Origin of the sequence: Terrabacter ginsenosidimutans, assembly GCF_039539425.1 — a bacterium.
GTDB lineage: Bacteria > Actinomycetota > Actinomycetes > Actinomycetales > Dermatophilaceae > Terrabacter > Terrabacter ginsenosidimutans.
Map to the genome: position 1 here is coordinate 1 of NZ_BAABDC010000002.1, position 57,499 is coordinate 57,499.

Here is a 57,499-nt window from a genome sequence, read left to right on the forward strand (position 1 = left end):
GAGGGCCTCCTGTTTGGCGAAGTGAACCTTGAGCAGTTCCACTCCACCGCGGGAGGCCCTCCCATGTCATCAGCTCACAACGCGAAGTCGCATTCCCTCAACCAACGTGCCCGGTCAGTACATCTAGCCGTCGCACCAGGTCCCCTCCAGGTGATCGCGGACGCCACGTGGATGCCGAGACCACCTCGAGCGAGGGTGTGTCAGGCCGAGGGTGTGTCAGGCCGCCGTCCGACATGCGGTGACGAGGAGGTACTCCCACCCCATCTGCCCGTTCGCGTCCTGGTGATCTCTGGCGAGGCCGCTCAGGGCCGCGTCGAGGGCAGCCACCTTCTCCGCGTCGTCGGCGATGCCGCGGTAGGTGACGATCGTCGGTCCGTAGGTGCGCTTGAAGAAGTCGCGGAAGTCCTCCGGCCGATCGAAATGCACCGGGAGAGAGCGCTTCTCGGCTGTCAGGTTCTCGACGCTCTCGCCGAGAAGCTCGCGGACGTGCGCCTCGTCACCCCAGAGCGGGGGAGGCTGCGCACCGGGAGGCGGCGGGGCGGCATACGGCTTCATCACCGCGAACATCTGCCCGATGAACCCCTGGGGAGTCCAGCTCGCCAGCCCGATCGTCGCGCCGGGCCGGGCGACGCGCACGAGCTCGTCCGCGGCGGCCTGGTGGTGCGGCGCGAACATGACGCCCACGCTCGACATGACGACATCGAACGACGAGTCGGCAAGGGGCAGGGCCTCCGCGTCGCCCTGCTGCCAGTCGACCCGGATCCCCGCCTCGTCGGCGAGGCGCCGGCCGGCGTCGAGAAGCGCGGGCGAGAGGTCGCAGGCGACGACGTTCGCGCCGGTGCGCGCGGCCGGGATAGCCGCGTTTCCCGTCCCCGCGGCGACGTCGAGGACGTCTAGGCCGGCCGTGACACGGCAGGCGTCGACGAGGACCGGGCCGAGCGCTGGGATGACCACCCGGGCCACGGCGGGGTAGTCGCCGAGCGCCCACATCGCGGCGTGCCGGGCCTTGAGCTCTGCGTCTGCGGTCGTGGCCGCAGGCAAGTGGGTGTGCGTGGTCATGCTGGTTCCCTCCATCGGTGACGGGTCGCGGTGCGGCCCGGACGCCCCCCCGGGGCCGTCTGCATCCAGAGTTCGCCACGGCTGGTCCGGACTCCAGTACAGGAAGTGGACTGACGAGGTCCACGATCGGGACCGATACTGGGAGGCGGGCTGCAGCACCGGCCGGCTGCGGCCTCCGACCGGAGGTGGGCATGGGACGACACGATCCGGGGGCGGGCCAGTACTGCCCGATCTCCCGCGCACTCGACGTGGTGGGGGAGCGTTGGTCGCTGCTCATCCTGCGCGACATGATGACGGGCACGACGCGGTTCAACGACCTGGCGCGGGGCCTGCCCGGCCTCTCGCGCAGCCTCCTGACCAAGCGCCTCCGGCACCTCGAGCGCTTCGGCGTCGTCGAGCGGTCGGGCACGCGCTACGTGCTGACGGCCTCGGGTCGGGCGCTCGAGCCGGTCGTCTTCGGCCTCGCGCAGTGGGGGGCCGACTGGACGTTCGGCGACCCGCGGCCCGAGGAGCTCGACGCACAGCTGCTGGTCTGGTGGATGCACACCCGCGTCGACACCTCAGGGCTGGCCGGTGAGCGCCACGTGCTGCACGTCCGTTTCGCCGACGACGCGCGCCGCTTCTGGATCCTCGTCGATCACGGCACCCCGTCCGTGTGCGTGAGCGACCCGGGCTTCCCGGTGGACGTCACGATCAGCAGCGACGTCGCGTCGTTGTATGCCGTGTGGCTCGGCCGTCTGCCCCTGCCGGTCGCGCTGCGGTCCGGTCGCGTGCAGGTCGAGGGCGCGACCACCGTCACCCGCCGGCTCGACGAGGTGCTGCAGCTGAGCCCCGTGGCGCCCTTCGTCGCAGCCATGCGCGCGACGCCTGCCTGAGACCTCGGGGCGGGCGGGTCCGACGGAGACGTCCGACCGGGACTCAGATGGCGCAGCCGTCGGGTCCGCAGGCGGCCTCGGTGGACGCCCCGGTCCTCGGCGAGACCATGACGAGCGGGCGCGACTCGCGCCACGCCTGCTCCAGGGCCTGGGTGAAGAGCTCCGTCGGCTGGGCGCCCGAGATGCCGTACTTCTCGTCCAGCACGAAGAACGGGACGCCCCTGATGCCAAGGGAGGTCGCCGCCGTGATGTCGGCGACGACGGAGTCGCGCCAGGTGTGGGAGGCAAGGTCGCGGGCGATCTCGTCGGCGTCCAGGCCCGCCTCGACGCCGATCCGCACGAGCACCTCGCGGTCACCGATGTCCTCGCCGTGCTCGAAGTGCGCGGCGAGCAGGGCCTCCTTGACGCGGTCTCCGGCACCCCGGGCCCTGGCGAGGTGGAGCAGCTCGTGCCCCGCGAAGCTGTTCGCGACGACCACGGAGGCGAAGTCGTAGGTGAGGCCCTCGTCGGCGGCGATCGCCGTCACCTGCTCGAACATCCGGACCACCTGGTCGCGCGACAGGCCCTTGCGGTCGACGAGGTAGTCGAGCTCGGTGCCGTCGTGGTGGTCCGGCAGCGTGGGATCGAGCTGGTAGCTGCGCCACTGCACCTCGACCGCGTCGCGGTGGGGGAACGCGGCGAGAGCCGCCTCGAACCGGCGCTTGCCGATGTAGCACCAGGGGCACGCGATGTCAGACCAGATCTCCACCTTCACGCAGCGCTCAACCGCCTCGGCCGCGGATTGCTTCCCGCCGGACCGTGAACGGAGGACACTTCCTTCCGGAGCCCGGTCCGGGACGTTTCACATTGCGAGACGGTAACGGTTCGGAGTCAGCCGGGGTCCAACTTCGGCGTTTGCGTCAAAGTTCCTTTCGCAGAGGTGCTCGGTGCGTTAGCGTCCCGAGACGAGATGCAGCCGCGGCTGCGCTTCAGACGGTCTTCAGGTCCGGCGAAGACCGGTGAAACGACGAGAATCGAGGTGCGAGGTCGTGTCCGAGATCCATTCGGGCGTCGAGTTCGGCGCTGGAACAACAGACGAGACGTTCGACCTCGAGCAGGAGCCCGCAACCAAGAAGATCGAGGGTCGCACCCCGTGGCAGCTCGCCCGGGCGCGTCTGCGCCGGGACAAGCTCTCGATGGTCGCCCTGGTGGTCGCCTCCCTCGTCGTGCTCATGGCGATCCTGGCCCCGATCCTCGACGCGGTCGGCATCCTCAAGCCCAACGACTTCAACCCCGAGCTGATCGACCCCGCCCTCGGCGGCTACCCCATCGGTCCCCTCGGCGGCATGTCCTGGACGCACCCGCTGGGCGTCGAGCCCGGCACCGGGCGCGACACGCTGTCCCGAGTCGTGCTCGGCCTGACCTTCTCGCTCATCGTGGCGATCAGCGCGACGCTCATCGCCGTGGTCTTCGGCACGGTGCTCGGGCTCATCGCCGGATTCCTCGGTCACTGGTCCGACTGGTCCATCTCGCGCTTCGCGGACATGGTGCTGGCCTTCCCGGTGACCCTGATGCTGCTCGCCCTGTCAGGCATGTTCATCGACATCATCGGCAAGGTGGTGCCCAACGACAATGTCGCGACGGGGCTCTACATCATCTTCGTCCTCGGCTTCTTCGGCTGGCCGACCTTCGCCCGCATCATCCGGGGTCAGGTCCTGTCGATGAGGGAACGTGAGTTCATCGAGGCCGCGCGCAGCCTGGGCGCCTCCAACCGGAGGATCTACTTCAAGGAGCTCCTGCCCAACCTGTGGGCGCCGATCCTGGTCTACGGCACGCTGGTCCTGCCGGCCTACGTCTCGGCCGAGGCGGCGCTGTCGTTCCTCGGGGTCGGCATCAAGCCCCCCACACCGACGCTCGGCAACATCCTGGCCAACTCGGTCAACTACGCCTCGAGCGTCCCGATCTTCTTCCTCGTCCCCGGTCTGGCAATCGCGACCGTCGTCCTGAGCTTCAACCTGCTCGGCGACGGCCTCCGTGACGCCCTCGACCCCAAGGCGGACCGATGATGCCTCCCGCCCCGGCTTCTGCGCAGGCGCAGGCACATGGAAGATTGCCCTCGGCAACCGCCCGAGGGTGGGTGCGCCGTCACAACGGTGCGTTTCATCAAAGGAGTGGTATGAGCAGCAGAAAGAGGACCACGGCCCTCGCAGCTCTGGGGGTCGCCTCCGTTCTCGGAGTTTCCGCGTGCGGCGGGGGTGGCACCACAGGCGGCACGACATCCGGGACCAACCCGGCCGGGGGCGCCGCGAAGGGCGGAACCATCTACTGGCTCACCAAGCGCCCGGCCGAGCACATGGACCCGCAGCGCACCTACATCGGACGCGACATCTTCAACCAGCAGCGCCTGGTCTACCGCGGCCTTCTCCAGTTCCCGGCGGGCAAGTCCGGCGCTGACTCGATCGTCCCCATGGCCGACGTGGCGACCGACACGGGCAAGAGCGAGGACGGCGGCAAGAAGTGGACGTTCACCATCAAGGACGGCGTCAAGTGGGAGGACGGCAAGCCCACCACGTGTGAGGACTTCAAGTACGGCTTCTCGCGCAACTTCGCCACCGACGTCCTCACGGGTGGACCCTCGATCTACCCGCTCAACTACCTGCCGTCGGTCGCGAAGGCCTACAAGGGCCCGTACCTCAAGACCGGCCAGGACGTGTACGACAAGGCCGTCACCTGCAACGGCAACGTGCTGACGTTCAACTTCGAGAAGCCGTGGGCTGACTTCCCCATGGCCATCGCGGGCCTGAACTTCGCCGCCCCGTTCCGCCAGGACAAGGACCAGGGCGACAAGAACAACTTCGTCATCTTCTCCAACGGCCCCTACAAGGCCGAGGGTGGCAAGTGGACGAAGGGCACGGGGGCGACCTTCGTGCGCAACCCGCAGTACGACCCGAAGACCGACGGCAACCGCCAGGCGAACCCCGACAAGTTCGTGTTCACCGAGGGTCTCACCAACGAGATCATCACGCAGCGACTCATCGCTGACGGTGGCAACGACAAGTACGCCGTCACCGACCGCGCGATCCCGCCGGCCTTCTACAACCAGATCACGGGCGCGGTCGAGAAGCGTGCGACCAACGTCCCCTCGCCGTACACGTTCTACATCCTGCCGAACTTCAACAAGATGAAGGACCCGAAGGTCCGTCAGGCCCTGGCCATGTCGACCGACCGGGCCGGCTACATCAACGCCCTCGGTGGTGCCAAGGCCGCGACGCTCGCCAAGAGCATCGTCGCCCCGGACCTGCCCGGCTACAAGGAGAACCCGGCCTTCAGCAGCATGCCCCCGGCCGGTGACCCTGCTGCGGCGAAGAAGCTCCTCCAGGAGGCCGGCGTCCCCATGCCCTACCCGATCACGTACACCTACCAGGGCGGCACGCCGACCAGCGACAACGCGGCCGCGGCTCTGAAGGCCGGTTGGGACAAGGCTGGCTTCAGCGTCAAGCTCGCACCCCTGACGGACACGTACTACGACGTGATCCAGAACCCGTCGAACAACTCCTTCGACGTCACCGAGGGTGGCTGGGGTGCTGACTACCCGTCCATCTTCACGGTGCTGCCGGCGCTGTTCGACTCGCGGATCAACCTCACGGGCAAGTCCAACGGCCAGGACTACGGCAACTACAAGAACCCTGAGGCCGAGAAGCTGATGGACGAGGCCGCTGCTGCGCCGAACCAGGACGCCGCGAACGCCAAGTGGCAGGAGCTGGACGCGTTCCTCGGCAAGGACGTCGCCTACATCCCGAACTACATCCAGAACTTCTACTTCCTGCACGGTTCTGGTGTCGGCAACTACAACCAGAACCCGGCCACGAGCCAGTTCCCGGACCTCGGCGTCATCAGCGTCAACAAGTCCTGAGCTGTCAGCTGAGTTCCCATCGGTCCGTCAGTCCTGAACGGGACTGACGGACCGGGTGGGGGGCGGACGACGTCCGCCCCCCACCCGCCGGTGCTCCGCCGGTACTCGCACTCGATTCCATCCCCACTACCGGAAGGACGCGCCCCGTCCCGGGGCGACTTCGCACATGTTCGCGTACATCGTCCGCAGAGTGGCTGCAGGCATGGTCATGATCCTGGCCATGTCGCTCGTCACGATGGTGCTGTTCTTCGCCAGTCCGGTGGACCCGGCGCGCTACACGTGCGGCAAGAACTGCACTCCCGAGCTCCTCGAGCAGAACCGCAAGGCGCTCGGCTACGACCAGCCGGTCCTGGCCTACTGGGTCGACTTCACCAAGGGCATCTTCGTCGGCAGCGAGTTCCCCAAGGACCCGGCGCTGAAGGAGTCCGCGCCCGAGACGATCGCCGACTGCCCGGCCCCCTGCCTGGGGTACTCCCCACTGTCGAGTCGCCCCGTGCGCGACATCATCGTCGAGAAGCTCCCGGTCTCGGCCTCCCTGGCCATCGCGGCGTTCATCATGTGGATGGTCGCCGGCGTCGGCCTCGGCATCGTGGCCGCGTTGCGCAAGGGCAAGTTCGCCGACCGCGCCATCGTCGGGAGCGCCCTCGTCTTCTATGCGTTCCCCACCTTCTTCATCGGCTTGGGGCTCTACGTCTTCCTCGCGCTCAAGTGGGGCATCGTCCCGGTTCCGGCCTACACCTCCATCGCCGACGGCGGCGTCGGGATGTGGCTGCAGGGTCTGATGCTGCCCGCGCTGACCCTCGCCCTGGTCTACATCGCGGGATACGTCCGGCTCACCCGCGCCTTCGTCCTCGAGGTCCAGGGGGAGGACTACCTGCGGACGGCGCAGGCGAAGGGCCTCACGTCCGGGAAGATCCTGTTCAAGCACACGCTCCGCGGCGCGCTCACGCCGATCGCCACGATCGCGGGCCTGGACCTCGGTGGTCTGCTGGGTGGCGCCATCATCACCGAGCAGGTGTTCAACTACGACGGACTCGGGCGGACCGCGGTCATGGCGGCCACCACCTACGACCTTCCCGTCACGGTCGGCATCGTGCTCGTGGTGGCGACGTTCGTCATCTCCGCCAACATCGTCGTCGACGTGCTGTACGCGGTCATCGACCCGCGCGTCAAGTACACCTGACCTGACCCGGCCGCTGCACCATCAAGGATTGGACAACGCATGAGCACGTGGGTGCCCACCGAGGGGACGAGCGAGGCACTGCTCTCCGTACGGAACCTCAAGGTGACCTTCCCGACCGAGGACGGACTCGTCAAGGCCGTCGACGGCCTGACCTTCGACCTCAACGCGGGCGAGACGCTCGGCATCGTCGGGGAGTCCGGATCGGGCAAGTCGGTCACGAGCCAGGCCATCATGGGCCTGCACCGGGGGACCCGCGCCGTGGTCGAGGGCAGCATCGACTTCGAGGGCAGGAACCTGCTCAAGCTCGCGGACGAGGAGCTGCGGGTCATGCGCGGGCGCGACATCGCGATGATCTTCCAGGACCCGCTCTCGGCCCTGCACCCGTACTACAGCGTGGGCAACCAGATCATCGAGGCCTACAAGGTGCACCACGGCTCGGCCTCCAAGGCCGCCGCACGCGCGCACGTCATCGACATGCTCGGCAGGGTCGGCATCCCCAACCCGCAGAGGCGCATCGACCAGTACCCCCACGAGTTCTCGGGCGGCATGCGCCAGCGCGCGATGATCGCCATGGCCCTCGTCAACAACCCGCGACTGGTCATCGCCGACGAGCCGACAACGGCCCTGGACGTCACCGTGCAGGCCCAGATCCTCGAGCTCCTGATGGGCCTGCAGAGCGATCTGGGCGCCGCGATCATCATCATCACCCACGACCTCGGGGTGGTGGCCGAGATGGCCGACAAGATCATGGTCATGTACGGCGGCAAGGCGGTCGAGGGCGGCACGGCCGACCAGACCTTCTACTCGGCCGAGCACCCCTACACCTGGGGCCTGCTGCAGTCGATGCCACGCATCGACCAGGAGCGGCTCGCCCGTCTCCGGCCGATCCCCGGGAACCCTCCCTCGCTCATCAACCCGCCGTCGGGTTGTGCTTTCCACCCCCGCTGCGCCTACCGCGACGACGAGAACCTCGGCTGCTCGACCATCGTTCCCGAGTTCGACGTCAAGGACTGGCACCCGGTGCGGTGCCTGATCCCGGCACCGAAGCGCAAGACGATCTTTGACACGGAGATTAGGACGCCCTCATCGTGACGACACACCCTGAGTCCGACGTGATCCTCGAGGTCAAGGACCTCCAGAAACACTTCCCGACCCGGACCTCGGGAATCATCCGCCGCGCGTCCGACCCGGTCAAGGCCGTCGACGGCATCTCCTTCACGGTGCGCCGCGGCGAGACCTTGGGCCTCGTGGGCGAGTCAGGCTGTGGCAAGTCCACGGCGGGCCGCACGATGCTCCAGCTGCTCGAGCCGACCGGTGGCTCCATCCACTACAACGGCCGCGACATCACGGGCGTCCACGGCAACGACCTGCGACAGCTGCGCACCGAGATGCAGATGGTCTTCCAGGATCCCTACGGATCGCTCAACCCGCGACAGACCATCGGCACCATCGTGGCTGCCCCCTTCGACATCCAGGGCATCAAGCCGGAGGGCGGCGTCAAGGCGACGGTCCAGGGGCTCATGGAACGCGTCGGCCTCAACCCGGAGCACTACAACCGCTATCCGCACGAGTTCTCGGGGGGCCAGCGCCAACGCATCGGCATCGCGCGGGCGGTCGCCCTGCGCCCCAAGCTCATCGTGTGCGACGAGCCCGTGTCGGCCCTCGACGTGTCGATCCAGGCGCAGGTCGTCAACCTGCTGGAGGACCTCCAGACCGAGTACGACCTGACCTACGTATTCGTCGCCCACGACCTGTCCGTGATCCGCCACATCAGCGACCGGGTGGCGGTGATGTACCTCGGCAAGTTCATGGAGGTCGCCAACCGCGATGAGCTCTACGCGAACCCGCTGCACCCCTACACGCAGGCCCTGCTGTCCGCGGTGCCGATCCCGGACCCGCGCAAGGAGAACAAGCGCGAGCGCATCCTGCTCACGGGCGACCTGCCCTCGCCCATCAACCCGCCGTCGGGTTGCGTCTTCCACACGCGCTGCCCCAAGTTCCGTGAGGAGCTGAGCGAGACCGAGCGCACGCGGTGCACCACCGAGGTCCCGGTGGTGCAGAACGCCGGCGGTCACGAGGTTGCGTGCCACTTCGCTGGTCCGGCCAAGATCAAGGTGCTCTAGCCGGCATCCTGCTGCCGCTCAGGCGTCCGTCTCGTCGTCGAACTGTCCGAGAACCCGCTCCAGCAGGTCCTCCATCGTCACGAGGCCCACCGGTCCGTCCGCGCCGTCCACCAGGACGAGCTGGGCGTGCTGGGCCCGCATCGTCGAGACGGCGTCGAGCAGCGAGAGGCCGGCGTCGAGGTGGACCGCCGGCGTCGTGACGGTCGTGACGGGGGCGCCCGCGGCGGCGCGCACGATGTCGCGGACGTGAGCCACGCCCACCGGGAAATCGCCCTCGAGGACGACGAGCCGGGACCGGCCCGTGTCGCGCGAGACGGCCTCCGCCTCGGCGCAGGTGGCGGTCGCGGCAACGGCGACGAACAGCTCGCGCGGCACCACGACGGCGGTGAGCGGAGTCGTGTCGAGGTCGATGGCACCGGCCAGGACGCGGTGCTCCGGCTCCGCGAGCATGCCGTGGTCCTTGGAGCTGGCGATGAGCAGCTGCAGCTCCTTGGGTCCGTGGACCTGGCCGAGCTCGTCCTGCGGGGTGACGCCGACGAGACGCAGACAGCCGTTGGCCATCGCGTTGAGCAGGCTGAGCGCCGGACGCATGACCCAGGCGAACCCGCGGAAGGGCAGCGCCAGCAACACCGCCGACCGCTCGGGGTGGGCGATGGCCCACGACTTGGGCGCCATCTCGCCGACCACCATGTGCAGGAAGACGACGATGGCCACGGCCAGGACGACCGAGACGACGTATGCCGCCGCGTCCGGGACGCGCACGAAGGTGAACACCGGGGTCAGCAGCTCCGCCACGGCCGGCTTGGCGAGCGAGCCGAGGCCCAGCGTGCAGAGCGTGATGCCGAGCTGGGCGCCGGCCAGCATGAGTGAGAGCTCACGGCTGCCGCGTACTGCGGCACGGGCCGCGACGCTGCCGCGCTCGGCGAGGACCTCGAGCCGGTGTCGCTTGCTCGCGACGAGGGCGAACTCCGCGGCGACGAAGAAGGCGTTGAGCACCAGCAGCAGGAGGGAGACGAGCAGGGCGGTGGTCATCGGCCGGCCTCCGTCGTCGCGGCCGATGCGGGGTCGAGGGACTCGAGGTCGGACATGAGGTCGAGCACCTCGATGCGCACCGATGACGGCACGTGCCTTTCGACGGCCTCGACGGTCAGCCGCACCGACACCGGGAGGTGTCGGCCCTCGGGCTCCTGGTGGTCCTCACGTGCCTCGACGGGATCGTCTGTGACAGAGGCAGACCCGTCGTCGCCGTGGCGCTCGGGTGTGATCTCCTGTCGGGCCTGGAGGAGCACCTCGTCGCCGACGACAGCCGTGCGCCCGAGGTCCTCGAGGATGAGTCCGCTGATCGTGGAGTACTCGTCGCTGCTCGCGAGGCGCAGGTCGGTCGCGGTGTCGATCTCGTCGAGGCGCAGGTGGCCGGGGACGCGCCAGGTGTCGGGCGAGGTCTCCACGACACCGGGCTCGGGCCCGTCGTCCTCGTCGAGGATCTCTCCCACGACCTCCTCGGCGATGTCCTCGAAGGTGACGATTCCCGCGAAGCCGCCGTGCTCGTCCACGACGACGGCCAGCTGCCGGTGGTCGGCGCGGATCTGCTCGAGGACACGGGGGAGCGGAGCGCTCGTCGGCACCACGGTGGGCTCGGAGACGACGGAGCCGACCGAGGTGGTGGCGCGACGGTCGGGCGAGGTCGCGAGCACCTCGGCGATCCCGGCCACGCCGACGATGTCGTCGCCGTCGCGGCCGGTCACAGGGAAGCGCGACCAGCCGCTGTCGAGCAGGCCGACGAGGTCGGCGACCGTCGCGTCCGCGTGGATGGTCGTCACGCGCACACGTGGCGTCATCACGTCCCCGGCGTCGAGCTCGCGAAAGCGCAGACCGCCCTCGAGGACGTCGGACAGGTCGTCGTCGAGCAGGCCTCCGGCATGCGACTCGTCGATGATCCGAGTGAGGTCCTCCGCAGTGGCGCCCTGCTCGAGCTCCTCGACGGGTTCGATGCCGACCTTGCGCAACAGGGTCGTCGACGCGCGGTCGAAGAGGCGCACGACGGGACCGGCGAGCGTCAGGTAGACCAGGGTGGAGCGGCTCAGGGACCGGGCCAGCGGCACGGTGCGCGCGATGGCCAGGTTCTTGGGGGCGAGCTCGCCGAAGACCATCTGGAGGACGGTCGAGAAGACGAGGACCGCGGTGACCGACAGACTGAGGCGGGTGGCATACGACATCGAGGGGTCGAGCAGCTCGGCGATGCCGACCCCGACGAGCGGCTCGGAGACGTAGCCGACGAGCAGGGCGGTCACGGTGATGCCGAACTGCGCCGCGGAGAGGGTGAACGACAGCTGCGAGGTGACGCGCAGAGCCCGCTCGGCCGGGGCGTCGCCTTCGGCCGCGAGCTGCTTGAGGGCGTTGCGGTCGACGGCGACGTAGGCGAACTCCTGGGCCACGAAGTAGCCCGTCGCCGCCGTGAGCGCGAGGATCAGCGCGATGCCCAGGACGATGCCCAGGGCGGTGCTCATGCGATCACCACCCGGGCGAGCGAGTGGTGCGTCAGGGGTGGCCGGACCGGGTCCGGCCAGGGACTATGGCCCTCCCGGGACTCGGCGCGCGAGTCGGAGCGTGAGTGGGATCGCATGAGGCAATCCTAAGTTACGCCCGAGCGCGGTCGACCTGGCCGCCGTCAGGTGGTCGCGACGGCGCCCGCGCGGGCGGCCTCCTGGCTGATCTGGTGGGCGAGCTCGACGTCGAGCTGCGTCAGGCCGCCCTCGGAGTGCGTCGAGAGCGCGAACGAGACCGTGCGCCAGCGGATGTCGATGTCCGGGTGGTGGTCCATCGTCTCCGCCGCAGACGCCACCTCCTGCACGAGCGCGATCCCGGTGAGGAACGCGGGAGCCTCGAACGAGGCCCGGAGGGTGTCATCGTCATGGGTCCAGTCGGGCAGGTCGCCCAGCTGGCGCTCGATCTCCTCGTCGGTCAGCCGTCGTGTCATGCAGTCCAGTAAACGCCCTCCGTGCTCGCTCGTGGGCTGCCCGACGCTTCGCAGGCCCCCGGTGGACATCCGGCTGTGGCACCATCGGTGGCGCCATGAGCAGCCCAGCCACCACCTCGCACCCGGTGCGCCTCGTCGTCGGGGCCGCCGTCGTCGACGACCTCGAGCACCCGACCCGGCTGCTGTCGGCTCGTCGCACCGAGCCCTCCGCGCTCGCCGGGGGCTGGGAGCTGCCCGGCGGCAAGGTGGACGACGGTGAGTCGCCGCTCTTCGCCCTGCACCGCGAGCTGCTCGAGGAGCTGGGGGTTCGCGTGCGCCTCGGCGCGCACGTGCCCGGCCCGCAACCCGGCTCGACCTGGCCGCTCGGTGACCGTTACGAGATGCTCGTGTGGCTCGCCGAGGTCATCGAGGGGACGCCCGAGCCCATCGAGGACCACGACGAGCTGCGCTGGCTGGGCCTCGACGAGCTCGGCTCCGTGGGGTGGCTGCCCGCCGACCTGCCCATCGTCGAGACGCTCGAGGCGATGCTCCGGCGACCGCCGACCCCCCGCCCCACCCGGCTCGACCCCACCTGACGTCCCAGACGTCCCACACGCACCCACGACGACGTGGTCCGAACCACCCTCGAAACCCTGAGAGACTGTCCCTCATGCCCATGAAGACCCGCGCGGACATCCGCAACGTCGCCATCGTCGCCCACGTCGACCACGGCAAGACCACCCTCGTCGACAAGATGCTCTGGCAGTCCGGCGCGTTCGGCGAGCACCAGCACGTCGACGAGCGCGCGATGGACTCCGGCGACCTCGAGCGCGAGAAGGGCATCACGATCCTCGCGAAGAACACCGCGGTGCACTACACCGGCAAGGCCGCCCAGGACCGCGGTCTCGACGACGGCGTCACCATCAACATCATCGACACCCCCGGCCACGCCGACTTCGGTGGCGAGGTCGAGCGCGGCCTGTCGATGGTCGACGGTGTCGTCCTGCTCGTCGACGCGTCCGAGGGCCCGCTGCCCCAGACCCGCTTCGTGCTGCGCAAGGCGCTCGCCGCGAAGATGCCGGTCATCCTCTGCATCAACAAGGTCGACCGTCCGGACTCGCGCATCGCCGAGGTCGTCGACGAGGCCTACGAGCTCTTCCTCGACCTCGACGCGACGGAGGAGCAGATCGACTTCCCCATCGTCTACGCGTCGGCCAAGGCCGGCCGCGCCTCGCTGGAGCGGCCCGACAACGGTGGCCTGCCCGAGGGCGAGGACCTCGAGGCCCTCTTCGAGACGATCCTCCAGACGATCCCCGCGCCGACCTACGACGACGAGGCGCCCCTCCAGGCGCACGTCACCAACCTCGACGCCTCCAACTTCCTCGGCCGCCTCGCCCTGCTCCGTGTCTTCAACGGCACGATCAAGAAGGGCCAGCAGGTCATGTGGTGCCGCCACGACGGCTCGCAGCAGCGCGTCAAGATCACCGAGCTGCTCATGACGGAGGCGCTCGAGCGCAAGCCCGCCGAGCAGGCGGGCCCCGGCGACATCATCGCCGTGGCCGGCATTCCCGAGATCACCATCGGCGAGACGCTCGCCGACCCCGAGAACCCGATCCCGCTGCCGCTCATCACGGTCGACGAGCCCGCCATCTCGATGACCATCGGCACCAACACGAGCCCGATGGTCGGCCAGGTCCGCGGCTCGAAGGTCACGGCCCGCATGGTCAAGGACCGCCTCGACAAGGAGCTCATCGGCAACGTGTCGCTGCGCATCCTGAACACCGAGCGTCCGGACGCCTGGGAGGTCCAGGGCCGTGGGGAGCTGGCGCTCGCCATCCTCGTCGAGCAGATGCGTCGCGAGGGCTACGAGCTGACCGTCGGCAAGCCGCAGGTCGTCACGCGCGAGGTCGACGGCAAGGTCCACGAGCCGGTCGAGCGCCTCACGATCGACACCCCCGAGGAGTTCCTCGGCGCCATCACGCAGATCATGGCCGCCCGCAAGGGCCGCATGGAGCAGATGACCAACCACGGCACGGGCTGGATCCGCATGGAGTTCCTCGTGCCCAGCCGTGGCCTCATCGGCTTCCGCACCGAGTTCCTCACCGAGACGCGCGGCACGGGCATCGCCCATCACGTCTTCGAGGACTACGAGCCGTGGTTCGGCACCATCACGACCCGCACGAGCGGATCGCTCGTCTCCGACCGCAAGGGCGTCGTCACCTCCTACGCGATGGTCAACCTCCAGGAGCGCGGCACGCTCTTCGTCGACCCGACCACCGAGGTCTACGAGGGCATGATCGTCGGCGAGAACTCCCGCGCCGACGACATGGACGTCAACATCACCAAGGAGAAGAAGCTCACCAACGTGCGCGCCTCCTCCTCGGACAACTTCGAGAAGATCGTCCCGCCGCGCAAGCTCAGCCTCGAGCAGAGCCTCGAGTTCTGCCGCGAGGACGAGTGTGTCGAGGTGACGCCCGAGTCGGTCCGCATCCGCAAGGTCGTCCTCGATGCCGGCGAGCGCGCCCGGACCGCGTCCCGCGCGCGTTCGGCGGCGAAGGCCGAAGGCTGACCGACCGGTGCCGGGCGGAGGTCGCGGCGTGGTGCGTGGGTTGACGAGGTCGCTCGCTGTCGGGGTCGGGGCTGCCGTCCTGGCCGCGGGCGCCGCGGCGTGCACGGGGTCGAGCGACCCCGCGAGCACCCAGGGCGCGCTGGGCGCTGCCCCGTCGGCAGCGACGGGGCAGCCCCAGCGCGGCGGCTCGCTGGAGGTGCTCGTGGCAGGCACCGTCGCCACGTGGGACCCGCAGCTGATGTACGTCGGCCCCGAGGCGTTCTTCGCCCAGCGCACGTTCGCCCGCGGCCTCACGGCCTACGGCACCGGGGCGCACCAGCGCGACGTCGAGGCCGACCTGGCCACCGACACGGGCACCCCGAGCAACGGCGCGCGCACCTGGACCTTCACCCTGCGCCCCGGCGTGACGTGGCAGGACGGCTCGCCGATCACGTGCGAGGACGTGCGCCACGGCGTGGCACGCACCTTCGACCGGCGCACCCACGTCGGCGGCACCAACTACGCGAGCTTCCTGCTCGACATCCCGACGCAGGTCACCCCCGAGGGGCTCGAGAAGCCGGTGTACTCCGGGCCGGCCGACACCGCCCACGAGGCGGACTTCGAGCGTGCGGTCTCGTGCAAGGGATCCACGATCACGTTCAGGCTGCGCGACTCCGAGCCCGACTTCCCGCACATCGTGGCGCTGCCCGAGTTCGCCCCGCGGAAGGCCTCGGCCGACACGAAGAGCGACAAGGCGTCGTATGCCGTCATGTCGAGCGGGCCCTACCGGCTCAAGGCGCCGTGGGTGGTCGGCACGGGCGGCACCTTCGTGCGCAACGAGCACTGGGACCCGCGCAGCGACCCGATCCGGCAGGCCTACCCCGACGAGATCCGGGTCACCTCCGGGCTCGGCGAGCAGACCGTCATCCAGCGCCTGCTCAACCAGCAGGACGACGACGCGTATGCCGTGTCGTGGGTGCAGGCCAGCCCGACCCTGCGCAACCAGGCCGGCACCGGCCTGCAGACACGACTGACGTTCCCCTACACGGGCAACGTCGACTACCTCGCCGTCAACATGCGCAGCAAGGTCATGGCCAACCCGGCCGTGCGCAAGGCCCTCGCACTGTCGACGAACCGGGCGACCTACGTCACCGCGACCGGCGGCGAGGGCGCGGGGACACCCACGTGGTCGATCCTGTCGCCCACCGTCGACCCCCAGTCGGTCAACCCACCCCCGGGAGAAGGCGTCGAGGGCGACCCGGAAGGTGCGCGCCGCCTGCTGAAGCAGGCGGGCGTGAAGCTGCCGGTGCCGCTGCGCGTGGTCTACGCCCGATCGGTCCTGGGGGACAAGGCATACGCCGCCCTCGCCGCCGGGTGGCAGCGCGCCGGCTTCGAGGTGGAGCTCACCAGCGTCCCGGCCGAGAAGTACTACGAGACGATCGAGAAGCCGACCTCGGTCGACTCCTTCGACGTCTTTCGCGGGGTGTGGACCCCCGACTGGCCCTCTGCCGGCGGGGTGCTGCCCGCGCTGTTCGACTCGCGGATCAACATCGACTCGTCGGGACCCGGTCAGGACGTCGGCTACTTCAGCAGCGCCACGGTCAACGCCCTCATCGACAAGGCGGACGTGACGGCCGACCCCACGTCCCGCGCGAAGGTGTGGGAGCAGGCCGACCGGACGCTGCGCGACGAGGGCGGCTACATCGCGCTCTCCGCGACCAAGGCGCTCTACCTGCACGGCTCGGGCGTCCGGTCCTACGAGGACCACGCGGTCGGCGGCATCGTCGACCTCGCCACCGTCGCCGTGCGCTGACGTGTCGACCCGCTGACCCGCTGACCCGAGAGGCCCCCGAACGTGGCGCGACTGCTCTTCGTCCACGCCCACCCCGACGACGAGACGCTGACGTGCGGTGTGGCGATGGCCCACCACGTCGCGCGCGGGGACGAGGTGCACGTGCTCACGTGCACCCTGGGGGAGGAGGGAGAGGTGATCCCACCGGGTCTCGCGTACCTCGAGGGAGACCCGCACGACCGGCTCGGCGCCCACCGGCACGGTGAGCTGACGCGGGCGCTGGGGCGTCTGGGGGTCGTCATGCACGTCCTGGGGGCCGACCCGGCGACGGGGCGCCTGTCGCGCTATCGCGACTCGGGCATGGCGGGCTCGCCCGCGGCGGCCCGGACCGAGGCCTTCGCCGCGGCCGACCTCGACGTGGCCGGTGGGCTCGTCGCGGACCTCGTGCGCGACCTCCACCCCGACGTCGTCGTCACCTACGACGAGCACGGCGGCTACGGCCACCCGGACCACATCCAGACCCACCGTGTGACGCGCCGCGCCCTCGAGCTGGTCGAGGCCGCCCACCGGCCGACCCGCGTCTACGAGATCCTCACGCCCGTCGGCTGGGCCCGCGAGGACCGCCAGTGGCTGCACGAGGCCGACCCGGCGCTGCTCGACACGGCCGCCTGGTGGCACGGGCAGGACCTCGGGGCAGGCTCGCCCGAGCCACCACGGCTCGTCGTCCCGTCGACGGGCCACCCGTTCCCGCCGTCCGTGGTCGACGACGGGCTCGTGACCCACGCTGTCGTAGACGAGGCGGCCCGGGCGGCGGCGAACGACGCCCTGCGCGCGCACGCGACGCAGGTGATCGTCGCCAGCGAGGACGTGCACGCGCTGTCCAACCTCGTCGCGGCGCGGACGACGGCGCGCGAGGGTTTCCGACGGGTCGACCCGCTGAGCTGGGAGACGGTCGGGGGCCCTGTGGAGCCCGGAGAGGCCGGCCTGCTCGCCTGACCGGCGGACGTCGGGCGACACCAGGTCGCGCCTGGCGCACATCGCCCACCGTGGGCGTTACCGTCGTGCCACTCGATGACCCTGCCCGGAGAGCCGATGGCCGACGACTGGACCTACGACGCCCGCGACTCGCGGCGAGAACGGCGCTCCACCGCGCTCCGCCTCCTCATGGCCACGGTCGTGCTGGGCGGGGGCTACGCAGGGCTGTGCACGTGGTCCTCGCAGCACGTCCCGGCGACGGTGTCGGTGGGCGGCATCCAGGTGGGCGGGATGACGCCCGATGCCGCCCGGGCAGCGATCGCAACGGGCTCGCGGACGCTGCTCTCCACCCCGATCGCGCTCAGCGTGCCGGGGCGGGACGAGCCGGTCCAGGTCGTGCCCCGGGACGCCGGCCTCGCCGTCGACGCCGACCGCTCGCTCGACGGGCTCACGGGGCTCACGCTCGACCCACGCGTCCTGTGGGACAGACTCACGGGCGAGGTCCGGGCGCCGTTGCTGACGAGCACGGACGACGAGCGGCTGAGCGCCTACGTCGACCGTCTCGCGCCCGGGGTCGCCGTCGCGCCCGTCGAGGGGCGGGTGACGTTCCCGGGCGGCTCCGTGGCGGTCGACATGCCCGTCCCGGGCCGCACGCTCGACGTTGCTGCCACCAAGCTGGCCCTTCGCCGGGCCTTCCCCGACTCGACGCAGGCGACGGCGGTGATGCGGGTGGTGCCGCCCCTGGTGAGCGCCGACGGAGTCGAGAAGGTCGCCGCGGAGTTCGGGAGCACGGCGATGTCGGGGCCGCTGACGCTGGTGGCGGGCACGGCCAGGGCCCGGCTCGATCCGTCGGAGTTCGCCCCGTCCGTCTCCGTCGTCGCCGACGGGTCCGGTCAGCTGACCCCTCGGTTCGACGAGCGCGCGCTCGCACGCCTCGTGGCCGGCAAGCTCAAGGTGCCGACCCGCGCCGCGAGCAGCGCTCGATGGGAGTTCGAGGCGGACAACGGCAAGCCACGGCTCATCCCGTCGGTCGACGGCCTCACGGTCGACGAGGACGCGCTGGCCAAGCGCGCGATCAGCGCCATCTCCAGCGCCGACCGGACCGTGGACGCGAGCCCCGCCGTGGCGCGCCCCCCGTTCACGACCGAGGACGCCCAGAAGGCCGGGATCAACGAGCTCGTCGTCGACTTCCGGTCACCGTTCCCCACGAACGACGCCACTCGCACGAACAACCTCGTCGTCGCGGCGAGGCGCCTCAACGGCACGTACGTCCCGCCCGGGGGGACCTTCAGCCTCAACGCGATCCTCGGCGAACGCACGGAGGACAAGGGGTATGCCGACGGCACCGTCATCATCGACGGTCGCCTGACCCGGGGCACCGGCGGAGGCATCAGCCAGGTCTCGACGGTGGTCTACAACCTGGCGTACTTCGCCGGGGTGGACTTCCTCGAGTTCAGCCCGCACGCGTTCTTCATCCCGCGCTACCCCGAGGGCCGCGAGGCGACCGTCTACTGGCCGACCATCGACAACAAGTGGAAGAACGACACTCCCTACGGGATGCTCCTGCAGACCTGGGTCGAGGGCGGCAACGTCCACGGGAGGGTGTGGAGCACGAGGACCTGGGACATCGCGTCGGTCAAGGGGCCGCGACGCAATGTCGTGCCGCCCAAGACGATTCGCGACGACAGCCTGAAGTGCTACCCCCAGCAGGCCAACCCGGGCTTCGACGTGACCGTCACCAGGCAGTGGCGCCGTCCCGGCTCGACCGCGCTCGTCCGGAGCGAACCGGTGACGACGCACTACGTCCCCGAGGACCACATCATCTGCACCAACCCCGGAGCTGTCCCGCCCTGACCCGCCAGCCCCAGCGGGCTAGGCGGACGGTCGGGTGAGATAGGTGTACTCGTGGTGCACGCCGAAGCCCAGCCGCTCCCAGAAGGCGACGCCGTCGGCGTTGTCGGCCGACACCTGGAGGTAGATCGCGGGCATGGTGTTCTCGCGGGCCACCATCGCCACGGCCGAGACGATCGTCGTGGCGAGCCCCGAGCGGCGGTGGTCGGGGTGCACCCAGAGGCCGAAGATGCCGGCCCATCCGGGATGGATCGACATGCGGGCCAGGGCGATGACCCGGTTGCTCTGCGGGTCGCGCACCGACAGGAAGAGCTGGCCGTCGCTGCCCGTGAGGACGGCCTCCGTCGCACCGGGGACGATCGGGCGCTGCTGCCCGTAGGCCATGAGCCAGTCCAGCTTCAGCTCGGCGTCCGCCGTGACGGGTGGCGAGTCCTCGGTGAGCGGCGGGACCGCGGCGGAGAGCCCCGTCATGATGAGCACCCGCTGCCAGTCGTCCCGGCCACCGCCGACGGCGTAGCCGCGCGCGAGCAGCGCCGCGGCGGCGGGGACCTCGTCCACGACGAAGCCGCGCTCGCCGTGGATCTGGAAGATCGCCGGTCGGCCGCGGTCGGAGTACCACCTCTCGACGAAGTCGATGGCCTTGTCGAGGGGCAGGCTCGGATCACCCACGACGAGTGCGGAGTTGGCCCTTCCGGTGAAGCCCTCGGACGCGCGCAGCACCCAGTCACCGAGGCCGCCGCGGTCGAGCGCCTGCCAGCCCTTGGCCATGAGCTTCTCGAGGTCGTCGGCGGAGATGCGCTCGTGGGCGCGGCCGGGACGGCTCGCCGGCGGCGGCACGTCCTTGGCCGCGATGACGTCGGCGCGGATGAGCTTGACCCGCTCGGTCTTCGTGTCGACGACCAGGAAGTCGTTGTTGCGGGCGATGAGCTCGCCGAGGAAGTCGGTCGCCGCAGCCTCCGCGCCCTCCGCGAGCCGGTAGCGGACGACGACGCGGCTGCCGACCGTGAGGCCGGCCGTGATCCGGTGCCCGGCCGTGTCCGTGCCCGTGTCGGTCCGCGTGTCCGTGCCCGTCTCCGTGCCCGTGTCGATGTCCTTCTCGGTGCCCTTCTCGGTGCCCTTCTCGGTGCCCTTCTCGAGGCTGGTCTCATCCGTGGGGCCGTCGGTGGGCTCGCCGTTCATGTCCGGCATACTAGGCGGTGCAGCATCCGCTCCCGAACGCTCCACAGCAGGAGGTCCGCTCCCCATGACCTACGTCATTGCCCAGCCTTGCGTCGACCTGAAGGACCGTGCCTGCATCGAGGAGTGTCCGGTCGACTGCATCTACGAGGGCAAGCGGTCGCTCTACATCCACCCCGACGAGTGCGTCGACTGTGGTGCGTGCGAGCCGGTCTGCCCCGTCGAGGCGATCTACTACGAGGACGACGTCCCCGAGCAGTGGGCCGACTACTACAACGCCAACGTCGAGTTCTTCAACGACCTCGGCAGCCCCGGCGGCGCCGCCAAGCTCGGTGTCATCGACAAGGACCACCCGCTCATCGAGGCGCTGCCTCCGCAGGAGCACGCCGAGTGACCGTGCCCGTCGTGCCCGCTCGAGGGCTCGACCTGCCGGACTTCCCCTGGGACTCGCTCGCGCCCTACAAGGCGCGAGCGGTCGCGCATCCGGACGGCATCGTCGACCTGTCGGTCGGCACCCCGGTCGACCCCACGCCCCAGGTCGTGCGCCGTGCGCTGGCCGACGCGGCCGACGCCCCTGGCTACCCCCTGACCATCGGCACCGCCGACCTGCGCGCCGCGATCTGCGAGTGGTTCGAGCGCCGCCGCGGAGTGCCGGGCCTGACTGTCGACGCGGTGCTGCCGACCATCGGCAGCAAGGAGCTCGTCGCGTGGCTGCCGACGCTGCTCGGTCTGCGGGCCGGTGACGTCGTCGGCATCCCGGCCGTCGCCTACCCCACCTACGACATCGGGGCGCGCATCGCGGGCGCGACTGCCGTCGTGGCGCAGTCCCTGACGAGTCTGGGCCCTCTGACGGCTGCGACGACGCCAAAGCTGTTGTGGCTCAACAGTCCCGGCAACCCCAACGGTCAGGTGCTGGGGGTGGAGCACCTCCGCAAGGTCGTGTCATGGGCGCGGCAGCACGGCGTCGTCGTCGCCAGCGACGAGTGCTACGCCGAGCTCGACTGGCGCGAGGGTCACCTCGGCACGTCGACGCCGAGCATCCTGCACCCCGACGTCTGCGGCGACTCCCACGACGGGCTGCTCGCCGTCTACTCGCTCTCCAAGCAGTCCAACCTCGCGGGCTACCGCGCGGCGTTCGTGGCCGGCGACCCCGCGCTCGTCAGGGCGATCCTCGAGGTGCGCAAGCACGCCGGCATGATCATGCCCACACCGGTGCAGCGCGCCATGGCGGTCGCGCTGCGGGACGACACCCACGTGCAGACGCAGCGGACGGCATACGCCCGCAGGCGCGAGCTGCTGCTCGGCGCCGTCACCAGGGCGGGGCTGCGGGTCGACCACTCCGAAGCGGGGCTCTACCTCTGGGCCACCCGTGGGGAAGACTGTTGGACAACGGTTTCCGAGCTCTCCGACCGAGGGATTCTCGTGGCGCCCGGTTCCTTCTACGGCCCGGCCGGGTCGCAGCACGTCCGGATCGCTCTCACGGCCACCGACGAGCGGATCGCGGCCGCCTGCTCCCGGCTCTGACGGCGGGCGGGGGCGCCCCCTGCGGTCGAGCCCGGGCGGTGGTATGGGGTGGGACTGTTTTCTCAGCGGGCCCGACGCTGGGGTAACGTCGCTCGCGGATACGTCCGGCGACGTTGGGCCGGAGTTACAGGAGGCGGAGGAACAGTGACGAAGGCAGTGGACGCGACACTCAAGGTCGCAGACAAGGAACTCACGTTCCCGGGAGTCGGTGCCGTCGAGGGCAACGACGGACTCGGGGTGGGGTCCTTGCTCAAGGAGACCGGCCTCGTCACCTACGACGTCGGGTTCGTCAACACCGCATCGTGCAAGAGCGCGATCACCTACATCGACGGTGACGAAGGCGTCCTGCGCTACCGCGGCTACCCGATCGCCGAGCTGGCCGAGAAGTCCACGTTCGTCGAGGTCTCCTACCTGCTCATCTACGGCGAGCTGCCCACGCCCGAGGAGCTGACCCGCTTCGAGGACTCGATCCGCCGGCACACGATGCTGCACGAGGACCTCCGCGCCTTCTTCAATGGCTTCCCCCGCGACGCGCACCCGATGCCCGTGCTCAGCTCGGCGGTCTCGGCGCTCGGCACGTTCTACCAGGACAGCCTCGACCCCTTCGACCAGGAGCAGGTCGAGATCTCGACCGTCCGTCTCCTCGCCAAGCTGCCGACCATCGCAGCCATGGCGCACAAGAAGAGCGTCGGCCAGCCGTACATGTACCCCGACAACTCGCTGTCGTTCGTCGAGAACTTCCTGCGGATGACCTTCGGCTACCCCGTGGAGCCCTACGAGGTCGACCCGACCGTCGCCAAGGCCCTCGACCTGCTCTTCATCCTGCACGCCGACCACGAGCAGAACTGCTCCACCTCGACGGTGCGCCTCGTCGGCTCGGCCCACGCGAACCTCTTCAACTCGGTGTCCGCCGGCATCCACGCCCTGTCGGGTCCGCTGCACGGCGGCGCCAACCAGGCCGTCCTCGAGATGCTCGGCAAGCTCCACCAGTCGGGCGACGACCCGAAGAAGTTCATGGAGAAGGTCAAGAACAAGGAGGACGGTGTCCGCCTCATGGGCTTCGGGCACCGCGTCTACAAGAACTACGACCCTCGCGCGGCGATCATCAAGAAGGCCGCCGACGACATCCTCGAGAAGCTGGGCCAGAACGACCCGCTGCTCGAGATCGCCAAGGGCCTCGAGGAGATCGCCCTCGCGGACGACTACTTCGTCGAGCGCCGGCTCTACCCGAACGTCGACTTCTACACCGGCCTCATCTACAAGGCCATGGGCTTCGAGTCGAAGATGTTCACGGTGCTCTTCGCCATCGGCCGCCTGCCGGGCTGGATCGCCCAGTGGCGCGAGATGATGACCGACCCCGAGACGAAGATCGGCCGCCCGCGCCAGATCTACACCGGCGAGGCCGAGCGCAGCTACCCGGGCTGACCTGCCTGAGCCCACCGCCTCCGGCCCGTCCCGCACCAGCGGGGCGGGCCGTTCGCGTACCCGGGGTCACGCGGGTCGGGCCGCCCGTCCCGGATGCAACACGCCCGAGCCGGGCCGCCCCCGCCGTGACCGCGTGCGGCCGGCCGCGACGAGGGCGTATGCCGTGTGGCTCAGCCGAGGTTGATCGTGACCGTCGTGCTGTCCGTCCCCGACGACCACCCCTGGTCACCGGCCGCGCGCTCCCAGGCGCGGTCACCGATGCCGACCTTGCTGACGCCGTACATCTCGGCGCGCGCGACGGCCCACTGGGCGACGGCCCAGGCCGTGGTCCGGTCCCGGGCGGTGACGGTGAGCAAGCCCTTCCCCGGGCGGGCGGAGCCCACCCCCATCTGCTCGGCGAGGTCGCTCGCGACCCGCTGCGGCGCGACGCTCGTCCTCACGGCATCCAGCCGGCACGTCAGGCCGGCAGGGGAGTGGCCGGTCAGCGTGGACGCGAGCACGCGACCCTGTCCCTCGTGGTCGCGGTAGGCCTCGGGGAAGCCGCTCTTCTGCACCCGCTGGGCGATCTTCGTGATGTCGGCCGTCTCGTAGCCCTGGTACTTCACCAGGGCGTCGTAGAAGGCGTTCGTCGCGTGCACCGGGTCGAGGATCTGCTCCTTCGTGCCCCAACCCTGGCTCGGCCGCTGCTGGAAGAGGCCGAGTGAGTCACGGTCCCCATAGCGCAGGTTGCGGATCTTCGACTCCTGGAACGCCGTGGTGAGGGCGATCGTCGCCGCCCGTGGCGGCATGCCGCGCTTGATCGACAGCGCCGAGATGAGCGCGGCGTTGGCGGTCTGGTCCGGGTCGAAGGTCTCGGTGATCCCGGAGGCCTGGATCGTGCACTGCGGGTTGACGACGCTCTGGATGAGGAAGCGGGCCCCGAACCAGCCGGCGGTGCCGACGACGGCCAGCACGAGCAGCACGGTCACCCACCGGCGTCGGCGGCGCGTCGGTGATCGTCGCCGCGAGTCGGCAAGGGTCGGGCCCGGTCGTTTCGTCGGCATGGGGTCCTCGGGTGGTCCGGCTCTGGTCTGAACCGGGGGTGGCGTGCGGGGTCTGGGTCAGTCGTTGGCGTGGAGCGCGGCGTTCAGCGTGATGCCGGTGCCCTTGCGGTCCCGGGCCTCGACGGCGCCGGTCACGCTGTTGCGGATGAACAGCACGTTGTTCGATCCCGACAGCTCCTTGGCCTTGACCACGGTGCCGTCGGGAAGCGTCACCTTGGTGCCGGCCGTCACGTAGAGCCCGGCCTCGACGACGCAGTCGTCCCCGAGCGCGATGCCGATGCCACCGTTGGCTCCGACCAGACAACGCTCGCCGATGCTCACGCGTTCCGTGCCGCCGCCGGAGAGGGTGCCCATGATCGAGGCGCCCGCCCCGATGTCGGACCCGTCGCCGACGACGACGCCCTGGACGATGCGTCCCTCGACCATCGAGGTGCCGAGCGTGCCGGCGTTGAAGTTGCAGAAGCCCTCGTGCATGACGGTCGTGCCGGCGGAGAGGTGGGCGCCGAGCCGCACCCGATCGGCGTCGGCGATGCGCACGCCCTGCGGGACGACGAAGTCGGTCATCCGCGGGAACTTGTCGACCCCGTAGACCGCCACGTGCTGGCCCCGTGCGCGCAGCCGCATCCGGGTCTGCTCGAAGCCGTCGACCGGGCAGGCGCCGGCGCTCGTCCAGACGATGTTGGGCAGGGCGCCGAAGACGCCGTCGAGGTTGATCGTGTTCGGCGCGGTGAGGCAGTGGGAGAGCAGGTGCAGGCGCAGGTAGGCGTCGGGCGCGTCAGCAGGGGGAGCGTCGAGGTCGATCTCGACGAGCCGGATCTCGGTGCGAACCCGTCGGGCGTCGTCGGTGCCCACCAGGGCGTCCAGCCCCTCGGGGGCCGACGCGTCGGCCGGGCGCTCACCGAGGGCCGGCCGCGGGAACCACGTGTCGAGCACCTGCCCGTCGTCCGTGATCGTCGTCAGTCCGTGTCCCCATGCGTTGCGCTCCGACATGGCGGCAAGGATATGGGGCGCCGGTGCCGCGGTGAAACGGCGACCCACGGCGCGGACGGTCCGCGGCTGCCGAGTCCTGCCCGAGTCCTGCCCGAGTCGTGCCCGAGTCGTGCCCGAGTCCGGCCCGACGTCCTGCCCGGGATCCTGCCGCCGTCGAGCCGTCCCCTGCAGATAACCTTCCGCGTATGCCGTCGACCGCCTCGTCCGCCGACCCGACCACCTCTGCCGCCGCACCGGGCGAGCGCAGTGCCGTCCTCGACCTCTCCGCCGACGTCACCTCGCTGACGGCCGCCGTCTGCGACATCGAGTCGGTCAGCAAGGACGAGGCGGCGCTCGCGGGAGCCATCGAGGACGCGCTGCGACCGCTCGCGCACCTCGAGGTCTCGCGGCACGGCAACACGGTCGTCGCACGCACGACCCTCGGTCGCGCCGAGCGGGTCGTCCTGGCCGGCCACATCGACACCGTTCCCCTCACCTCCGTGCCCAACCTGCCGACGCGCCACGTCGACGGCGAGCTGTGGGGCCGGGGCACGGTCGACATGAAGGGCGGCGTGGCTGTCATGCTGCGCATCGCCGCCCAGGTCGCCGAGCCGACCCGTGACCTGACCTTCCTCTTCTACGAGGGCGAGGAGATCGAGGGCGAGTTCAACGGCCTGGCCATCCTCGCTGACACCTCGCCCGAGCTGCTCGCAGGCGACTTCGCCGTGCTCCTCGAGCCGACCAACGGCGACATCGAGGGCGGGTGCAAGGGCACGCTGCGCGTCGAGATCGTCACCAAGGGCATCGCCGCCCACTCGGCGCGGCCGTGGAAGGGCCACAACGCGATCCACGACGCGGCGGCCGTGCTGTCGCGCCTCACGGCCTACGAGGCCGAGACCATCACCGTCGACGGCCTCGACTACCACGAGGCGCTCCAGGCCGTCGGCATCAGCGGCGGCATCGCCGGCAACGTCGTCCCCGACCGCTGCACGGTCACGGTCAACTACCGCTACGCCCCCGACAAGGACACCGAGGAGGCGCTGGCCCACGTGCGCCGGGTCTTCGAGGGCTTCGACGTGGTCCTCACGGACGCCGCGGACGGCGCCCGACCGGGCCTGCACCTGCCGGCCGCACAGGCGTTCATCGAGGCACTCGGTGTCCAGGTCAACCCCAAGGAGGGCTGGACCGACGTCGCTCGCTTCTCGGCGCTCGGCATCCCGGCCGTCAACTACGGGCCCGGCGACCCCAACCTCGCCCACATGGACGACGAGCGCTGCCCCGTGCACCAGTACGTCGACGCCGAGGCCGCCCTGCTGCGCTGGCTCCGCTGAGCTCGTTGCATAGGGTTGGCGCTGTGACCGACCACCAGCCTCTGTCCGAGGTGCCGCGCGACGCGCCGTCCAGCCCGCGCACGGACCGCCGTCAGACCGGCCCGGTGACCCTGCGTGGTCACAACGTGCCGCCGACGACGACCGACCAGCGGCTGCTCGAGACGCGCCAGCCCACCGACTGGCTGCACGCCGACCCGTGGCGCGTCATGCGCATCCAGTCGGAGTTCGTCGAGGGCTTCGGCACGTTGTCCGAGCTCGGCCCCGCAGCCGCCGTGTTCGGTTCGGCGCGCATGACCGCCGACGACCCGGCATACGCCATGGGTGTGGAGGTGGGCCGTCTGCTCGCCGAGGCGGGGTATGCCGTCATCACCGGCGGCGGCCCGGGCGCTATGGAGGCCGCGAACAAGGGGGCCTTCGACGCCGACGGCACGTCGGTCGGGCTGGGCATCGAGCTGCCGTTCGAGACCGGCCTCAACGAGTACGTCGACCTCGGGATCAACTTCCGCTACTTCTTCGCCCGCAAGGTCATGTTCCTCAAGTACTCCCGCGGCTTCATCGTGCTGCCCGGTGGCTTCGGCACCCTCGACGAGCTGTTCGAGGCCGTCACCCTCGCGCAGACGCAGAAGGTCACCGAGTTCCCCGTGGTGCTGATGGGCGTCGCCTACTGGCAGGGCCTGCTCGACTGGATGCGAGACACGGTGCTCGCGAACGGCATGATCAACCCGACCGACCTCGACCGGATCATCGTCACCGACGACCCGCACGAGGCCGTCCGGGCCATCCGCACCTATGAGGAGCCGCACGCGTGAAGTGGTTCATCCTCTTCGTCGGGATCATCGTCCTGTGCTTCGTCGTCGCGCTGATCCTGGGGCTGGCCGGCGGCGGCCTCGGGCGGGGCACCTCGAGCCTGAGCCACGAGCCGCTGCCCGACGAGCCGATCCGTGACGCCGACTTCGACGACCTCGTCTTCGACGTGAGCCCTCGCGGCTACCGGATGAGCCAGGTCGACGGGGTGGTCGACCGCCTCCGGCGCGAGCTGCGTGAGAAGGACGAGGAGATCGCCGTGCTCCGCGGCGACGACGCTGTCCCGGCTGCCGAGCCCGCGGCGGCCGCCGAGCAGTCCGAGCCGGCAGAGCACTCCGAGCACGCAGAGCCCGCCGGGCAGTCCGATCCGACGGTCGGCCCCGAACGCACCACATGACGGAGGGGCTGGTCCTGCGGCCTCGCCGCGTCTTCATCGGCTGGGTGCTCGCGCTCTACGCGCTGGCCCGGGTCGTCACGACCACGATCCTGCTGCTCGTCATGCAGCACCAGGTCCCGTCCGGCATGACCGGAGGCGACGACGTCCCGGTCTCCTACTTCCCCTTCACGGCGCTCTGGGACGGGCAGTGGTACCAGACCATCGCCCTGCACGGATACCCGTCCGAGCTGCCGATGAGCGAGGGTGGAAGCGTCCAGCAGAACCCGTGGGCGTTCTACCCGCTCTTCCCCTTCATGGCCCGGGCCGGCATGGCCGTGACGGGCCTCGGGTTCCCGGCCGTCGGGTCGACGATCGCGCTGCTCTGCGGTGCCGGTGCGGCGGTGCTCATGGGACTGCTGCTGCGCGGGCGCATCGGCGACCGCGCGGCATACCTCGTCGTGGCGCTGTGGGCGAGCTTCCCCGCGTCCGTGGCGTTGCAGCTGGCCTACACCGAGTCGCTGGCGATGCTGCTGCTCGTCGGCTACCTCTACGCCCTGGCCAGGGAGCGCTGGCTCGTGGCGACGGTGGTGGCGCTGCTCGTCGGGCTCTCGAGACCGATCGCGGTGCCGCTGGGGCTCGTCACCCTGGTGGTGGTCGTCCTGCGCTGGCGCGCGCGCCGCGACCGGCCGATCAGCAAGGGGACGTATGCCGCCATGGTCGCCGCGCTCGTCGGCTGCGGTGTCGCCGGGCTGCTCTGGCCCGCCATCGCGTGGTGGCGCACCGGTGTCCGCTCGGCCTACACCGACACAATGGCCACCTGGCGCGGGTCGGGGACGGTGGAGCCGTTCACGCCGTGGCTCGGCATGTCCAAGTACGCGTTCGGTGACACGTGGGGCCCGGTGCTGCTCGTCGTCGTGCCGCTGATCCTCGTCGCCGTCGTCGCGGGGCCCTGGGCACGCAGCCTCGGGGCTGACCTGCGCACGTGGACGCTGGCCTACCCGGCCTACCTCGCCGCCGTGCTCGACCCGTTCACGAGCATCTTCCGCTACCTGATCCCGCTCTTCCCGGTCCTCGTCGTCATGCTCGGCGCGGGCTGGGCCGACCGGCGGGGCAACACGTGGAAGCGGCTGCTGTGGCGGTTCGTGCCGCTGCTCGTGCTCTTCGTCGTCGGGCAGTACTACTGGACCGACATCCTGTGGCGCTTCATCCCCCCGAGCGACTACCCGCCCTGACCTGCCGGGCTAGCCACGGAAGGGGCGGCCGATCGTCCTGCGCGTGGTGGGGTGATCACCACGCGATCCGGCAGATCATTCCGCGGACCATCGGCCTGCCCACACCCGGTGCCCATGGTGGCGCGTCATCCACACCCGTGGAGGCCGAGCCAGCCACGATGCGTGGAGGGCGTCAGGCTGAGAGCATGACTCTGACAGCGGGGGCGGCCGTCGTAGCCGAGTTGCAGTGCGGGATCGTGACCCGTCGTCAGCTGCTCGAGACCGGCGTCAGCCGCGAAACCCTTCGGTGGCGCGTCGGGCGGGACTGGCGCCTGTTGCTGCCCGGCGTCTACGCGCTGCAGACCGGCCTGCCGACGCAGCAGCAACGACTGGTGGGTGCCCAGCTGCTCGGAGGCGACGGCGCCTGGCTGGCAGGGTCGACCGCGGCGGCGCTGCACGGGCTGCAGGCCTGTTCGGTCCGAGTGCCGATCCGCGTTCTCGTGCCCGCACCTCGCCGCTCGCGCCGGATATCGTGGGTCGACATCCGGAGCACGACCCTTCTCGGGGAGCCGATGGTGAGTCGAGGGCCTCTGCGGCTGGGTTGCCTGGCGCGCGCGGTCGTGGATGCGGCGGCCGAGACGGCCGACGAGCGAGGCGCCCGGGCACTGGTGATCGAGGCCGTCCAGCGCCGACTCGTGCGGCTCGACGACGTGGAGCACTGGGTCGACGCCCGGGGTCGCCCGGGTTCGGTCCGCCTGCGGCGCCTGCTCGCCGAGGCGGCGGCGGGCGCCTGGTCGGTGCCGGAGTCCGACCTGCTCGCACTGATCCGGACGTCGAGGCGCCTGCCCACACCGATGGCGAACCCGGTGCTCACCGGACCGGCCGGCGAGGCCCTGACCTCGCCAGACGTCTGGTTCGACGACGTCGGCCTGGCTGTCATGGTCCAGTCACGCCGGTTCCACGCCGACAGCCTCGACTGGGACGCCACCGTCGAGCAGGGCTCGGACCTCTCGGCGATGCGTGTGGTGGTCGTCGGCGTCACCCCGTCGGCGCTCGCACGGGACCCCGAGGCCCAGCTGCGACGCATCGAGCGAGCTCACCAGGCCGCAGCGCACGCCGGGGAGCGAGCACCGGTCACCGCGCGGGAGCGCAACACCCTCCGCCTCGGGGTGGCGGGCTGAGCCGCAGATGCGTGACGGTCCGGCGAATGGTCCGGCGACTGGTGGGGTGATGACGCCACCGGATGCAGCACCATCCGCATGTTCATCCCCGGAGGGCGACGGGGCGGACGTCACGAGCCGGTGTAGCTGGGCTTCTCCTTGGCCAGGAAGGCGTCGACCGCGGCGCGGTGGTCGCTGCTGCCGCCGGTGAGCGCCATCAGCTCCGCCTCGTTGGCCAGGGCGTCGGGCAGGTCGGCGCCCGCCGAGTAGGCCACGGCGCGGCGGATCGAGCCGTAGGCCAGCGTCGGACCGTCGGCCAGCTGACGCGCGAGCTCCGTGACCGCGGCCTCCAGCTCGTCGTCGGGCACGACCTTCGTCACGAGCCCGAGCGCCAGGGCCTCCTGCGCCGAGACGGTGCGGGGCATGAGCAGCAGCTCCTTGGCGCGCGCCGGCCCGATGAGGCGAGGCAGCGTCCACGAGGCACCCGAGTCGCAGGAGAGCGCGATGCCCGCGAACGAGGTGTTGAGTCCGGCCTGCTCGGACGCGACCCGGAAGTCGCAGGCGAGCGCGAAGCTCATCCCGGCCCCCGCGGCCACACCGTTCAGCGCCGCGACGACCGGCTTGTTCATCGTCGACAGGGCGATGACGATCGGGTTGTAGTGGTCGGTGACCGTCGTCGCGAGCGTCGAGCTCGGGTCGCTGAGGCTGCGCACGTGCTCCTTGAGGTCCTGGCCGACGCAGAAGGCGCGACCGGTCCCGGTGAGGACGACGCACCGGACGGCGGGGTCTCCGCCGACCTCGTGCAGCGCCGCGACGAGGGCGTCCTTGAGGGCGTTGTCGAGGCTGTTCATCGCCTCGGGGCGGTTCAGCCGGAGCCACGCGATGCCGTCGGCGACCTCGACGAGCAGCGGCTCGGTGGAGGGGGCGGTGGAGGGGGAGTCAGGCGTCTGCGTCATGGGCGTCACTCTGTCCCAATCCGTCCCGTTGCGGAAGCGTGACCGGCCCGTCACGGCCGTGACGTGCCCTCTGTCACATCCCCAATTAGGTCTCGCAAACGAGACACGGAATAATGGTGCCAAAGACCGAGGATTCCTAGGGAAGGGGAACCATGGCAGCAATGAAGCCGAGGACCGGCGATGGCCCGCTCGAGGTCGTCAAGGAGGGCCGCGGCATCGTGCTGCGGATGCCCCTTGAAGGCGGCGGGCGTCTCGTCGTCGAGATGACCCCCGACGAGGCTGCAGCTCTGCGTGACGCGATCCAGGGTTGTGACGGCGTCAACTGACCCTTCCGGCTGATCCAGGTTCGACGGCCCCCGACCTCACGGTCGGGGGCCGTTTCGCGTCCACGCGCCCGAGATCAGGTATGCCGCGTGGCCGGCCACCCGGCATACCTGATCAGCGCTCCGCAGGGCTCCTCAGCGCTCCTCAGCGCTTGACGGCGACGAGCAGGCCCTCACCCACGGGCAGCAGCGAGACGATGAACTGGTCGTGCTCGCGGATGGAGCGGCCCACCTCCCGCAGCGTGCGCGTCTCCGCGTCGCGGTTGGCGGGGTCGGACTCCCGGTCCGACCACGTCATGACGAGGGTGCCGCCGCGACGCAGCAGGCGCGTCGCCTGCGCGAGGTAGTCGGGGTACTCCTCCTTGTCGGCGTCGACGACGACGAGGTCGTAGGCGCCGTCGGTCATCCGGGGGAGCACCTCGAGGGCCCGGCCGGCGATGACGCGGGTGCGCTGGTGGGCGATGCCGGCGGCGGCGAACGCGTCGCGCGCGGCTCGCTGGTGCTCGGTCTCGAGGTCGATGGTGGTGAGGATGCCGTCGGCCGGCATGCCGCCGAGCAACCACAGCCCCGAGGCCCCGGCGCCGGTGCCGATCTCCATGACGGCCTTGGCCCCGGTCGCGGCGGCGAGCATCTGGAGCACGGCCCCGACGCCGTTGCCGACGGCCGGTGCGCCGAGCTCCTCGCCGCGGTGGGTGGCCTCCTCGACCTGCTCGCTCGGGGTGACGAACTCCTCGGCGTGCGACCACGCGGCGACCTTCTGGGTGCTCATGTTCGTCACCCTACTGTGACCAGATGGGCCGGTTCGGCACCCCGCCGCCCGGATCCGGGTAAGGATCAGCTCATGGACGAACAGGACGTGCCGATCGCGGAGCACCGGCGTCCGGCCGGCGTCGACGATGCCACCGTGGAGGCCCTCGGCAAGCTGTCGGAGGCCCTCGAGGTCATCGAGGACGCCCGCGGCCACCTCTACGCCTTCCACCGGCTGACGGGCTCGGGCGACCTCGCGCTCGGCGACGCGGTCGACCTCTTCCGGGCGGCGGGCCACGGCGAGCTCGCCGACCGGCTCCAGGACGAGCTCGTCGGCCGCAACGTCATCCAGGGGCGGTGGACGTTCCAGATCGTCGAGGAGTACGACGACGACTACTACGCCACGTTCAAGCGCCTCGAGGCGGCGGCGCGCGACGACCTCGTCGGTGGCCGCCGCCACCTCTTCGAGGCGGAGATGAAGGAGGACCGCCGCACCCACGGCCGGGCCCACCACGAGGCGGTGCCGCACGACGGCAGTGAGCAGGCGCCCTGACCGGCGCTGACCGCCGCCACCCCGCCCACAGCAGAACCACAGGTTCCGGCTGGCGGCCGGACAGCCCCATCCGAGACGATCATCGGGAACGAATCGAGACCAGACGGCGTTTGTGTCGTTGAACCCTCTGCCTGAAAGGCGCAGCCCCCTGTGAGCACCAGCGTGACGTCCACCTCTCCCACCTCGGTGGAGCAGGCCGACTCGACGTGGACCCCTCCCACGTGGGAGGAGATCGTCGAGCAGCACTCGGCGCGCGTCTACCGCCTGGCCTACCGCCTCACGGGCAACCCGCACGACGCCGAGGACCTGACGCACGACGTCTTCGTCCGCGTGTTCCGGTCGCTGCACTCCTACCAGCCGGGAACCTTCGAGGGCTGGCTGCACCGCATCACGACGAACGTCTTCCTCGACAAGATGCGCCGCAAGCAGCGCATCCGCTTCGACTCCCTGCCCGAGGACGCCGCAGGGCGCCTGCCGAGCAGCGAGAAGGGCCCCGAGCAGACCTACCACGACGCTCGTTTCGACGACGACGTCCAGCGTGCGCTCGACGCGCTCGCGCCGGAGTTCCGCGCGGCCGTCGTGCTGTGCGACATCGAGGGGCTCTCCTACGAGGAGATCAGTGCCACGCTCGGCGTCAAGCTCGGCACGGTGCGCTCGCGCATCCACCGCGGCCGCGCCCAGCTGCGCGAGGCCCTCGCCCACCGGGCGCCCGAGGTGGCCGCCGCCGCACGTCCTGCCAAGCCCGAGTCGCGTGGCGCGCGTGCCGGCCTGCGCCTGCCCGGCCGCCGCGTCGCCGCGAGCTCGCGCTGAGGCCGGGAAGGTGATGTCGTGACGCCGCACCTCAAGGGATACGTCCGGGCGTACGTCGACCGTGCCCTGCCGCCGGCGATGCTGCACCTCTACGACAAGCACCTCGTCTGCTGCGCCGTCTGCCGTGCGGCCGCCGACCAGGAGCGCCGCATCGTCGCTGCCCTGCGCTCCGACACCGGCGTCCCGATGAGCCTGCGGACCTCGCTCATGGGTCTGGCCGTCGCCCCCGCGGGCGACCCCCAGCCAGCTCCCGCTGCTCCCGAGGTCCCCAGAGGGCCGCGCATCCCGATGCCACCGGCCGGTTTCCGTATGCCGTCCGCGCCCTCCTACGAGCCCGTGCCCACCGTGCGCCCGACCGCCCCCGCCCTGCACCGCTCGCCCATGCGGGCCGCGGTCGTGGCCTCGATCGCGGCCGGAGCCTCCGTGGCTGCGGCCTGGGGCCTGGCCATCGCCCCCGTGCCCGGCGCGCGGACCCCCTCGGTCCGCGGCCCCGTGGCGAGCTTCGGCGACAGCTCGGTCAGCGCCGTGAACTTCGGCGGCTCCGTGCTGCGCAGCGACCGGGTGACGCCGGTCAGCCGCACCTACCCGGGCACCACTGACATCGGTGCCGGCAACGTGCCCTACTGGGTCGTGACCACTCGCGCGACGACCCGTGCGATCGGCACCGCATCCGGAGTCGTGGCCCCGGTTCGGATCACCAGCGTCCGTTCGGCACAATCAGGCCCATGAGCGACGAGCCGACGACGCCGGGCCACGAGCCGACGGCAGCTCCCGAGCAGCCTGCCGCGCCCGACGACTCGGCGACGTCCACGCGAGGTGCCGAGCCATCTGCGGCGCCGGAGCGGGAGCAGACCGGCATCATCGACCTGAACGACACACGGGCCATCCCGTCGAGCCACCCGGACCCGTCCGGTGACGACGCCTGGTTCGACGTCTTCGGCGGGGAGCACCCCACCGAGGGCGCCGGCGTCCCGGTGCGAGCCGACTCCTCGTGGGGGAGCGACCGCGCCGACGCCATCGCCGAGCAGGCCTACCGGTCGAGCTACGCACCGCCGGCGGCCACCTCCGGGGCCGGGTCCCCAGGTGCCGCAGCCGTGGCCGGCGCCTCCGGTGCCGCGGCCGCGGGCGGGCCCGAGAGCCCTGCAGGCCAGGGGGCGAGCACGGAGACGGCGGCCCAGCACCCGGCATACGTCGGCCCGGTGCCACAGGCACCCGTCCATTCGTCCACCGGCGCCGCACCCACGGAGCCCGGCGGGGTGCTGCTGACCGACGCGCCCTCGGGGCGTCGGCGAGGCCGCGGCAGGCTGGCCGCCGTGGTGGTCGGTCTGTGCCTGCTCTCGGGCGTCATCGGCGGCGTCGCCGGCCAGCTGGCCCAGGACCGCATCAACCTGGCCGGCACGACCCTGCCCGACCCCGGGCCGGGCGCCACGCAACGCCCGGCCGGATCCATCGCCAACATCGCCGCCATCGCCCTCCCGAGCGTCGTCACCATCAAGGTGGACGCCGGCAGCGAGGGCTCGGCCACGGGCTCGGGCTTCGTCGTGGACACGAAGGGCCACATCCTCACCAACAACCACGTCGTCGAGCCCGGCGTCAACGGGGACATCGAGGTCGTGCTGAGCAACGGCGACACGGAGAAGGCGACGATCGTCGGCCGGGACTCGAGCTACGACCTCGCCGTCCTCAAGATCTCGCGCACCGACCTCAAGCCGCTCACCCTCGGTCCGTCCGACAAGGTCGTCGTCGGCGACCAGGTCATCGCCGTCGGGGCTCCGCTGGGACTCGACCAGACGGTGACGACCGGCATCATCAGCGCGCTCAACCGCCCGGTGACGCCCGGTGAGGGCAGCGAGTCCTCCTACATCAACGCGATCCAGACCGACGCCGCGATCAACCCCGGCAACTCCGGCGGGCCCCTGCTCGACATGTCCGGCAAGGTCATCGGTGTCAACAGCGCCATCGCGCGGGTGCCCGGCACCAGCGGCTCGACGGGCGGCAGCATCGGGCTCGGCTTCGCCATCCCGAGCGACCAGGCAAGACGCACCGCCGACCAGCTCATCGCGACCGGCAAGGCCACGCACCCGGTCATCGGCGTCAAGCTCAACCGCACCTTCTCCGGTGAGGGCGCCGAGGTCGACGACGCCGCCGACGCCGTCACCGCCGGGGGGCCCGCCGCCAAGGCAGGGGTCAAGGCCGGCGACGTCATCGTCGGCTTCGAGGGCAAGCGCATCCGCACGCCTGACCAGCTCATCGTCTCGATCCGCGCGAGGGCCGTCGGCGACACCGTGAGCCTCAAGGTGCGGCGCGACGGCAAGGAGCTCGAGCTGCAGATGACCCTCGAGGCCGATCCGGCCAAGTAGCTCTCGGCTCGCCACCGTAGGATGGCGCAGCCGGTACGCGTGGAAGCGAGGGACTGTGTTCGACATCAACGGGTGGGAGCTGCTCCTGCTCGGTCTGCTCGCGATCCTCATCCTGGGTCCCGAGCGCCTGCCCGAGTACGCCGCCAAGTTCGGCAAGTTCGTCCGCCAGGCGCGCAGCATGGCCGACCGCGCCAAGCAGCAGCTCAAGGACGAGATGGGCCCGGAGTTCTCCGACGTCGACTGGCGGGCCTACGACCCTCGCCAGTACGACCCGCGCAAGATCGTGCGTGACGCGCTCGCGTCCCCGCCCGACGAGGACGACGAGCCGTCACCGGTCGTCGACAAGCCGGTCAGCACTCCGCGCGCCCACGACCCCTCGCTGCCCACCCCCTGGGACAGCGAAGCGACCTGAATCTCTGACCCAGAGGCATCGCTGTCGGAGGTCGGGGTTATCGTCGCTGCTTGATGCCTGCCGACCCGACCTCGCACCCGCCCGCCTCCGTCCGGTCCCTCTGGCGGCTCCGGAGCTACCTCAGGCCCCATCGGTGGGCCCTGGCCGTCATGTTCGCCGTGTCGCTGGCGGGTGTCGGCGTCACGATCGCGATCCCGCTCGTCACGCGCGCCATCATCGACGGACCCATCACGCGGCACGAGCTGGGGCCGGTCCTGCCGCTCGGGCTGCTCGCCCTGGCCCTCGGCATCCTCGAGGCCGTCCTCGTCTTCGTGCGCCGGTGGGTCCAGTCCAACGCCGTCCTCGGTCTCGAGAGCGACCTGCGCCGCGACCTCTACGAGCGGCTGCAGTCGCTGCCGATGAGCTTCCACACCCGGTGGCAGTCGGGTCAGCTGCTCTCCCGGGTGACGACCGACCTCTCGGCCATCCGCCGCTTCAGCGGCTTCGGGCTGCTCTTCCTCGTCGTCAACGTCCTGCAGGTCCTCGTCGTCACGATCGTGCTGCTGACGATGTACTGGCCTCTCGGCCTCGTCGTGGCGGCGACGGCAGCGCCGATCGTGTGGCTGTCGATGCGCTTCGAGAAGGCCTACGTCGTCGTGTCCCGTGGCGTGCAGGACCAGCAGGGGGACCTCGCCACCCTCGCCGAGGAGGGCGCCGTCGGGATCCGCGTCACCAGGTCCTTCGGCCGCAGCGACCACATGGCCAGGCGCTACGACGAGGCAGCCCTCGAGCTGCGCGCGACGAGCCTGGCCAAGGTCCGGCTCGCGGCGAAGTTCTGGACGTTCCTCGAGGTCATCCCCAACCTCGCCGTCGTCGTGGTGCTCCTGCTCGGGGCCATCGGGGTCGGCAGGGGAGCCCTGACCCCCGGCGAGCTCGTCGCCTTCATCACCCTCCTGCTCTCGCTCGTGTGGCCCGTCTCCTCGCTCGGCGTCATCCTCGCGATGGCGCAGGAAGCCATGACCGCTGCAGCGCGTGTCCTCGAGATCTTCGACACCGAGCCCGACATCGTCGCCGGCGACCAGCGGGTGCGGGCACCCCGCGGCCACCTGCGCTTCGAGCACGTCGACTTCGCCTTCCCTGACGCGCCGGCCCAGCCGGTGCTGCGTGACGTCAACCTCGACGTGCCGCCGGGCCAGACACTGGCGCTGGTCGGCGCCACGGGTTCGGGCAAGACCGCGCTGACCGCCCTGGTCCCGCGCCTGTTCGACGTGACCGGCGGTCGCGTCACCATCGACGGCGTCGACGTGCGCGACCTCGACCTCGCGGCCCTGCGCAGCCTGGTGGCCACCGCGTTCGAGGAGCCGACGCTCTTCTCGATGAGCGCCCGCGAGAACGTCACCCTCGGGCGCTCCGATGCCGCGGAGGACGATGTGCTCGCCGCGCTGGAGATCGCCCAGGCCGGCTTCGTCCATGACCTTCCGTGGGGTCTCGACACCCGCATCGGCGAGCAGGGCCTGTCGCTCTCCGGCGGTCAGCGGCAGCGGCTGGCGCTCGCCAGGGCGGTGCTGTCCCAGCCGGCCGTGCTCGTGCTGGACGACACCCTGTCGGCCCTCGACGTGCACACCGAGAAGCTCGTCGAGGAGGCGCTGTCCAACGTGCTGTCGGCGACGACCGGTCTCGTCGTGGCCCACCGCGCCTCGACCGTGCTGCTCGCCGACCGCGTGGCGCTGCTCGAGCACGGCACCGTCACGCACGTCGGCACCCACCGCGAGCTGCTCGAGCACGTGCCGGCCTACCGTGACCTGCTCGCCGCGGATCCCGTGGATCCCACCGATCCCGACGATGTCACCGACCGTTCCGGTCCCGCGTCCGAGGCGCCGACCACCGAGGGGGTGCACGCATGAGCTCCGCCACCCAGCAGTGGCGCGGAGTCGCTGCGGACGACATCGAGGGCGACCTGACGGCGGAGACCAGCGCCCGCCTGGCCGGCCGCTCCCGCAGGCTCCTGGGGGAGGTGCTGCGTCCGTGGCGCCGCGCCCTCTGGTGGCTCATGGTCGTCGTCGTCGTCGAGAACGCCGCCCGCCTGTCCATCCCCTACCTCGTCAAGGAGGGCATCGACACCGGCATCCCGCCCATCCGTGCCTCCGGCGACCTCGGGCCGTTGCTGCTCGTCGTCGGCCTCGTGCTCGGTGCCACCGTGACCCAGGCCGTGGCGCGCAACCTGTTCCTCGTCCGGTCCGGCGTGATCGGTCAGGACATCCTTCTCTCGATCCGCCGACGGGTGTTCCGCCACTTCCAGCTGCTGAGCCCGGCCTTCCACGACCGCTACACCTCCGGTCGGGTGATCTCCCGCCAGACGTCCGACGTCGACGCCATCTACGAGATGCTCGAGACCGGGTTCGACGGTCTCGTCACGGCCGCCCTGACCCTCGTCGGCACCTCGGTGCTGCTGCTCGTGCTCGACGTCAAGCTCGGCATCGTCGCTCTGCTGTGCGGGCCGGCCCTCGTCCTGCTGACCAACTGGTTCCGCAAGGAGTCGGCCAAGAGCTACCGAGCCACCCGCGAGAAGGTCGCCCTCGTCATCGTCCACTTCGTCGAGTCGATGAACGGCATCCGGGCCGTGCAGGCCTTCCGCCGCGAGCCGCGCAACCAGGCGATCTTCGACGACGTCAACGACCAGTACCGCCGCGCCAACCTCGTCGCGTTCCGGCTCGTCGCCTGGTTCATGCCCGGCATCCGCCTCATCGGCAACGTCACGATCGCCGCCGTCCTGCTCTACGGCGGCTACCTCGCCTACCACGGCGAGGTCACCGTCGGGGTGCTGGCGGCGTTCCTGCTCTACCTGCGCCAGTTCTTCGAGCCGATGATGGAGATCTCGCAGTTCTACAACACCTTCCAGTCCGCCTCCGCCGCCCTCGAGAAGCTCTCGGGCGTGCTGGAGGAGGTGCCCGACGTGCCCGATCCGACCGACCCGGCGCCGCTCGCAGCGGCTCGCGGCGAGGTGCGTTTCGACGCGGTGCGGTTCGCCTACGTCGAGGGCTCCGTCGTGCTCCCCGGCCTCGATCTCACGGTGCCCGCCGGGCAGACGGTGGCGCTCGTCGGCACGACGGGGGCCGGCAAGACGACCATCGCCAAGCTGGCGACGCGGTTCTACGACCCGACCGGGGGCGCGGTGCTGCTCGACGGCCTCGACCTCCGTCGTCTCGCCTCCGAGGACCTGCACCGGGCGGTCGTCATGGTGACCCAGGAGAACTACCTCTTCAGCGGCACCGTCGCCGACAACATCCGGTTCGGCCGCCCTGACGCCACGGACGAGGAGGTCGAGTCCGCGGCCCGGTCGCTGGGGGCGCACGAGTTCATCGCGGCGCTGCCGCAGGCCTACGACACGCCGGTCTCCAACCGCGGAGGGCTGCTGAGCGCCGGGCAGCGGCAGCTCGTCGCGTTCGCGCGCGCCTTCCTGGCCGACCCCGCCGTGCTCATCCTCGACGAGGCGACGTCATCGCTCGACATCCCGTCGGAGCGGCTCGTCCAGCGGGCGCTCGGCACGATCCTTGCCGGACGCACGGCCATCGTCATCGCCCACCGGCTCTCGACGGTCGAGAACGCCGACCGGGTGCTGGTGCTCGAGCACGGGCGCATCGTCGAGGACGGCACGCCGAGCGACCTCGTCGCAGCCGGGGCCGGGCGTTACTCCGACCTGCATCGCGCCTGGGTCGACTCGCTCGCCTGACAACCGAGAGAGCAGCTCCGGGGTCCGCGAGCTGCTCTCTCGACCAGAGGATGGGGTCAGCGACCGGCGGGGGTGAGACCGAGCGAGCGGCCGGCGAGACCACGGGCACGGGAGCCGAGGTTGCGGGCGATGCCGCGCAGCGCCACAGCCGCGGCCGTGTCGGGTGCTCCGAGCACGACGGGGGTGCCGCTGTCGCCGCCCTCACGCAGGCGCGTGTCGAGCGGGATCTGGCCGAGCAGCTCGACCGGGGCGCCGATGCTCCTGGTCAGCGAGTCCGCGACCGCCTGGCCGCCACCGGAGCCGAAGATCTCCTGGCGCGTGCCGTCGGGAAGCTCGAGCCAGCTCATGTTCTCGATGACGCCGACGACGCGCTGGTGCGTCTGCAGCGCGATCGAGCCGGCTCGCTCGGCCACCTCGGCGGCGGCCTGCTGCGGCGTGGTCACGACGAGGATCTCGGCCGTCGGGATGAGCTGCGCGACGGAGATCGCGATGTCACCGGTGCCGGGCGGCAGGTCGAGCAGGAGCACGTCGAGGTCGCCCCAGAAGACGTCGCCGAGGAACTGCTGGAGCGCCCGGTGCAGCATGGGTCCGCGCCACACGACGGGCTGGTTGCCCGGGACGAACATGCCGATCGAGATGACCTTCACCTCGTGGCTGATGGGCGGCAGGATCATGTCGTCGACCTGCGTCGGGCGCTGCTCCACACCGAGCATGCGCGGCACCGAGAAGCCGTAGACGTCGGCGTCGACGACGCCGACGCGCAGGCCCTGCTCGGCCATCGCGGCGGCGAGGTTGACCGTCACCGACGACTTGCCGACGCCGCCCTTGCCGGACGCGACGGCATACACCCGCGTGAGGCTGTTGGGCTTGGCGAAGGGGATCTCCTTCTCCGGGGCGCCCCCGCGCAGCTGCGAGCGCAGCTCGGCGCGCTGCTCGTCGCTCATGACGTCGAGCTCGACCTCGACCGAGGTGACACCCTCGAGCGCGAGCAGGGCGTTGCTCGAGTCCTTGGTCAGGGTCTCCTTCATGGGGCAGCCCGACACGGTGAGGAAGATCGCGAGGTCGACCTTGCCGGCGTCGTCGATCTCGACCGACTTGACCATGCCGAGCTCGGTGATCGGCTTGCGGATCTCGGGGTCGTTGACCTTCGACAACGCCGTGAGCATCGCGTCACGACTGGGCAGTACGGCGACAGACATGTGTTCCATCGTATGCCGCGTGCCGGAGCCCCCGGACCACGCCCGCTGTCTACCGCAACACACCGAGGAGCTCGCAACACACCGGCGTCGGAACCCGGTGTGTCGCGACCTAGTCGGTGTGTTGCGAGAGGGGTGGGGCTTCGTCCGTGCCCCGGGCGGTCGTCCGGCTGTCCAGCTCGTCGAGCAGGGAGCGCAGCTCGGAGCGCACGAAGTCACGGGTCGCCTGCTCACGCAGGGCGAGGCGCAGCGAGGCGACCTCGCGGGTCAGGAACTCGGTGTCAGCGAGGTTGCGCTCGTCGCGGGCCCGGTCCTGCTCGAGGGCGACGCGGTCGCGGTCGGCCTGACGGTTCTGCGCGAGCAGGATGAGCGGGGCGGCATACGACGCCTGCAGGCTCAGCATGAGCGTCAGGAAGATGAACGGGAACTGGTCGAAGACGAGCGGGGACGGGGCCAGGATGTTCCACGCGATCCACGCAGCGACGAAGACCGTCATGCCGATGAGGAACTGCGCGGTGCCCATGAAGCGGGCGAACTGCTCCGACAGGACGCCGAAGGCCTCCTGGGTCAGGGTGATCCGGGGAAACACCCTGGCGCGCTTCTCCTGCGGCTGGTCGAGCTTGTCGCCGCGCACGGTGCGCGGTCCGGGGCGACGCTCCGCGCGCTCGCTCACGGGTTCACCCCCAGCTCATGCCGCTCCTCGCGCCAGTCCTCGGGGAGGATGTGGTCGAGCACGTCGTCGACGGTGACCGCACCGATGAGCCGGCCGTCGTCGTCGACCACGGGCAGCGAGACGAGGTTGTAGGTCGCGAGCGTTCGCGTCACGGTCTCGAGCGAGGCGGTCGCGACCACCGGCTCGATCTCCTTGTCGATGATCGACCCGACGGCTCCGTGCGGCGGCTCGCGCAGCAGGCGCTGGATGTGGACGAGACCGAGGTAGCGGCCCGTCGGTGCCTCGAGCGGCGGACGGCAGACGTAGACCATGGAGGCCAGGGCCGGGGCGAGCTCCTCGCGCCTGACGGTGGCGAGGGCCTCGGCGATCGTCGCCTCGGGGCCGAGGATGACCGGCTCGGTCGTCATCATGCCGCCGGCGGTCTTCTCGTCGTAGGCGAGCAGCCGGCGCAGGGGAGCCGCCTCGTCGGGCTCCATGAGCTGGAGCAGCTCCTCGGCCTGCTCCGGAGGCAGGTCGGCGAGCAGGTCGGCGGCGTCGTCGGGCTCCATCGCCTCGAGGACGTCGGCCGCGCGCTCGTTGGCGAGGCCCGCGAGGATCTCGACCTGGTCGTCCTCGGGCAGCTCCTCGAGGACGTCGGCGAGGCGTTCGTCGTCGAGGGCAGCGGCGACCTCGGCACGCCGCTTGGGGTTGAGGTCGTGGATGACCTCGGCGAGGTCGGCGACCTTGAGGTCGTCGTAGGTCTCGAGGAGGCGCTCGGCGCTCTGCGCGCCGGCCTGCTCGTGCAGTCCGACGACGTCGCGGATGTCGACCAGCATCGTCTTGCCCGAGCGGCGACGGGTCAGGCGCGACATCGCCTTCGACGCCGGTGACACCCCCGCCGGTGCCTGCCGCACGAAGACCCGCGTCCCCAGCCAGTCGCGGCGAGGCCCCTGCTCGATGGCGAGGTCCTCCACGAGCGAGTCGGCGAAACCCGCCTCGACGGCCTCGGCCGTCGTGACGCGCACCGTGCGGTCGAACAGCTCGGCCGCCACGAGGACCTCGTTGGTGCGTTGCTCGAAGCGGCGCATGTTGACGAGGCCGGTCGTGATGACGGCGCCGGCGTCGATGGAGGTCACCCTGGTCATCGGGACGAAGACCCGGCGACGGCCCGGCACCTCGACCACGAGGCCGATGACACGGGGCTCGGGACGGTTGGCCGAGAACATCACCACGACGTCGCGGACCCGCCCGACCTGGTCACCGAGCGGGTCGAAGACGCTCAGCCCGGTCAGGCGCGCGACGAAGACGCGGGTGCTCGCACTCATGGGGCAAGGCTATGGGGTCAGCGTCCCTGCCGACGGGTGCCACGTCGCTGGCGCTTCTTGCGCAGCTTGGCGCGCTCCTTCGCGGCGCGGCGGCCGGCCTTGGCCTCGTCGCGGGCGCGCTTGCGCTCGGCCTTCTCCTCGCCGCGACCACCCCAGTGCCAGGGGCGCCACGTCGTGGTCGTCGCGCCGGTCCGGGCGGGCGGCTCCCGGTGGTCGTGGGCGGCATACGCCCCAGGTGACTCGAGCGGGCTGTCGAAGGGGACCAGCGCCGTGACGGTGCACTCCGCGGCCCACCTCGTCAGCGAGTCGTCGACCGAGTTGAGCCGCGACGCCCGCAGCAGCCCGGTCGCTCGCTCCCACTCGGGGGTGCCCGGCTCCAGGACGTGCACGTGTGCCCGGACGGTGAGCAGGCGGCCACCGGTGTCCTTGCTGCGCAGGATGATCCGCACCTCGGGGGGCAGCCAGGGGAGGGGCTGCTCGCCGGGTCCGCTGACGACGAGCGCGGCTCCGTCGTCCCAGACGTGCCAGGCGGGCCAGGTGCGGTCGCCCTCCACCTCGATCCACAACAGGCCGGACTTCGTCATCGCCTCGCCCAGCAGGGCCGCGCCCACGGGGCCCACGGCGCCCGCGTCGCGCTGCTCGCTCGCAGGCTCGGACACCTGGCCTGTTGCCTTGTCGGTCGCGCGCTCGCTCACAACGCCACCATAGTGATCCCGCCCTCATCGGCGGCGCGCGTGACTGTCGTCATAACGCGCGCGGACGGGCCGTTGCTACGTTGGCGCCCATGCGCAGCGCCAAGGACTTCTTCCGCCCGCTCGCGGTGGGGGCGCCGACGCCCCTGACGCAGGTGCCGGCCCGCCCGTCACGGGTCATCCACTTCTTCGACCCGAGCAACCCCAAGATGGCCGCCAAGGTGCCGGGGCTCGTCGGCACCGTCGACGTGCTGCTCGGCAACCTCGAGGACGCCGTCAAGGCAGACAGCAAGGAGGCCGCACGCGCGGGCCTCGTCGAGATCGCGAAGGCCACCGACTTCGGGGAGAACACGCAGCTCTGGACGCGCATCAACGCCCTCGACAGCCCATGGGCTCTCGACGACCTGACGACGCTCGTCACCGAGATCGGCGACAAGCTCGACGTCGTCATGGTGCCCAAGGTGCAGGGCGCCGAGGACATCCACTACGTCGACCGCCTGCTGGCCCAGCTCGAGGCCAGGGCCGGACTGACCCGGCCGATCCTCGTGCACGCGATCCTCGAGACGGCACGCGGCATGGTCAACGTCGAGGAGATCTGCGGTGCCTCGCCGCGCATGCAGGGCCTCTCCCTGGGGCCCGCCGACCTCGCCGCCGACCGTCGGATGAAGACCACCCGCGTCGGCGGAGGCCACCCCGGCTACCTCGTGCGCACCGACCCGGTCGACGGCGACATCACGGGCGCGCGGGCGACCGCTCAGCAGGACCTGTGGCACTACACGATCGCCCGCATGGTCGACGCGTGTGCGATGCACGGGATCTACCCCTACTACGGGCCGTTCGGTGACATCCAGGACGTCGTCGCCTGCGAGGACCAGTTCCGCAACGCCTTCCTCCTCGGCTGCGTCGGCACGTGGTCGCTGCACCCGGTGCAGATCGAGATCGCCAAGCGGGTCTTCAGCCCGTCGGCGGACGACGTCGCGCACGCGCGTCGCGTCGTCGCGGCGATGGGTGACGGGACGGGGGCTGTCATGCTCGACGGCAAGATGGAGGACGACGCGAGCCTCAAGCAGTGCCTCGTCATCGTCGAGCTCGCCGAGCGACTGTCGCAGACCGACCCCGCGCTCGCGGAGCTGTACTCGGCCGCGCCCGCCCCGCAGGAAGGCTGACCCGTGCCCGACGCCACCACCTACCGTCCCCGTCGCTCGGTGCTCTACATGCCGAGCTCCAACGAGCGCGCGCTCGAGAAGGCCAAGACGCTCCCCGTCGACGCCCTCATCCTCGACCTGGAGGACGCCGTCGCACCGGACGCAAAGGATGCCGCACGCGAGAATGCCTGCGCCGCAGCGCGATCCGGTGACTACGGACGCCGTGAGCTGACGATCCGCGTCAACGGTCTCGGTTCGCAGTGGCACGACGACGACCTCGCCGCAGCTGCGGCCGCCGGTCCCGACGCCGTCGTCGTGCCGAAGGTGAGCTCCGCCGACGAGGTGCGTGCACTCGTCGTGGCGATGGAGGCGGCCGGAGCTCCGGCCCACACGCGACTCTGGGCCATGGTCGAGACGCCTGTCGCGGTGCTGCACGCGGAGGAGATCGCTCGGGCCTCCGGCCGGCTCGCCTGCCTGGTGCTCGGCACGAACGACCTCTACAAGGAGCTGGGCGCGACGTTCGCCCCCGGCCGCGCGGCCATCGCGGCGAGCCTGCAGCTCGCGCTGCTCGCCGCACGGGCCGCCGGCGTCTCGATCGTCGACGGGGTCTTCAACGACGTCAAGGACGCTGACGGCTTCCTCGCAGAGGCGCGCCAGGGCCGCGAGTGGGGCTTCGACGGCAAGACACTCATCCACCCCGGGCAGGTCGAGGCGGCCAACGAGGTCTTCGCCCCGAGCGACACGCAGGTCGAGGACGCCCGTGCGGTGATCGCCGCCTTCGAGCAGGCGAAGGCGGAGGGCCGCGGCGTCGCGACGCTGAACGGCCGGCTCATCGAGAACCTCCACGTCGACACGGCGCAGAAGGTCCTGGCGACCGCGGAGGCCATCGCCGCCCTGTCGTGACCGCACGCCATCGCCGCATGCCGCCGCCAGCAGGACGGCACACGCCATGGCTCCCAGGCCGACGGTCGGTCAGGTGGGACGGGTGGCGCGGTCTGCGGCCCAAGCCATCTCCGCAGGCACGTTGCCGCTCCAGAAGTCGTCGTCGTGTCCACCGGCGGTGAAGTGGGCCTCGCACCCCGGCAGCTGCCGGGCCAGGGTCCGGTTCGCCGCGATGAAGGGGTCCGAGGTGCCGCAGTCGAGCCGCACCGGGATGTCCTTCAGCCGGGACAGGCGGCCGAAGATCGAGTGGCGGTCGAAGTCGGATCGCCCGTCGTAGGCCCGCGCCGGCGTCTGGCTGCCCTTCAACCACAGCGCGGCGCTCGCGGCGACCACCCCGCTGACCCGCGACCGGCCGAGGTCACTCGCGAGGAGGAGAGCGCCGAAGCCGCCCATCGACCATCCGAGGAGAGTGACCGGCGAGGCCGCGGGGAGCCCCGCCGCGGCGACGGCCATCGGCAGGAGCTCGTCCCGGACCATGGCTCCGGTGTCGCTGCCGTCGCGCCGCGCGTGCCAGTAGGTGTCCGCGCCGTCGACGGAGACGAGCGCCATCCGCGAGGTCTCGACGGCGTCGCCGAGACCGAGGTTGAACGCGTCGTCAGCCGATCCTCCGAAACCGTGGAGCGCCACGACGAGGCCGAGCGGCCGCCCGGACCGCGGCACCGCCATCCGCCAGCGCGGTGCGTCGAGTCCGAAGCGGTTCGACAGGACGCCGTCGGTGAGGACGGGCCCGCCCGCGGACGAGCATCCGGCGACGGACACGAGGGCCGTCGCCAGGCCCGCGGCGCCGAGCAGCATCGCGCGCCGCGACGGACCGCTGTCGGTGGACATGGCGGGAGCGTAGCCGCGGACAGCGGTCCCGTCGGTGGACGCGCCCCGCGGGATCGGTGGACGGTGCTCGCGCGTTGGAGCAGTCATGAGCGGGGACACGCAGCGGGACGAGGGGGTCGGCACGCCACCTGGGCCGGCCGCCCCACGTCCCCTGATGTCTCGGCGTCGGCTGCTCTCGCTGGGCGCCGTCGGCGCCGCCGTCGCCGGCGGGGCGTATGCCGTGTCGCCCGGTCACGGCCTGCCGTCCCTCCCGCGGCTGCCCGGTCTGAACGAGCCGACCCCGGCGGAGCTGCGCATCGACCCGCAGCCGGTCGACTACCCCGAGCTTCAGGGCCGGCGGCGCATCGGGCCGGCGGCCTACGTCTACGAGGTGAGCGGGCGCGCCGCCACGTACTACGTCACGGAGCCGTTCGGGCGCCGACTCGACCGGTGGCTGGCGTTGCACCGCAGGCACATCGGCCAGGCGCCCGACGAGCTACGGTCCTTCGGTGCGTGGGTGCGGGGGTCCTCCACGTCGTGGCACAGCTCGGGGGAGGCCATCGACATCGCCCGGCTGCGCGCCGACGGGCGCGACCTCACGTCTCTGAGGTACGACCAGTGGCGCGACGCCCCCGCCACCGAGCTACGGCGTCGCCTCGCCCTCTACTGGCGTACCGCTGCCGGTCTGCACCACGAGTTCGCCGACGTGCTCACCTATCTCTTCGATGCCGCGCACGGCAACCACATCCACGTCGACATCGGGCGCTTCGGGCCCGAGCAGCCGCGTCTCATCCGCCGCTCCAACGCGCAGGTGCAGGCCGTGCAGGCGATGTGCCGCCACGTCTGGGGTCGCACCGACGTCGAGATCACCGGCGACTTCGACGACGTGACCCGGGACGCGACGACACGCATCCTCGAACAGGCCGGCGGCCCGGGCGAGCTCGCGGACTCCCGCGAGGCGTGGCAGGCGTTCATGGTCGCGACGATGCAGCGCGGCTGAGGCCGTCGCGGCCGGCCACGGCCGGCCACGGCCGGCCACGGCCGCGAGAATGCCAGAGGGCGCCGTGTCCCGCCGACCGTAGGATCGGGCGCATGCCCAAGACCGTGCTCACTCCCCAGTCCGAGGACTTCCCCCGCTGGTACCAGGACGTCATCGCCAAGGCCGAGCTGGCCGACAACGGGCCGGTGCGCGGCACCATGGTGATCCGACCGTACGGCTACGCGATCTGGGAGCGGATGCAGGCGGACATGGATCGTCGCATCAAGGAAGCCGGTGCCCGCAACGCGTACTTCCCGCTCTTCATCCCGGAGTCCTACCTGAGCCGCGAGGCCGAGCACGTCGAGGGATTCAGCCCCGAGCTCGCCGTCGTCACCCACGCCGGGGGCAAGGAGCTCGAGGAGAAGGTCGTCGTGCGCCCGACCTCCGAGACCGTCATCGGCGAGTACATGGCCAAGTGGACGCAGAGCTACCGGGACCTGCCGCTGCTGCTCAACCAGTGGGCCAACGTCGTGCGGTGGGAGCTGCGGCCGCGGATCTTCCTGCGCACCAGCGAGTTCCTCTGGCAGGAGGGGCACACCGCCCACGCCACCGAGGAGGATGCGCGGCTCTACGCGAAGCGGATCCACGAGGACGTCTATGCGGCCTTCATGCGCGAGATGCTCGCGATGCCCGTGGTCCTCGGCCGAAAGACCGCCCGCGAGCGGTTCGCCGGCGCGACGAACACCCTTGCGCTGGAGGGGATGATGCGCGACGGCAAGGCCCTGCAGATGGGCACGAGCCACGAGCTCGGACAGAACTTCGCCCGGGCCTTCGACATCGACTACCTCTCGGAGCAGGGTCGGCAGGAGACCTGCTGGACGACGTCGTGGGGCACGTCGACGCGCATGGTCGGCGGCCTCATCATGGGCCACGGCGACGACCGGGGACTGCGTGTGCCTCCTCGCCTCGCGCCGGTGCAGGCCCTCGTCATGGTGGTCAAGGAGGGGGAGGGGGTCATCGAGGCCGCGCGCCAGGTCGTCGCCGACCTCGTCGCCCGGGGCGTGCGCGCCGAGCTCGACGCCCGCGTCGACACGCCCTTCGGTCGCCGCGCGGTCGATGCCGAGCTCAAGGGCATCCCGGTCCGCGTCGAGATCGGCCCGCGCGACCTCGCCGAGGGCTCGGCCACCGTGGCCCGGAGGATCGTCGGGGGCAAGTCGTCGGTGCCGCTCGGCGCCGTCGTGGACACCGTGACGGGCGCGCTCGAGGAGGACCAGGATGCGATGTATGCCGCCGCGCTGGCCCACCGGGAGGCGAACACGACGTCGGTGGCCACCCTCGAGGACGCCGCGGAGGCAGCCCGAACCGGATGGGCGACGATCCCGTGGTCCACGCTCGGGCCCGAGGGCGAGGCGACCCTCGCCGAGTCGGCCGTCACGGTCCGGTGCCTGACGATGCCCGACGGGACCGTGCCCGCCTCCGAGGACGCCGACGGCGTGCTCGCGGTCGTCGGGCGGGCCTACTGACGGCTGCCGACGTGGTCCCGGCCACAGCACGTCCGGGAAGAGACGCGGCTGCGGCATGGTTGTCGGGTGCGTGAGGACGGTGAGCGCGACGTGACGGACAAGGCCAACCCTGCTGGACGGCATACGCCCCCGATGGTGCCGGCGCAGCCGGAGATCCTCACCCCGCTGCTGCGCGACCGCGAGAGCGTCATGGTCTACGACCGGTCCCACGTGCTCGGGCCGGACTCCCTGCGCGCCATCCTCGAGGCTGCGCGCTGGTCACCGTCGGCCGGCAACAGCCAGCCCTGGGGCTTCATCGTCGGTCTGCGCGGTGACGACACGCACGCCGCGATGGTCGAGGTCCTCTCGTCGGCCAACCAGGTGTGGGCCCCGTCGGCGTCGGCCATCATCCTGACGCTGCACCAGGTGGCGACCGACGAGGACCACGAGATCGCCTACAGCGACTACGCGATGTTCGACCTCGGCCAGGCCGTCGCCCACATCACCGTGCAGGCGCGGTCGATGGGTCTGCAGGTGCGCCAGTTCGGAGGTTTCGACCACCGGGCTGCCACCGAGCGGTTCGCCGTGCCACCCCACTGGGCGGTCACCACCGGCATCGCGCTGGGGCTTCCCGCCGGCCCGGACGACGACGCCGAGATGCCGGGATGGGTGCGCACCCGGGCGCGCCTGCCTCGCTCGAGGCTGCCGCTCGAGGCGTTCGTGCACTCGGGCAAGTTCGGCCACCCGGCCGACTTCCTCACCGACTGACGGATGGAAGGGGATGGAGGCCACCCCACGAACGGGTGGCCTCCATCTGACCTGTGGGCCCTTCGGGACGATGAGCCTCCTCACCAGCGCGACGTCGCCGCCGCCATGAGGTCACCGAAGAGCATTCCCTCGTCGACCGCGTACCCACGACGGGCGAACCAGTCACACATGTTGTGGGTGTCGCGCTCGAGGAACTCCGGGCCGTGCGGGTTGCCGATGACGTCGACGATCTGCGGCCAGTCGATGAGGACGAGCCGGGCCTGGTCCCCCTCGCCCTCGAGGAGCACGTTGTAGGGCGAGAGGTCCCCGTGCGCCCAGCCCAGCTCGGCGAGCCGGAGCATCGCCTCGCGCAGCTGATCGAAGAGCACGGGCAGCAGGTCCGCGTCCGGTCGCACCTGCGCGAGGCGTGGCGCAGCCTGCCCGTCCGAGGTGCCGATGAACTCCATCAGCATCTCGTCGTCGGTCATCTGCACCGGGTAGGGCACGGGCAGGCCCTCGTCCCAGAGGCGCACGAGCGTCTGGAACTCCGCGAACGCCCAGAGCCCGCTGATCAGCTCCTTGCCGAACGAGGTGCGGGTGCGCATGGCCCGCATCTCGCGCGACTTCCGCACGCGCCGGCCCTCGAGATAGCCCGAGTCGCGGTGGAACATGCGGTGCTTGCTCGACCGGTAGCGCTTGCCGGCCATGAGCACGTCCCGGTCGGGTGAGCCCGGCACCCACCGGCGAACCAGGTGGACGTCGGCCTCCTTGCCGGTCTTGAGCACCCCGAGGTCGGCCTCGACCGCGCCGAGGTCGGTGATGACCCAGTCGGGCCGCGGCTTCGGACCGTGGGTGGCACCGTCCCAGCTCGACCAGCGCTCACCCTCGGGTGGGCCGTCGGGGTCGGTGTCGACCGCGTACTGCTCGTCCTCGAGGCCGAGGGCCGTCCGGCTCGTCAGCCGGGACTCGACGACCTCGAGGTCATCGTCGTGAAATGCGTTGAAAGACAAGAGAACTCCAAGGAAGAGGAAGAAATGTGGGCAGGCATGCCCGGGGCCGTGATCGACATGTCACCCTCCTTGGGTCCGGTGCGTCGGTCGTCTTCCGTCGCGGTCGCCACGAGAGTGACGCACGGCGCGCGGTCGGCGCAAGGGAATTATCGGCGGACGCTGGGGTCGTTTGCCGCAATCCGTATCAACGGGGTCGCTCGCCGCTCTACGGTGACGAAGAGGTGCACGTCTCGAGGTCGTCTCGGAGGGAGCCCAGGTATGCCGTCCGCGTCCTTCGGCGGGGGAGCGGTGCGCGTGCGCGCGCCCCGGGGCTACGACGCGTCGGCGGCGTCGGAACGCACGGACCGGGACCTCCCGGCCGGCGGACGACGAGCGGCGGAGCGGGCGGCGCTGGTCGAGGCACTGCGCACCAGTGACTTCGCCGTCGTCGACCGGATCGACCTGACACCACAGCGTGGTCGCGATCTCGACGGTCGGGCAGCGAGCAACCGCCGCGGCACGGTCGCCCTCGACGTCGACGTGCCCGCCGGTGAGGACGCCGTCGTGCTGCTCGAGCGCGACGGCCTCTACTCGTGGCACCTGCCCGTCGGGGCAGGGGAGCGCACCCGGTCGGTCGACCTCGGGCCGCGCACGGTCTCGTTCGTGCTGACGGTCCAGCCCGAACGCCCGAACCGCCCACGGCGGCAGGATCGCTCGCTGGGTGTCCCGGCTCCGGGGACCGACCGGGGACTTCTCGGTGACATCGCCCACGGTGCGCTGCAGGCCATCGTGCTGCGCTTCGCCGCCCCGGTCGTCGGCGCACTCGTGGGCACGGTCGTCGACAAGGTCGTCGAGCACCTCGAGTCGGGCGTGCGCACCGGGCTGGTCCACGTCGCCGGTGGGACGCTCGACGACTGGCGGCCCGTCGAGACCCTCGCGGAGGTCGGGCTGCCCACCGATCGGCCCGCTCGCGTGCTGCTCCTCGTCCACGGCACCTTCTCGTCGACCGCCGGTGCGTTCGGGGCCCTCACCCTCGTGCCCGGGGCGGAGGGGTTCGTCGACACGCTCGTGTCGGCGTACGACGCAGTGCTCGGCTTCGACCACCGCACCCTCAGCGTCGACCCGGAGCGCAACGCGCGCGACCTGCTCGCGCTCCTCGAGCCGCACGACGGTGAGATCGTCGTCGACGTCGTCACCCACAGTCGCGGCGGGCTGGTCACCCGGTCCTTCGTCGAGTCGGTGCTGCCGGGCTCGGGCCTGCGCATCAGCGTCGACTCGATCGTCTTCGTCGCCTCCACCAACGGCGGCACCCACCTCGCGGACCCGGAGCGCTGGCACGACCTCGTCGACCTCTACACCAACCTCGTCATGGTGACCGCGGCCGGCCTCTCGCTCGTGCCCGGCGGCGCCCCCTTCGCGGCGATCGTGGGCAGCGTCGTCCGTGGCGTGGGCGCGCTCGTGAAGTACCTCGTGTCGTATGCCGCGAGCGACCACGGCGTGCCGGGCCTGGCCGCCATGACCCCCGACGGACCGTTCGTCACGACCCTCAACTCCGACCAGCCGGGCCAGCCCCGACCCGGGACCAACTGGCACGTCGTGACGTCCGACTTCCACGTCTCGCTCTTCGACGACCACCACAACCCGCCCGAGTTCCCCCGCGAGCTGGCGGTCAAGCTCGCCGAGGGCTTCGTCGACGGGATCTTCCACGGACGCAACGACCTCGTCGTCGACACGGACTCGATGTCGGCCATCGGCCTGCCGGCAGGCGGCTTCGTCCGCGACACCTTCGCGCTCGGCACCAACGACGTCGTCCACCACGTCAACTACTTCTCGCAGCTGTCGGTCATCGGGGCGATCTCGCAGTGGCTGCCGCTCGGGCTGGGGGCGTCCGACGACGAGGCCAACCTGCCCGACTGGATGACCGCGGGACCCGTCCTCGACGCGTACGGCGAGCAGGGCCGGGGTCTGGACATGGCCGAGGGACAGGAGCCTCCACCACCACCGCCCGCGCCACGGCCCGTCGTGCCACCGCCCACCACGGCAGCCCGACCGCCGACGACGCGGGCACGACCGCCCGTGACGGGGACGAAACCCCGGGCGAGGCGAGCGACGACGGAGACGACCGAGAAGGCCGCCACCGCGGCCGAGCTCGCCGCCGAGATGCCGTCCACGGTGAGCCCAGGCTCGGAGGCCACCGTGCGCGTCCGCCTCGCCAGGCAGCAGCTCGCGCCGACCGAGGGGACCGTCCACGTGGCGCAGACCGTCAACGTCGATGCGGAGCGTCCGGTCAGCGTGCAGGTCTACGCCAAGGACAACGTCGAGGTCCTCGAGACCGGCGCCAAGGTCTTCGGCCTGCCCACCGGGGACTGGGCCAGCGAGGTGACCTTCCGGGTGCGTGCTCTCGCCGCCGGACCGGTGCGCGTGTCGGTCGTGCTGCGTCAGGGCTGGGTGCCCGTCGCCACGGTCACCCTCGAGGCCACCGCGGCTGCGGCCGCCGCGGCCGTGCCCGCAGCCGTCACAGCGGCCGTGCACACGGGCATCGACGCGCCACAGCTCGACGGGCTGCCGTGCCTCGACATCGTCGAGGGTCGACGCGTCACGGGCGAGCGGGTCTACAGCTACGCGCTCCGGCTCGTGCCCGGCGAGCCGGAACAGCTCTTCGAGTCGGCGCCGATCACGGGTCGCGACGACTTCGTGCGCGACCGCATCGCCGAGGTCGAGCGCGTCATCAAGGACCCCGACCTGACGCCACGCCGGCGGATGTCGCAGCTGCAGAACACCGGGACCCTGCTCTTCGAGCAGTTCTTCCCGGAGGACATGCAGGCCTACCTCTGGGAGCACCGGGACCTCGTGCACGACCTCATCGTCTACACGGACGAGCCGTTCGTGCCGTGGGAGCTCGTGCACCTCAAGCCGCCCCGGGGCAAGCGCGGGACCACTCCTCGCTTCCTCGCCACCGGGGGCCTCGTGCGCTGGCAGCTCGGAAGCTTCCCTCCCCAGCACGTACGCGTGCGGCGGGGCCACGCACGCTCCATCTGCCCGGTCTACGCCAACCCGATGTTCAAGAACGACGTCGGCCTGGCCGAGGCGGACTACCTCAAGGACCGGTTCGGGGCCAAGGCCGTCACGGCCACCCCGTCGGGTGTCGAGCGGCTCCTGCGGGGCGGCGGCTTCGACCTGCTCCACTTCTCGGGCCACGGAGCGGCCCGATCCGATGACATCGCCGAGGCGAAGGTGCTGCTCAAGGGCCGGCGGCGCGGCTCGACGGTGAGCGAGCAGTACCTCAGCGCCACCGACGTCTCCGCGAACCTCGACTGGACCGGGCCCGACCGCGTCGGCCCGCTCGTCGTCCTCAACGCCTGCCAGACCGGCCGCTCCGGCGAGCTCTTCACGACAGTCGGAGGCTTCGCCAAGGCGTTCCTCGACGCCGGCGCCTCGGCCTTCGTCTCCTGCCTGTGGTCGGTGCAGGAGGAGCCGGCTCGGGTCTTCGTCGAGACTCTCTACGAGGAGCTGATCAAGGGCACCCCGATGTCACGCGCGAGTGCCCTCGCTCGTGCCGCGGCCCGGGACGCGGACGACCCGACCTGGCTCGCCTACGTCGTGTACGCGAGACCCGACGCCGTCCTCGAGACGGTGTGAGACGGCATACGCCCCAGTCGAACCCGCCACGCTGACGGGTCAGGAGAAGGAAGGAACCACCATGGCACGCAGGGCTTTGTGCGTGGGGATCAACGAGTTCGAGTCGCTGCCGCAGACGAGCTGGCTGAACGGCTGCGTCAACGACGCCAACGACATCGCCAAGGCCTTGCGGCCCCTCGGCTTCACCGGGCGTGCCACGACGGTGCTCACCGACTCCGCGGCCACGAAGAGCGCTGTCATGACGGCGCTGACGAAGCTCGTCGACACGGCCAAGGCGGGCGACCACATCGTCTTCACCCTCTCCAGCCACGGCACGCAGGTGCCCAACGAGCCGGGGGGCGACTTCGAGCCGGACGACCTCGACGAGGCCTTCGCCTGCCACGACATCCGCCAGAAGGGCGACCAGTGGGACCGCGACACGGTCATCGTCGACGACGAGCTGCGGGACCTCTTCGCCCGGGTGCCCGAGGGTGTCCTGCTCGAGGTGCTGCTCGACACGTGCCACAGCGGCACCGGCCTGAAGGACCTCGAGGAGATCATGCAGGCCCAGCTGCTCGGCCGGAAGCCCCGCTTCCTGCCGCCGCCGACGCGCAAGGGCCTGGAGCAGACGCGGGCGCTGCGCACCCTCGCGCCGACCGGCCGCCCCGACCGCAGGGCGCTCGTCGAGCTGACGAAGAGCCGGTCGACGGCCTCGAAGCCCGTGCTCTTCGCCGCCTGCAAGTCCGGCCAGACGGCCTCGGACGCGACGTTCGACGGACGCTCGAACGGCGCCTTCACCCACCTCTTCCTCAAGGCCCTGCGGGACCAGCCGGCGGCGACGCGCGCCGACCTGCTGCGTGCCGTCACGGTCGGCCTCAAGGACGGCGACTTCAGCCAGCGCTCGACGCTCGAGGGCCCGGTCAAGTCCAAGAAGGTCGGCTTCGGACAGCCGTGGTGAGCCTGCACCCGGTGACCGACGACACAGGTGTCGACCCTCACACGACGAGGCGGTGACCGCCCGCCCGGCGCGACGGCATACTCGGTCGCAGTTGACCGAGAGCCCAGACGCAAGGTGGCGATTCGAGCATGTCCCGACTGCAGCAGACCGACGGCCTCACCGAGGAGCAGACCGAGCTGATCAAGCTCGTCCGTGAGTTCGTCGACGAGCAGATCATCCCGGTCGCCATGGAGCTCGAGCACAAGGACGAGTACCCGCAGGCCATCGTCGACGGGATGAAGGAGATGGGGATCTTCGGACTGATGATCCCCGAGGAGTACGGCGGGCTCGGCGAGTCGCTGCTGACCTACGCCCTGTGCGTCGAGGAGATCGCCCGCGGCTGGATGAGTGTCAGCGGCATCATCAACACCCACTTCATCGTCGCCTACATGGTGCTGCAGCACGGCACCGACGAGCAGAAGCAGCACTACCTGCCGAAGATGGCGACGGGCGAGATCCGCGGCGCCTTCTCGATGAGCGAGCCGGGCTGCGGCTCGGACGTCGCCGCGATCAAGACCAAGGCGGTCCGGGGCGACGACGGCGAGTGGTCGATCACCGGCCAGAAGATGTGGCTCACCAACGGCGGCTCGGCCAACCTCGTCGCGGTCCTCGTCAAGACCGACACCGGCGCCGACTCCGTCTACAAGAACATGACGACCTTCCTCATCGACAAGGAGTCCGGCTTCGGCGAGACGGCACAGGGCGTCACGGTGCCGGGCAAGATCGACAAGATGGGCTACAAGGGCGTCGACACGACCGAGCTGATCTTCGACGGCCACCGCACCACGGACGCGCAGATCCTCGGCGGGGAGCCGGGCAAGGGCTTCTACCAGATGATGGACGGCGTCGAGGTGGGCCGCGTCAACGTCGCGGCCCGCGGATGTGGTGTCGCGAGAAGGGCGTTCGAGCTCGGCGTCTCCTACGCCCAGCAGCGCGAGACGTTCGGCAAGAAGATCGTCGACCACCAGGCGGTGCTCTTCCGTCTGGCCGACATGGCCGTCAAGGTCGAGGCCGCGCACGAGATGATGGTCAAGGCCGCGCGCAAGAAGGACTCGGGCCAGCGCAACGACCTCGAGGCCGGCATGGCGAAGTACCTTGCGTCGGAGTACTGCTCGCAGGTCGTCGAGGACAGCTTCCGCATCCACGGCGGCTACGGCTACTCCAAGGAGTACGAGATCGAGCGGCTCTACCGCGAGGCCCCGATGCTCCTCATCGGCGAGGGCACGGCGGACATCCAGCGGATGATCATCGGCCGCCGCCTCGTCGAGGACTACAAGCTCAAGGGCTGATCGGCCCTTGCCCGCGCGTTCCGGGATGCGAGGATGGAGGCATGAGCCTGCAACCGAAGGGTCCGGGGGGACGCCAGGGATTTGCGACGCTGTCCCTGGAGTACCCCATGTCGCTGGGTGTCTTCGAGAAGTACATCGACGCGCAGAAGGCCGTCGACACCTTGTCCGACAACCAGTTCCCGGTCGAGAACTGCCTCATCGTCGGCACCGACCTCAAGCAGATGGAGCGGGTGACGGCCCGCCTCACGTGGGGCCGGGTCGCCCTCGGCGGCCTGCTCTCCGGGGTGTGGCTCGGGCTCTTCGTGGGGCTGATCCTCTCGCTCTTCTCCCGACCCTCCAACCCGATCACCCTGCTGGTCTACACCTCCCTCTACGGCGCCGTCTTCGGTCTCGTCTGGTCACTCGTCGGCTATGGGTTCACCCGTGGCGCCCGTGACTTCTCGTCGGTGAGCCAGGTCGTCGCGACCCGCTACGAG

General features: G+C 70.8%; 52 protein-coding genes (1 of these 52 cut by a window edge). 36 read left to right on the top strand and 16 right to left on the bottom strand.

Annotated features, from left to right (window positions below):
- Positions 1–216: 216 nt before the first annotated feature.
- Positions 217–1,059: a class I SAM-dependent methyltransferase gene (locus tag ABD831_RS06005; protein WP_344943053.1), complete on the bottom strand. Its 843-nt coding sequence runs from the start codon at positions 1,057–1,059 to the stop codon at positions 217–219.
- Between the two features lie 191 nt (positions 1,060–1,250).
- Here ABD831_RS06005 and ABD831_RS06010 point away from each other — a divergent pair, with 191 nt between their 5' ends.
- Positions 1,251–1,934 (top strand): winged helix-turn-helix transcriptional regulator, encoded by a 684-nt coding sequence (locus ABD831_RS06010; protein ID WP_344943055.1) that lies wholly within the window; start codon positions 1,251–1,253, stop codon positions 1,932–1,934.
- A 43-nt stretch (positions 1,935–1,977) separates the two neighbouring features.
- Here ABD831_RS06010 and ABD831_RS06015 read toward each other — a convergent pair whose 3' ends face one another.
- Complete coding sequence (locus tag ABD831_RS06015; RefSeq protein WP_344943058.1) at positions 1,978–2,688, bottom strand: DsbA family oxidoreductase; 711 nt, start codon at positions 2,686–2,688, stop codon at positions 1,978–1,980.
- Positions 2,689–2,962: 274 nt separating this feature from the next.
- Here ABD831_RS06015 and ABD831_RS06020 point away from each other — a divergent pair, with 274 nt between their 5' ends.
- The 5 genes from ABD831_RS06020 to ABD831_RS06040 all read left to right on the top strand — a co-directional run bounded on the left by ABD831_RS06020 (position 2,963) and on the right by ABD831_RS06040 (position 9,132).
- Positions 2,963–3,979 carry an ABC transporter permease gene (locus tag ABD831_RS06020; protein WP_344943061.1) on the top strand — a complete coding sequence of 339 codons (1,017 nt, stop codon included), beginning with the start codon at positions 2,963–2,965 and terminating at the stop codon, positions 3,977–3,979.
- A gap of 110 nt (positions 3,980–4,089) precedes the next feature.
- A complete protein-coding gene (locus tag ABD831_RS06025; RefSeq protein ID WP_344943064.1) occupies positions 4,090–5,826 on the top strand; it encodes an ABC transporter substrate-binding protein in 1,737 nt (578 codons plus the stop codon).
- A 166-nt stretch (positions 5,827–5,992) separates the two neighbouring features.
- Complete coding sequence (locus ABD831_RS06030) at positions 5,993–7,009, top strand: ABC transporter permease (RefSeq protein WP_344943067.1); 1,017 nt, start codon at positions 5,993–5,995, stop codon at positions 7,007–7,009.
- 39 nt (positions 7,010–7,048) lie between these two features.
- Entirely contained in the window at positions 7,049–8,101 is a 1,053-nt protein-coding gene (locus tag ABD831_RS06035; protein WP_142177027.1) for an oligopeptide/dipeptide ABC transporter ATP-binding protein, read from the top strand.
- On the top strand, positions 8,098–9,132 hold the full coding sequence (locus ABD831_RS06040) for an ABC transporter ATP-binding protein (RefSeq protein WP_344943072.1): 1,035 nt from the start codon (positions 8,098–8,100) through the stop codon (positions 9,130–9,132). Before ABD831_RS06035 ends, ABD831_RS06040 begins: the two co-directional genes overlap by 4 nt.
- Before the next feature lie 18 nt (positions 9,133–9,150).
- On the opposite strand, the gene ABD831_RS06045 is transcribed toward ABD831_RS06040, so the two are convergent.
- From ABD831_RS06045 to ABD831_RS06055, 3 genes are all read right to left on the bottom strand, one after another.
- A complete protein-coding gene (locus ABD831_RS06045) occupies positions 9,151–10,164 on the bottom strand; it encodes a hemolysin family protein (protein ID WP_344943075.1) in 1,014 nt (337 codons plus the stop codon).
- The gene (locus ABD831_RS06050; RefSeq protein ID WP_344943078.1) at positions 10,161–11,639 is read right to left on the bottom strand and encodes a hemolysin family protein; all 1,479 of its coding nucleotides are present in this window, start codon (positions 11,637–11,639) and stop codon (positions 10,161–10,163) included. Before ABD831_RS06050 ends, ABD831_RS06045 begins: the two co-directional genes overlap by 4 nt.
- A gap of 161 nt (positions 11,640–11,800) precedes the next feature.
- A complete protein-coding gene (locus tag ABD831_RS06055; protein WP_344943081.1) occupies positions 11,801–12,109 on the bottom strand; it encodes a 4a-hydroxytetrahydrobiopterin dehydratase in 309 nt (102 codons plus the stop codon).
- A 95-nt stretch (positions 12,110–12,204) separates the two neighbouring features.
- On the opposite strand from ABD831_RS06055, the gene ABD831_RS06060 reads away from it, so the two are divergent.
- The 5 genes from ABD831_RS06060 (at position 12,205) to ABD831_RS06080 (ending at position 19,257) form a co-directional block, all read left to right on the top strand.
- Positions 12,205–12,684, top strand: coding sequence for a (deoxy)nucleoside triphosphate pyrophosphohydrolase (locus ABD831_RS06060; protein ID WP_344943084.1), 480 nt, complete (start codon positions 12,205–12,207; stop codon positions 12,682–12,684).
- A 74-nt stretch (positions 12,685–12,758) separates the two neighbouring features.
- On the top strand, positions 12,759–14,657 hold the full coding sequence (typA, locus tag ABD831_RS06065) for a translational GTPase TypA (RefSeq protein ID WP_142177032.1): 1,899 nt from the start codon (positions 12,759–12,761) through the stop codon (positions 14,655–14,657).
- A 31-nt stretch (positions 14,658–14,688) separates the two neighbouring features.
- Positions 14,689–16,449, top strand: coding sequence for an ABC transporter substrate-binding protein (locus tag ABD831_RS06070; RefSeq protein WP_344945337.1), 1,761 nt, complete (start codon positions 14,689–14,691; stop codon positions 16,447–16,449).
- Between the two features lie 42 nt (positions 16,450–16,491).
- Complete coding sequence (mshB, locus tag ABD831_RS06075) at positions 16,492–17,424, top strand: N-acetyl-1-D-myo-inositol-2-amino-2-deoxy-alpha-D-glucopyranoside deacetylase (RefSeq protein WP_344943087.1); 933 nt, start codon at positions 16,492–16,494, stop codon at positions 17,422–17,424.
- Positions 17,425–17,499: 75 nt separating this feature from the next.
- A complete protein-coding gene (locus tag ABD831_RS06080) occupies positions 17,500–19,257 on the top strand; it encodes a VanW family protein (RefSeq protein ID WP_344943090.1) in 1,758 nt (585 codons plus the stop codon).
- Positions 19,258–19,275: 18 nt separating this feature from the next.
- Here ABD831_RS06080 and ABD831_RS06085 read toward each other — a convergent pair whose 3' ends face one another.
- The gene (locus ABD831_RS06085) at positions 19,276–20,433 is read right to left on the bottom strand and encodes a GNAT family N-acetyltransferase (protein ID WP_344943093.1); all 1,158 of its coding nucleotides are present in this window, start codon (positions 20,431–20,433) and stop codon (positions 19,276–19,278) included.
- Positions 20,434–20,497: 64 nt separating this feature from the next.
- Between ABD831_RS06085 and fdxA the strand changes: the two genes are divergently transcribed.
- From fdxA to ABD831_RS06100, 3 genes are all read left to right on the top strand, one after another.
- Positions 20,498–20,824 carry a ferredoxin gene (gene fdxA, locus ABD831_RS06090; protein WP_142177036.1) on the top strand — a complete coding sequence of 109 codons (327 nt, stop codon included), beginning with the start codon at positions 20,498–20,500 and terminating at the stop codon, positions 20,822–20,824.
- Positions 20,821–21,954, top strand: a complete 1,134-nt coding sequence (gene dapC / locus ABD831_RS06095) for a succinyldiaminopimelate transaminase (protein ID WP_344943097.1) — start codon at positions 20,821–20,823, stop codon at positions 21,952–21,954. The genes fdxA and dapC overlap by 4 nt, the downstream gene beginning before the upstream one ends.
- 144 nt (positions 21,955–22,098) lie before the next feature.
- The gene (locus ABD831_RS06100; protein WP_221628618.1) at positions 22,099–23,379 is read left to right on the top strand and encodes a citrate synthase; all 1,281 of its coding nucleotides are present in this window, start codon (positions 22,099–22,101) and stop codon (positions 23,377–23,379) included.
- 170 nt (positions 23,380–23,549) lie between these two features.
- Here the strand turns inward: ABD831_RS06100 and ABD831_RS06105 are convergent, their stop codons facing one another.
- Together ABD831_RS06105 and dapD are read right to left on the bottom strand one after the other, a co-directional pair.
- Positions 23,550–24,422: a hypothetical protein gene (locus tag ABD831_RS06105; RefSeq protein WP_425582791.1), complete on the bottom strand. Its 873-nt coding sequence runs from the start codon at positions 24,420–24,422 to the stop codon at positions 23,550–23,552.
- Between the two features lie 57 nt (positions 24,423–24,479).
- Positions 24,480–25,412 (bottom strand): 2,3,4,5-tetrahydropyridine-2,6-dicarboxylate N-succinyltransferase, encoded by a 933-nt coding sequence (gene dapD / locus ABD831_RS06110; protein WP_344943105.1) that lies wholly within the window; start codon positions 25,410–25,412, stop codon positions 24,480–24,482.
- 185 nt (positions 25,413–25,597) lie between these two features.
- Between dapD and dapE the strand changes: the two genes are divergently transcribed.
- From dapE to ABD831_RS06135, 5 genes are all read left to right on the top strand, one after another.
- Complete coding sequence (dapE, locus tag ABD831_RS06115; RefSeq protein WP_344943107.1) at positions 25,598–26,722, top strand: succinyl-diaminopimelate desuccinylase; 1,125 nt, start codon at positions 25,598–25,600, stop codon at positions 26,720–26,722.
- A gap of 23 nt (positions 26,723–26,745) precedes the next feature.
- On the top strand, positions 26,746–27,531 hold the full coding sequence (locus tag ABD831_RS06120) for an LOG family protein (RefSeq protein ID WP_425582792.1): 786 nt from the start codon (positions 26,746–26,748) through the stop codon (positions 27,529–27,531).
- The gene (locus ABD831_RS06125; RefSeq protein ID WP_344943110.1) at positions 27,528–27,923 is read left to right on the top strand and encodes a cell division protein DivIVA; all 396 of its coding nucleotides are present in this window, start codon (positions 27,528–27,530) and stop codon (positions 27,921–27,923) included. The genes ABD831_RS06120 and ABD831_RS06125 overlap by 4 nt, the downstream gene beginning before the upstream one ends.
- Entirely contained in the window at positions 27,920–29,134 is a 1,215-nt protein-coding gene (locus ABD831_RS06130; protein WP_344943113.1) for a hypothetical protein, read from the top strand. Before ABD831_RS06125 ends, ABD831_RS06130 begins: the two co-directional genes overlap by 4 nt.
- A 185-nt stretch (positions 29,135–29,319) precedes the next feature.
- Positions 29,320–30,294, top strand: a complete 975-nt coding sequence (locus ABD831_RS06135) for a hypothetical protein (protein ID WP_344943117.1) — start codon at positions 29,320–29,322, stop codon at positions 30,292–30,294.
- A gap of 110 nt (positions 30,295–30,404) precedes the next feature.
- On the opposite strand, the gene ABD831_RS06140 is transcribed toward ABD831_RS06135, so the two are convergent.
- A complete protein-coding gene (locus tag ABD831_RS06140; RefSeq protein ID WP_344943120.1) occupies positions 30,405–31,229 on the bottom strand; it encodes an enoyl-CoA hydratase/isomerase family protein in 825 nt (274 codons plus the stop codon).
- Positions 31,230–31,381: 152 nt separating this feature from the next.
- Between ABD831_RS06140 and ABD831_RS06145 the strand changes: the two genes are divergently transcribed.
- The gene (locus tag ABD831_RS06145; protein ID WP_013493416.1) at positions 31,382–31,555 is read left to right on the top strand and encodes a DUF3117 domain-containing protein; all 174 of its coding nucleotides are present in this window, start codon (positions 31,382–31,384) and stop codon (positions 31,553–31,555) included.
- A 142-nt stretch (positions 31,556–31,697) separates the two neighbouring features.
- Here the strand turns inward: ABD831_RS06145 and ABD831_RS06150 are convergent, their stop codons facing one another.
- Positions 31,698–32,321: an O-methyltransferase gene (locus ABD831_RS06150; RefSeq protein ID WP_344943123.1), complete on the bottom strand. Its 624-nt coding sequence runs from the start codon at positions 32,319–32,321 to the stop codon at positions 31,698–31,700.
- A 72-nt stretch (positions 32,322–32,393) separates the two neighbouring features.
- On the opposite strand from ABD831_RS06150, the gene ABD831_RS06155 reads away from it, so the two are divergent.
- The 7 genes from ABD831_RS06155 to ABD831_RS06185 all read left to right on the top strand — a co-directional run bounded on the left by ABD831_RS06155 (position 32,394) and on the right by ABD831_RS06185 (position 40,143).
- A complete protein-coding gene (locus ABD831_RS06155) occupies positions 32,394–32,852 on the top strand; it encodes a hypothetical protein (RefSeq protein ID WP_344943126.1) in 459 nt (152 codons plus the stop codon).
- Positions 32,853–33,002: 150 nt separating this feature from the next.
- Entirely contained in the window at positions 33,003–33,662 is a 660-nt protein-coding gene (sigE, locus tag ABD831_RS06160) for an RNA polymerase sigma factor SigE (protein WP_344943128.1), read from the top strand.
- Positions 33,663–33,680: 18 nt separating this feature from the next.
- Positions 33,681–34,391 carry an anti-sigma factor family protein gene (locus ABD831_RS06165; protein ID WP_344943130.1) on the top strand — a complete coding sequence of 237 codons (711 nt, stop codon included), beginning with the start codon at positions 33,681–33,683 and terminating at the stop codon, positions 34,389–34,391.
- Positions 34,388–36,022 (top strand): trypsin-like peptidase domain-containing protein, encoded by a 1,635-nt coding sequence (locus ABD831_RS06170; RefSeq protein ID WP_344943133.1) that lies wholly within the window; start codon positions 34,388–34,390, stop codon positions 36,020–36,022. Before ABD831_RS06165 ends, ABD831_RS06170 begins: the two co-directional genes overlap by 4 nt.
- A 55-nt stretch (positions 36,023–36,077) precedes the next feature.
- Entirely contained in the window at positions 36,078–36,434 is a 357-nt protein-coding gene (locus ABD831_RS06175; RefSeq protein ID WP_142177049.1) for a twin-arginine translocase TatA/TatE family subunit, read from the top strand.
- Between the two features lie 53 nt (positions 36,435–36,487).
- Entirely contained in the window at positions 36,488–38,317 is a 1,830-nt protein-coding gene (locus ABD831_RS06180) for an ABC transporter ATP-binding protein (RefSeq protein ID WP_344943137.1), read from the top strand.
- Positions 38,314–40,143, top strand: coding sequence for an ABC transporter ATP-binding protein (locus tag ABD831_RS06185; RefSeq protein WP_344943140.1), 1,830 nt, complete (start codon positions 38,314–38,316; stop codon positions 40,141–40,143). The genes ABD831_RS06180 and ABD831_RS06185 overlap by 4 nt, the downstream gene beginning before the upstream one ends.
- Before the next feature lie 56 nt (positions 40,144–40,199).
- Here ABD831_RS06185 and ABD831_RS06190 read toward each other — a convergent pair whose 3' ends face one another.
- From ABD831_RS06190 to ABD831_RS06205, 4 genes are all read right to left on the bottom strand, one after another.
- Positions 40,200–41,342 (bottom strand): Mrp/NBP35 family ATP-binding protein, encoded by a 1,143-nt coding sequence (locus ABD831_RS06190; protein ID WP_344943143.1) that lies wholly within the window; start codon positions 41,340–41,342, stop codon positions 40,200–40,202.
- Positions 41,343–41,451: 109 nt separating this feature from the next.
- Complete coding sequence (locus ABD831_RS06195; RefSeq protein ID WP_344943147.1) at positions 41,452–42,012, bottom strand: DUF1003 domain-containing protein; 561 nt, start codon at positions 42,010–42,012, stop codon at positions 41,452–41,454.
- Entirely contained in the window at positions 42,009–43,316 is a 1,308-nt protein-coding gene (locus ABD831_RS06200; RefSeq protein ID WP_142177053.1) for a magnesium transporter MgtE N-terminal domain-containing protein, read from the bottom strand. The genes ABD831_RS06195 and ABD831_RS06200 overlap by 4 nt, the downstream gene beginning before the upstream one ends.
- A gap of 17 nt (positions 43,317–43,333) precedes the next feature.
- The gene (locus tag ABD831_RS06205; protein WP_344943151.1) at positions 43,334–44,011 is read right to left on the bottom strand and encodes a hypothetical protein; all 678 of its coding nucleotides are present in this window, start codon (positions 44,009–44,011) and stop codon (positions 43,334–43,336) included.
- Between the two features lie 89 nt (positions 44,012–44,100).
- Here ABD831_RS06205 and ABD831_RS06210 point away from each other — a divergent pair, with 89 nt between their 5' ends.
- Both ABD831_RS06210 and ABD831_RS06215 read left to right on the top strand, forming a co-directional pair.
- On the top strand, positions 44,101–45,174 hold the full coding sequence (locus tag ABD831_RS06210) for an HpcH/HpaI aldolase/citrate lyase family protein (protein WP_344943154.1): 1,074 nt from the start codon (positions 44,101–44,103) through the stop codon (positions 45,172–45,174).
- 3 nt (positions 45,175–45,177) lie between these two features.
- Entirely contained in the window at positions 45,178–46,056 is an 879-nt protein-coding gene (locus tag ABD831_RS06215; RefSeq protein ID WP_344943157.1) for an HpcH/HpaI aldolase/citrate lyase family protein, read from the top strand.
- A gap of 69 nt (positions 46,057–46,125) precedes the next feature.
- Here the strand turns inward: ABD831_RS06215 and ABD831_RS06220 are convergent, their stop codons facing one another.
- Positions 46,126–46,923: an alpha/beta hydrolase-fold protein gene (locus ABD831_RS06220; RefSeq protein WP_344943160.1), complete on the bottom strand. Its 798-nt coding sequence runs from the start codon at positions 46,921–46,923 to the stop codon at positions 46,126–46,128.
- 85 nt (positions 46,924–47,008) lie between these two features.
- Here ABD831_RS06220 and ABD831_RS06225 point away from each other — a divergent pair, with 85 nt between their 5' ends.
- The 3 genes from ABD831_RS06225 (at position 47,009) to ABD831_RS06235 (ending at position 50,151) form a co-directional block, all read left to right on the top strand.
- Positions 47,009–47,902: an extensin family protein gene (locus ABD831_RS06225; RefSeq protein ID WP_344943163.1), complete on the top strand. Its 894-nt coding sequence runs from the start codon at positions 47,009–47,011 to the stop codon at positions 47,900–47,902.
- A gap of 92 nt (positions 47,903–47,994) precedes the next feature.
- Positions 47,995–49,404, top strand: a complete 1,410-nt coding sequence (proS, locus tag ABD831_RS06230) for a proline--tRNA ligase (protein ID WP_344943165.1) — start codon at positions 47,995–47,997, stop codon at positions 49,402–49,404.
- A gap of 66 nt (positions 49,405–49,470) precedes the next feature.
- Positions 49,471–50,151 (top strand): nitroreductase family protein, encoded by a 681-nt coding sequence (locus tag ABD831_RS06235; RefSeq protein ID WP_344943168.1) that lies wholly within the window; start codon positions 49,471–49,473, stop codon positions 50,149–50,151.
- Between the two features lie 80 nt (positions 50,152–50,231).
- Here the strand turns inward: ABD831_RS06235 and ABD831_RS06240 are convergent, their stop codons facing one another.
- Positions 50,232–51,140, bottom strand: coding sequence for a serine protein kinase RIO (locus ABD831_RS06240; protein ID WP_344943170.1), 909 nt, complete (start codon positions 51,138–51,140; stop codon positions 50,232–50,234).
- 258 nt (positions 51,141–51,398) lie between these two features.
- On the opposite strand from ABD831_RS06240, the gene ABD831_RS06245 reads away from it, so the two are divergent.
- From ABD831_RS06245 to ABD831_RS06260, 4 genes are all read left to right on the top strand, one after another.
- Complete coding sequence (locus ABD831_RS06245; protein ID WP_344943173.1) at positions 51,399–54,758, top strand: CHAT domain-containing protein; 3,360 nt, start codon at positions 51,399–51,401, stop codon at positions 54,756–54,758.
- 61 nt (positions 54,759–54,819) lie between these two features.
- Positions 54,820–55,695, top strand: a complete 876-nt coding sequence (locus tag ABD831_RS06250) for a caspase family protein (RefSeq protein WP_344943176.1) — start codon at positions 54,820–54,822, stop codon at positions 55,693–55,695.
- Between the two features lie 128 nt (positions 55,696–55,823).
- Complete coding sequence (locus ABD831_RS06255) at positions 55,824–57,023, top strand: acyl-CoA dehydrogenase family protein (protein WP_344943179.1); 1,200 nt, start codon at positions 55,824–55,826, stop codon at positions 57,021–57,023.
- 41 nt (positions 57,024–57,064) lie between these two features.
- Positions 57,065–57,499: the 5' portion of a YflT domain-containing protein gene (locus ABD831_RS06260; RefSeq protein ID WP_344943182.1), read on the top strand. It continues 207 nt past the right edge of the window; 435 of the gene's 642 nt are visible here — the first part of the coding sequence; the start codon lies at positions 57,065–57,067; the stop codon falls past the right edge of the window.

Coding starts and splice junctions, on each gene's coding strand:
- ABD831_RS06005 (WP_344943053.1), bottom strand. CDS start 1,059: ATGACCACGCACACCCACTTGCCTGCGGCCACGACCGCAGACGCAGAG.
- ABD831_RS06010 (WP_344943055.1), top strand. CDS start 1,251: ATGGGACGACACGATCCGGGGGCGGGCCAGTACTGCCCGATCTCCCGC.
- ABD831_RS06025 (WP_344943064.1), top strand. CDS start 4,090: ATGAGCAGCAGAAAGAGGACCACGGCCCTCGCAGCTCTGGGGGTCGCC.
- ABD831_RS06030 (WP_344943067.1), top strand. CDS start 5,993: ATGTTCGCGTACATCGTCCGCAGAGTGGCTGCAGGCATGGTCATGATC.
- ABD831_RS06035 (WP_142177027.1), top strand. CDS start 7,049: ATGAGCACGTGGGTGCCCACCGAGGGGACGAGCGAGGCACTGCTCTCC.
- ABD831_RS06045 (WP_344943075.1), bottom strand. CDS start 10,164: ATGACCACCGCCCTGCTCGTCTCCCTCCTGCTGCTGGTGCTCAACGCC.
- ABD831_RS06050 (WP_344943078.1), bottom strand. CDS start 11,639: ATGAGCACCGCCCTGGGCATCGTCCTGGGCATCGCGCTGATCCTCGCG.
- ABD831_RS06055 (WP_344943081.1), bottom strand. CDS start 12,109: ATGACACGACGGCTGACCGACGAGGAGATCGAGCGCCAGCTGGGCGAC.
- ABD831_RS06060 (WP_344943084.1), top strand. CDS start 12,205: ATGAGCAGCCCAGCCACCACCTCGCACCCGGTGCGCCTCGTCGTCGGG.
- typA (WP_142177032.1), top strand. CDS start 12,759: ATGCCCATGAAGACCCGCGCGGACATCCGCAACGTCGCCATCGTCGCC.
- ABD831_RS06080 (WP_344943090.1), top strand. CDS start 17,500: ATGACCCTGCCCGGAGAGCCGATGGCCGACGACTGGACCTACGACGCC.
- ABD831_RS06085 (WP_344943093.1), bottom strand. CDS start 20,433: ATGAACGGCGAGCCCACCGACGGCCCCACGGATGAGACCAGCCTCGAG.
- fdxA (WP_142177036.1), top strand. CDS start 20,498: ATGACCTACGTCATTGCCCAGCCTTGCGTCGACCTGAAGGACCGTGCC.
- ABD831_RS06105 (WP_425582791.1), bottom strand. CDS start 24,422: ATGCCGACGAAACGACCGGGCCCGACCCTTGCCGACTCGCGGCGACGA.
- dapD (WP_344943105.1), bottom strand. CDS start 25,412: ATGTCGGAGCGCAACGCATGGGGACACGGACTGACGACGATCACGGAC.
- dapE (WP_344943107.1), top strand. CDS start 25,598: ATGCCGTCGACCGCCTCGTCCGCCGACCCGACCACCTCTGCCGCCGCA.
- ABD831_RS06130 (WP_344943113.1), top strand. CDS start 27,920: ATGACGGAGGGGCTGGTCCTGCGGCCTCGCCGCGTCTTCATCGGCTGG.
- ABD831_RS06135 (WP_344943117.1), top strand. CDS start 29,320: ATGACTCTGACAGCGGGGGCGGCCGTCGTAGCCGAGTTGCAGTGCGGG.
- ABD831_RS06140 (WP_344943120.1), bottom strand. CDS start 31,229: ATGACGCAGACGCCTGACTCCCCCTCCACCGCCCCCTCCACCGAGCCG.
- ABD831_RS06145 (WP_013493416.1), top strand. CDS start 31,382: ATGGCAGCAATGAAGCCGAGGACCGGCGATGGCCCGCTCGAGGTCGTC.
- ABD831_RS06150 (WP_344943123.1), bottom strand. CDS start 32,321: ATGAGCACCCAGAAGGTCGCCGCGTGGTCGCACGCCGAGGAGTTCGTC.
- ABD831_RS06155 (WP_344943126.1), top strand. CDS start 32,394: ATGGACGAACAGGACGTGCCGATCGCGGAGCACCGGCGTCCGGCCGGC.
- ABD831_RS06170 (WP_344943133.1), top strand. CDS start 34,388: ATGAGCGACGAGCCGACGACGCCGGGCCACGAGCCGACGGCAGCTCCC.
- ABD831_RS06180 (WP_344943137.1), top strand. CDS start 36,488: ATGCCTGCCGACCCGACCTCGCACCCGCCCGCCTCCGTCCGGTCCCTC.
- ABD831_RS06185 (WP_344943140.1), top strand. CDS start 38,314: ATGAGCTCCGCCACCCAGCAGTGGCGCGGAGTCGCTGCGGACGACATC.
- ABD831_RS06190 (WP_344943143.1), bottom strand. CDS start 41,342: ATGTCTGTCGCCGTACTGCCCAGTCGTGACGCGATGCTCACGGCGTTG.
- ABD831_RS06200 (WP_142177053.1), bottom strand. CDS start 43,316: ATGAGTGCGAGCACCCGCGTCTTCGTCGCGCGCCTGACCGGGCTGAGC.
- ABD831_RS06210 (WP_344943154.1), top strand. CDS start 44,101: ATGCGCAGCGCCAAGGACTTCTTCCGCCCGCTCGCGGTGGGGGCGCCG.
- ABD831_RS06220 (WP_344943160.1), bottom strand. CDS start 46,923: ATGTCCACCGACAGCGGTCCGTCGCGGCGCGCGATGCTGCTCGGCGCC.
- ABD831_RS06225 (WP_344943163.1), top strand. CDS start 47,009: ATGAGCGGGGACACGCAGCGGGACGAGGGGGTCGGCACGCCACCTGGG.
- proS (WP_344943165.1), top strand. CDS start 47,995: ATGCCCAAGACCGTGCTCACTCCCCAGTCCGAGGACTTCCCCCGCTGG.
- ABD831_RS06245 (WP_344943173.1), top strand. CDS start 51,399: ATGCCGTCCGCGTCCTTCGGCGGGGGAGCGGTGCGCGTGCGCGCGCCC.
- ABD831_RS06250 (WP_344943176.1), top strand. CDS start 54,820: ATGGCACGCAGGGCTTTGTGCGTGGGGATCAACGAGTTCGAGTCGCTG.
- ABD831_RS06255 (WP_344943179.1), top strand. CDS start 55,824: ATGTCCCGACTGCAGCAGACCGACGGCCTCACCGAGGAGCAGACCGAG.